This window comes from Nostoc sp. FACHB-110, from assembly GCF_014697425.1.
Lineage (GTDB): Bacteria > Cyanobacteriota > Cyanobacteriia > Cyanobacteriales > Nostocaceae > Nostoc_B.
The window spans coordinates 1-57671 of record NZ_JACJRU010000014.1 but is presented as its reverse complement, the minus strand read 5'-3'; the positions used below and the strand labels follow the sequence as shown (position 1 = coordinate 57671).

The 57671-nt window shown below is 40.6% G+C and carries 49 protein-coding genes (1 of these 49 running past the window's edge); 27 read left to right on the top strand and 22 right to left on the bottom strand.

Features of this window, described 5'->3' with window-relative positions; genetic code table 11:
* The 4 genes from H6G69_RS15245 to H6G69_RS15230 all read left to right on the top strand — a co-directional run.
* On the top strand, window positions 1-320 hold the final stretch of the coding sequence (locus H6G69_RS15245; RefSeq protein ID WP_190688379.1) for a hypothetical protein. The gene continues 385 nt to the left of window position 1, outside the view; the window shows 320 of its 705 coding nt (coding positions 386-705); the start codon falls outside the window, past its left edge; it ends in the stop codon at window positions 318-320.
* A 419-nt stretch (window positions 321-739) separates the two neighbouring features.
* A complete protein-coding gene (locus H6G69_RS15240; RefSeq protein ID WP_190688376.1) occupies window positions 740-2491 on the top strand; it encodes an ABC transporter ATP-binding protein in 1752 nt (583 codons plus the stop codon).
* Window positions 2492-2667: 176 nt separating this feature from the next.
* Window positions 2668-3285 (top strand): HupE/UreJ family protein, encoded by a 618-nt coding sequence (locus H6G69_RS15235; RefSeq protein ID WP_190688373.1) that lies wholly within the window; start codon window positions 2668-2670, stop codon window positions 3283-3285.
* Window positions 3286-3975: 690 nt separating this feature from the next.
* On the top strand, window positions 3976-4293 hold the full coding sequence (locus H6G69_RS15230; RefSeq protein ID WP_190688371.1) for a hypothetical protein: 318 nt from the start codon (window positions 3976-3978) through the stop codon (window positions 4291-4293).
* Between the two features lie 176 nt (window positions 4294-4469).
* Here the strand turns inward: H6G69_RS15230 and surE are convergent, their stop codons facing one another.
* Window positions 4470-5150 (bottom strand): 5'/3'-nucleotidase SurE, encoded by a 681-nt coding sequence (gene surE / locus H6G69_RS15225; protein WP_190688368.1) that lies wholly within the window; start codon window positions 5148-5150, stop codon window positions 4470-4472.
* 193 nt (window positions 5151-5343) lie between these two features.
* On the opposite strand from surE, the gene H6G69_RS15220 reads away from it, so the two are divergent.
* Both H6G69_RS15220 and H6G69_RS15215 read left to right on the top strand, forming a co-directional pair.
* Complete coding sequence (locus H6G69_RS15220; RefSeq protein ID WP_190688365.1) at window positions 5344-5907, top strand: J domain-containing protein; 564 nt, start codon at window positions 5344-5346, stop codon at window positions 5905-5907.
* A gap of 30 nt (window positions 5908-5937) precedes the next feature.
* Window positions 5938-6210 (top strand): DUF3143 domain-containing protein, encoded by a 273-nt coding sequence (locus H6G69_RS15215; protein ID WP_190688362.1) that lies wholly within the window; start codon window positions 5938-5940, stop codon window positions 6208-6210.
* A gap of 243 nt (window positions 6211-6453) precedes the next feature.
* On the opposite strand, the gene H6G69_RS15210 is transcribed toward H6G69_RS15215, so the two are convergent.
* The 4 genes from H6G69_RS15210 to H6G69_RS33655 all read right to left on the bottom strand — a co-directional run bounded on the left by H6G69_RS15210 (window position 6454) and on the right by H6G69_RS33655 (window position 9961).
* The gene (locus H6G69_RS15210; RefSeq protein ID WP_190688359.1) at window positions 6454-7203 is read right to left on the bottom strand and encodes an isoprenyl transferase; all 750 of its coding nucleotides are present in this window, start codon (window positions 7201-7203) and stop codon (window positions 6454-6456) included.
* The gene (gene cdaA, locus H6G69_RS15205; protein WP_190688356.1) at window positions 7200-8123 is read right to left on the bottom strand and encodes a diadenylate cyclase CdaA; all 924 of its coding nucleotides are present in this window, start codon (window positions 8121-8123) and stop codon (window positions 7200-7202) included. The genes H6G69_RS15210 and cdaA overlap by 4 nt, the downstream gene beginning before the upstream one ends.
* Before the next feature lie 274 nt (window positions 8124-8397).
* Complete coding sequence (gene lysA / locus H6G69_RS15200) at window positions 8398-9807, bottom strand: diaminopimelate decarboxylase (RefSeq protein ID WP_190688353.1); 1410 nt, start codon at window positions 9805-9807, stop codon at window positions 8398-8400.
* Complete coding sequence (locus tag H6G69_RS33655) at window positions 9785-9961, bottom strand: hypothetical protein (protein ID WP_206757645.1); 177 nt, start codon at window positions 9959-9961, stop codon at window positions 9785-9787. The genes lysA and H6G69_RS33655 overlap by 23 nt, the downstream gene beginning before the upstream one ends.
* Before the next feature lie 119 nt (window positions 9962-10080).
* Here H6G69_RS33655 and rimI point away from each other — a divergent pair, with 119 nt between their 5' ends.
* Both rimI and H6G69_RS15190 read left to right on the top strand, forming a co-directional pair.
* The gene (gene rimI, locus H6G69_RS15195) at window positions 10081-10635 is read left to right on the top strand and encodes a ribosomal protein S18-alanine N-acetyltransferase (RefSeq protein ID WP_190688621.1); all 555 of its coding nucleotides are present in this window, start codon (window positions 10081-10083) and stop codon (window positions 10633-10635) included.
* A 414-nt stretch (window positions 10636-11049) separates the two neighbouring features.
* Complete coding sequence (locus tag H6G69_RS15190; protein WP_190688350.1) at window positions 11050-13521, top strand: ATP-dependent Clp protease ATP-binding subunit; 2472 nt, start codon at window positions 11050-11052, stop codon at window positions 13519-13521.
* Window positions 13522-13661: 140 nt separating this feature from the next.
* Here H6G69_RS15190 and H6G69_RS15185 read toward each other — a convergent pair whose 3' ends face one another.
* Together H6G69_RS15185 and H6G69_RS15180 are read right to left on the bottom strand one after the other, a co-directional pair.
* Window positions 13662-14198, bottom strand: a complete 537-nt coding sequence (locus tag H6G69_RS15185; RefSeq protein ID WP_190688348.1) for a transposase — start codon at window positions 14196-14198, stop codon at window positions 13662-13664.
* A gap of 19 nt (window positions 14199-14217) precedes the next feature.
* Entirely contained in the window at window positions 14218-14607 is a 390-nt protein-coding gene (locus H6G69_RS15180; RefSeq protein WP_190688346.1) for an IS630 transposase-related protein, read from the bottom strand.
* Window positions 14608-14762: 155 nt separating this feature from the next.
* Between H6G69_RS15180 and H6G69_RS15175 the strand changes: the two genes are divergently transcribed.
* From H6G69_RS15175 to H6G69_RS15160, 4 genes are all read left to right on the top strand, one after another.
* Window positions 14763-15959 carry a DUF262 domain-containing protein gene (locus H6G69_RS15175; RefSeq protein ID WP_190688344.1) on the top strand — a complete coding sequence of 399 codons (1197 nt, stop codon included), beginning with the start codon at window positions 14763-14765 and terminating at the stop codon, window positions 15957-15959.
* A 16-nt stretch (window positions 15960-15975) separates the two neighbouring features.
* Window positions 15976-17040 carry an MAE_28990/MAE_18760 family HEPN-like nuclease gene (locus tag H6G69_RS15170; RefSeq protein WP_190688343.1) on the top strand — a complete coding sequence of 355 codons (1065 nt, stop codon included), beginning with the start codon at window positions 15976-15978 and terminating at the stop codon, window positions 17038-17040.
* A 142-nt stretch (window positions 17041-17182) separates the two neighbouring features.
* Window positions 17183-17572 carry an IS630 transposase-related protein gene (locus H6G69_RS15165; RefSeq protein WP_190688341.1) on the top strand — a complete coding sequence of 130 codons (390 nt, stop codon included), beginning with the start codon at window positions 17183-17185 and terminating at the stop codon, window positions 17570-17572.
* A complete protein-coding gene (locus H6G69_RS15160; RefSeq protein ID WP_190688619.1) occupies window positions 17569-18144 on the top strand; it encodes a transposase in 576 nt (191 codons plus the stop codon). Before H6G69_RS15165 ends, H6G69_RS15160 begins: the two co-directional genes overlap by 4 nt.
* A 299-nt stretch (window positions 18145-18443) precedes the next feature.
* On the opposite strand, the gene H6G69_RS15155 is transcribed toward H6G69_RS15160, so the two are convergent.
* The 9 genes from H6G69_RS15155 to H6G69_RS15115 all read right to left on the bottom strand — a co-directional run bounded on the left by H6G69_RS15155 (window position 18444) and on the right by H6G69_RS15115 (window position 26225).
* Window positions 18444-19358: a ferritin-like domain-containing protein gene (locus H6G69_RS15155; protein WP_190688339.1), complete on the bottom strand. Its 915-nt coding sequence runs from the start codon at window positions 19356-19358 to the stop codon at window positions 18444-18446.
* Window positions 19345-20391, bottom strand: coding sequence for an aromatic ring-hydroxylating dioxygenase subunit alpha (locus H6G69_RS15150; RefSeq protein WP_190688337.1), 1047 nt, complete (start codon window positions 20389-20391; stop codon window positions 19345-19347). The genes H6G69_RS15155 and H6G69_RS15150 overlap by 14 nt, the downstream gene beginning before the upstream one ends.
* A gap of 5 nt (window positions 20392-20396) precedes the next feature.
* The gene (locus tag H6G69_RS15145; RefSeq protein WP_190688335.1) at window positions 20397-21137 is read right to left on the bottom strand and encodes a hypothetical protein; all 741 of its coding nucleotides are present in this window, start codon (window positions 21135-21137) and stop codon (window positions 20397-20399) included.
* 145 nt (window positions 21138-21282) lie between these two features.
* Window positions 21283-22290, bottom strand: coding sequence for an aromatic ring-hydroxylating dioxygenase subunit alpha (locus H6G69_RS15140; protein ID WP_190688333.1), 1008 nt, complete (start codon window positions 22288-22290; stop codon window positions 21283-21285).
* Window positions 22277-22696 (bottom strand): Mpo1-like protein, encoded by a 420-nt coding sequence (locus tag H6G69_RS15135; protein WP_190688331.1) that lies wholly within the window; start codon window positions 22694-22696, stop codon window positions 22277-22279. Before H6G69_RS15135 ends, H6G69_RS15140 begins: the two co-directional genes overlap by 14 nt.
* 269 nt (window positions 22697-22965) lie before the next feature.
* Entirely contained in the window at window positions 22966-23658 is a 693-nt protein-coding gene (locus tag H6G69_RS15130; protein ID WP_190688329.1) for a pYEATS domain-containing protein, read from the bottom strand.
* 261 nt (window positions 23659-23919) lie between these two features.
* On the bottom strand, window positions 23920-24183 hold the full coding sequence (locus H6G69_RS15125; protein WP_190688327.1) for a type II toxin-antitoxin system RelE/ParE family toxin: 264 nt from the start codon (window positions 24181-24183) through the stop codon (window positions 23920-23922).
* Window positions 24176-24454, bottom strand: coding sequence for a hypothetical protein (locus H6G69_RS15120; RefSeq protein ID WP_190688325.1), 279 nt, complete (start codon window positions 24452-24454; stop codon window positions 24176-24178). The genes H6G69_RS15125 and H6G69_RS15120 overlap by 8 nt, the downstream gene beginning before the upstream one ends.
* 61 nt (window positions 24455-24515) lie before the next feature.
* Complete coding sequence (locus H6G69_RS15115; protein WP_190688322.1) at window positions 24516-26225, bottom strand: amidohydrolase family protein; 1710 nt, start codon at window positions 26223-26225, stop codon at window positions 24516-24518.
* A 646-nt stretch (window positions 26226-26871) separates the two neighbouring features.
* On the opposite strand from H6G69_RS15115, the gene H6G69_RS15110 reads away from it, so the two are divergent.
* Window positions 26872-27432 carry a PEP-CTERM sorting domain-containing protein gene (locus H6G69_RS15110; protein ID WP_190688319.1) on the top strand — a complete coding sequence of 187 codons (561 nt, stop codon included), beginning with the start codon at window positions 26872-26874 and terminating at the stop codon, window positions 27430-27432.
* A gap of 267 nt (window positions 27433-27699) precedes the next feature.
* On the opposite strand, the gene H6G69_RS15105 is transcribed toward H6G69_RS15110, so the two are convergent.
* Complete coding sequence (locus H6G69_RS15105; RefSeq protein ID WP_190688317.1) at window positions 27700-29868, bottom strand: PhoX family phosphatase; 2169 nt, start codon at window positions 29866-29868, stop codon at window positions 27700-27702.
* Between the two features lie 575 nt (window positions 29869-30443).
* On the opposite strand from H6G69_RS15105, the gene H6G69_RS15100 reads away from it, so the two are divergent.
* The 6 genes from H6G69_RS15100 to H6G69_RS15075 all read left to right on the top strand — a co-directional run bounded on the left by H6G69_RS15100 (window position 30444) and on the right by H6G69_RS15075 (window position 40168).
* Window positions 30444-31412: a glycosyltransferase family 2 protein gene (locus H6G69_RS15100; protein WP_190688616.1), complete on the top strand. Its 969-nt coding sequence runs from the start codon at window positions 30444-30446 to the stop codon at window positions 31410-31412.
* Between the two features lie 33 nt (window positions 31413-31445).
* A complete protein-coding gene (locus H6G69_RS15095; protein WP_190688314.1) occupies window positions 31446-31649 on the top strand; it encodes a hypothetical protein in 204 nt (67 codons plus the stop codon).
* 73 nt (window positions 31650-31722) lie between these two features.
* A complete protein-coding gene (locus tag H6G69_RS15090; protein ID WP_190688311.1) occupies window positions 31723-33171 on the top strand; it encodes a deoxyribodipyrimidine photo-lyase, 8-HDF type in 1449 nt (482 codons plus the stop codon).
* Between the two features lie 307 nt (window positions 33172-33478).
* On the top strand, window positions 33479-37375 hold the full coding sequence (locus H6G69_RS15085; protein WP_190688308.1) for a DUF2157 domain-containing protein: 3897 nt from the start codon (window positions 33479-33481) through the stop codon (window positions 37373-37375).
* A 437-nt stretch (window positions 37376-37812) separates the two neighbouring features.
* Window positions 37813-39063 (top strand): tetratricopeptide repeat protein, encoded by a 1251-nt coding sequence (locus H6G69_RS15080; RefSeq protein WP_190688305.1) that lies wholly within the window; start codon window positions 37813-37815, stop codon window positions 39061-39063.
* Window positions 39064-39610: 547 nt separating this feature from the next.
* Window positions 39611-40168, top strand: coding sequence for an antibiotic biosynthesis monooxygenase (locus tag H6G69_RS15075; RefSeq protein WP_190688302.1), 558 nt, complete (start codon window positions 39611-39613; stop codon window positions 40166-40168).
* A gap of 15 nt (window positions 40169-40183) precedes the next feature.
* Here H6G69_RS15075 and H6G69_RS15070 read toward each other — a convergent pair whose 3' ends face one another.
* A complete protein-coding gene (locus H6G69_RS15070; protein ID WP_190688300.1) occupies window positions 40184-40996 on the bottom strand; it encodes a PhnD/SsuA/transferrin family substrate-binding protein in 813 nt (270 codons plus the stop codon).
* Window positions 40993-41247, bottom strand: coding sequence for a hypothetical protein (locus H6G69_RS15065; RefSeq protein WP_199336012.1), 255 nt, complete (start codon window positions 41245-41247; stop codon window positions 40993-40995). Before H6G69_RS15065 ends, H6G69_RS15070 begins: the two co-directional genes overlap by 4 nt.
* A gap of 309 nt (window positions 41248-41556) precedes the next feature.
* Between H6G69_RS15065 and H6G69_RS15060 the strand changes: the two genes are divergently transcribed.
* The 4 genes from H6G69_RS15060 to H6G69_RS15045 all read left to right on the top strand — a co-directional run bounded on the left by H6G69_RS15060 (window position 41557) and on the right by H6G69_RS15045 (window position 45771).
* The gene (locus H6G69_RS15060) at window positions 41557-42000 is read left to right on the top strand and encodes a hypothetical protein (RefSeq protein WP_242072072.1); all 444 of its coding nucleotides are present in this window, start codon (window positions 41557-41559) and stop codon (window positions 41998-42000) included.
* A 400-nt stretch (window positions 42001-42400) separates the two neighbouring features.
* On the top strand, window positions 42401-42733 hold the full coding sequence (locus tag H6G69_RS15055; protein ID WP_190688293.1) for a DUF6464 family protein: 333 nt from the start codon (window positions 42401-42403) through the stop codon (window positions 42731-42733).
* 11 nt (window positions 42734-42744) lie between these two features.
* Window positions 42745-43005 (top strand): hypothetical protein, encoded by a 261-nt coding sequence (locus tag H6G69_RS15050; protein ID WP_242072071.1) that lies wholly within the window; start codon window positions 42745-42747, stop codon window positions 43003-43005.
* Window positions 43006-43176: 171 nt separating this feature from the next.
* Complete coding sequence (locus H6G69_RS15045; protein WP_190688290.1) at window positions 43177-45771, top strand: HEAT repeat domain-containing protein; 2595 nt, start codon at window positions 43177-43179, stop codon at window positions 45769-45771.
* A gap of 340 nt (window positions 45772-46111) precedes the next feature.
* On the opposite strand, the gene H6G69_RS15040 is transcribed toward H6G69_RS15045, so the two are convergent.
* On the bottom strand, window positions 46112-47569 hold the full coding sequence (locus H6G69_RS15040) for a glycoside hydrolase family 13 protein (protein ID WP_190688288.1): 1458 nt from the start codon (window positions 47567-47569) through the stop codon (window positions 46112-46114).
* Window positions 47570-48335: 766 nt separating this feature from the next.
* Between H6G69_RS15040 and H6G69_RS15035 the strand changes: the two genes are divergently transcribed.
* Entirely contained in the window at window positions 48336-50063 is a 1728-nt protein-coding gene (locus tag H6G69_RS15035; RefSeq protein ID WP_190688286.1) for a S8 family peptidase, read from the top strand.
* A 118-nt stretch (window positions 50064-50181) separates the two neighbouring features.
* Window positions 50182-50478: a hypothetical protein gene (locus tag H6G69_RS15030; protein WP_190688283.1), complete on the top strand. Its 297-nt coding sequence runs from the start codon at window positions 50182-50184 to the stop codon at window positions 50476-50478.
* Window positions 50479-50574: 96 nt separating this feature from the next.
* Here H6G69_RS15030 and H6G69_RS15025 read toward each other — a convergent pair whose 3' ends face one another.
* Window positions 50575-50940 (bottom strand): CU044_2847 family protein, encoded by a 366-nt coding sequence (locus tag H6G69_RS15025; protein WP_190688281.1) that lies wholly within the window; start codon window positions 50938-50940, stop codon window positions 50575-50577.
* A gap of 146 nt (window positions 50941-51086) precedes the next feature.
* Here H6G69_RS15025 and H6G69_RS15020 point away from each other — a divergent pair, with 146 nt between their 5' ends.
* Window positions 51087-54626, top strand: a complete 3540-nt coding sequence (locus H6G69_RS15020; RefSeq protein WP_190688278.1) for a caspase family protein — start codon at window positions 51087-51089, stop codon at window positions 54624-54626.
* On the opposite strand, the gene H6G69_RS15015 is transcribed toward H6G69_RS15020, so the two are convergent.
* Window positions 54623-55543 (bottom strand): C1 family peptidase, encoded by a 921-nt coding sequence (locus H6G69_RS15015; protein WP_190688276.1) that lies wholly within the window; start codon window positions 55541-55543, stop codon window positions 54623-54625. The genes H6G69_RS15020 and H6G69_RS15015 overlap by 4 nt on opposite strands.
* Before the next feature lie 354 nt (window positions 55544-55897).
* Here H6G69_RS15015 and H6G69_RS15010 point away from each other — a divergent pair, with 354 nt between their 5' ends.
* Window positions 55898-57187 (top strand): glucose-1-phosphate adenylyltransferase, encoded by a 1290-nt coding sequence (locus H6G69_RS15010; RefSeq protein ID WP_190688274.1) that lies wholly within the window; start codon window positions 55898-55900, stop codon window positions 57185-57187.
* Window positions 57188-57671 lie beyond the last annotated feature (484 nt).

The following is a 57671-nucleotide window of genomic DNA, read 5'->3' as shown; positions in this document are numbered from 1 at the left end:
TTGCAAGTCAAACCTTGGTGAACTATCGTTCATCTGCGCCCACTGATGCAGGAGTTTTGGTAGCATTAGCACCCACAACAAATGATTTAATTGGAGATACAATCCTGTCAGATCATCAATTAGACCGGACAGCGATCGCATCTTTAAATCTCAATATCCCACCTTACTTGCTACAAAATCCTCAGCAAATTCGGGAACGTGGTTTGCGACTAGAAGACTTTGTACCTAGTGCCGAAACACTACAACTCACTACTCAAGTCTGGGAAAGTTACCTCAATCAGGTTTACTTTTTCTTACGTGGTCGTCAGTCCTCAACTTAAAAAAGTAAAATTAACAAGGCCGCAACACTACGCCCTGGTGGCTGGCCTTATTTAAATCCTAAGAAGTTTGAGCAGATTTCCTCAGGGTAAGTTGCCATTTTTTCAGGTATATATCTGAAGATAAAAATAGTAGGATAAAATGCTGAACTTCACTTGAAACAAAATCCAGAATGCAGAATTCACACAGCAATTAGGTGGAGTTCAAATCCCCACCTAATTGTTCAGCATTATTGCCAAACTTAAGCTCAAAGGCAGAAGAACTGAAATTTTGGATTTTGGATTGGTTGATGACAAATCAAAAACTGTCAAAACTCTGCTGATTCATCCACTAGTCATTTAACATTAGTTGGATTCTTTCTCGATAAAATATAAACCTAAATCTCTCAGGTTTAGGGTGATAAAGTTGCAAAACTGCTGGAATGGCAAAATCTCGACGACTTGCTAAACTTGGTGCTTACCTACGTCCCCATTGGGTAGAGACAACATTAGGCATTCTTGCTTTGTTGTCTGTAAATGGTTTAGGCGTTTATATTCCTTGGCTAATTCGCGCCTGTGTTGATAAACTCTCGACTCAATTTAACTGGAATCAACTCATACATTATGTAGTCATCATTATTTTGTTGAGTACAGCAATGTGGCTCATCCGCATGGCATCGCGGATTTGGTTGTTTGGTGTAGGGCGACAGGTGGAATTTGACCTCAAACAACGAATTTTTGAACATTTATTGAAGTTAGAACCTGCTTATTTTTCGACTAATACAGCTGGTGATTTAATTAGTCGCGCTACTAGTGATGTCGAAAATATTCGGCGGCTTTTGGGTTTTGCCGTTTTAAGTTTGGCAAATACCGCATTTGCCTACATATTGACACTGCCAGTGATGCTGACAATTAGTGTAGACCTCACCCTCTATTCGTTGGCAGTATATCCTTTTATGTTCTTGTTAGTGCATTTGTTTAGCAATCGCCTCCGCAAACAACAAGCAACAGTACAAGAACAAATCTCGGATATGAGTGACCTGATTCAAGAGGATATTAGTGGTATTGCCCTCATTAAAATTTATGCTCAAGAAGAAAACGAGCGTCGCGCTTTTGCTAAGAAAAACCAGCAACTTTTAAAGGCAAACCTGCAATTGGCAAAAAGCCGCAATATGTTGTTTCCCCTAATTGGTGGTTTGGCTAATATTAGTTCCTTAATTATTATTTGGATAGGAACAAACCGCATTGCTGGTGGAAATTTAGCAGTTGGCGACTTTTTAGCATTACTAATTTATGTAGAAAGATTGGTGTTTCCGACAACTTTGTTAGGCTTCACAATTACCACCTATCAACGGGGTGAAGTTAGTATAGATCGCCTCGAATCAATTTTTAGCGTCCAACCAAAAATTCAAGATACAGCCGAGACTGTAAATTTATCTCTGGCAGAAGTGAAAGGAGAAATTACCGCTAAGAATTTCAGCTTCACTTATCCTGATGCGGCTACACCAGCCTTAGATCATCTCAACTTTACTATTAGCCCAGGGGAAACAGTAGCAATTGTCGGAGCCATTGGTTCAGGGAAATCAACTTTGGCAAATGCTTTACCTCGGTTATTAGATATTGGCCCAGAACAACTATTTTTAGATGGGGTAGATATTACCAAAATAGCATTGGCAGATTTGCGGAGTGCGATCGCCTATGTACCTCAAGATAGTTTTCTCTTTAGCACCACCATCAAAAATAATATCCGTTACGGCGATCCGGCAAGAGAACAAGAATCTGTACAATCTGTAGCCAAAATAGCTCAAATTCACTCGGAAATTACTAATTTTCCCCAAAAATACGAAACTATCGTTGGCGAACGCGGTATAACACTTTCTGGCGGACAAAGGCAACGCACAGCTTTAGCTAGAGCCATGTTAGTTGATGCCCCAGTTTTAATTTTAGATGATGCTTTATCTAGCGTTGATAATCAAACAGCCACCAAAATTCTCAAAAATCTTTCTAGTGGTACTGACCGCAAAACAGTCATCTTTATTACCCATCAACTATCAGCAGCAGCCGCCGCAGACCGAATTTTAGTGATGGATAAAGGCAAAATTGTCCAAACTGGTAATCACATAGAACTAGTACAACAAGAAGGTCTTTATCGAACTTTGTGGAGTCAACATCAAGTAGAGGAATTATTGCATTAGTTGTACAGCAGGGAATGGGGAGTAGTTATTTATCCCCAACTCTTACACCCCTACACCCTCAAACCCTTACACCCATTCTTAACAAATTTGGTCATGCAAATAAGATAACTATCGCGTTAGTTTTTTTTGGTAATTGGGCAGTATAAGTTACCAAAAAATTCATTGGGTGTATTCTTATGCTTAAGGATAAGTTAGTGCATCGTCATATTGGTGCGATCGCTGCTTTAGTATTGATTAGCTGGCTGAGTTCATGGAGTGTATCACCTATTCATGAAATCTCCAACTCTTGGGACGGCTTGTTGTGGGGAATCGCTGATCCTGTACTCAGTTGGCATAAGTTCTTGAGTATGGCTGTAATTGGGTTACTTACAGCTGGAATTATCCGTGGTAATTGGATAGTTATCTTGTTTGTCGTTACATCAATTTTAGGAACAGTAACTCATCTGTGGCAAATTAATTTTCTGAGTACAGAAATTGCGATCGCTATTGCTAGTGTTATTTTTGGGTTAATGCTATTAATGCCAAATCGACCAAAGTTTTTAACACTACTGATTTTAACTGCGATCGCTGGTTTATCTCAGGGTTATGGTAGTATCGAATCAATCCTTGAGGCAGCAATTATACCCTCAATACTCTATATTTTAGGAACTTCTTTCACACAGTATGCAGTAGTGATGAGTTGCAGAAAAATTGGACAGAAAATTGATTTTTCTGGTATGACAAAAAGTATCAGCTTTATCAGCTTTATTATCTGCACTTTGAGTATTGTATTTTTGCAACTCTCGTTTAATTAGATATAGCAGCAAACAGAGAACAAGTATCCATGTTTGATGAATAGTTTTCGTCCTCACCGAATACTTCAACTGCTATAAATTTATTAGTAAAAATGAGTAAGTTTCAGATCCCCGACTTTTTCAAAAATCCGGGGATCTTGTTCTGAGATAATCATCTCAGTATCCTTTATTTCTCAATACAGTTCAGTTAAGGCAACAACTTAGACTGGTGTAGGTTGGGTGGAGGAACGGAACCCAACATTCACGCATACTCAATATCAGTATCCTTTATTTCTTCTTTTCTGTTCCCTGCCTAAGTAATTAATCATCAAACTGGATTCCTATATATGTACATATACTTAATCTTCATTAAGCAAAATATAATATATAAACTTTTTTAAACCTTGCTTAAAGTTTGCCAACTCCACCTTTGAGGAGAGCGATTAACTTGGTTAATATGTATAAAAAGTGCTAGAAAATTGGAAAATAGCTACTGATTAATTACATCGGCAAAAAATCTAAACTAAAAGTATCTGAGAAATTCTTGCTTTATCAGGGAAATACGCCCTTAAATAAATAAAGTACTAGGAATCACATTATCTAGTAAAGCTTGCAGAATGTACGTAGTGGTTTACAACTACGTATATCAGCATGAATGCCAAAAAATAAGAGACCAGGGACTATTATTTTGATGATGAGGTGGTAAAAAAAATGATTTCTGGCGGAATCGAAGTTAAAGTCAGTCGCTTAGAATCCATTGTCGAACAGATTGGGGAAGCAGTACTTAGTACCACAGAGACAATTGAACGCCTCGCCGACAGAGTAGATCATCTTAGCATACAAGTAGAAAATCAAGGAAAACAGTTACAACAGCAAGGCTGCCAGATTTTTGCATTATGTGATGCAGTGCAGAGCTTGGCCGAATCTCAAAATCATACTTTACAAAAACTTACCCAACTTACTCAAACCTTAGACAGGCTGACATCTTTAATTGAAGGGTCAGACAAAAGTGTTGGGAAAAAAAACTAAATTCTTGTTCATCCATTTTGGATGCGTGGATTTCTCAGGGCGAGTTTAGTAATATCCTCATTGATTCATGAAAAACTCCATAAACTCACCCCTACCCTAAGCCAAAATTGAAAATCTCAAATCTAAAATTCGCTCAGGGATGGGTGTAGGGGTATGGGATCTAGGTGAGGATATCTTCAAACTCTTAACTGAGTAACCGCAATATCACCGGAAAAACAAATATCTACATCGCTACCGGGAGTGCGATCGCGTTTACCATATTCCCCAGCATAGTATAATTCATTGCCGTCCACCCGATAATTAATGGGTAATGCTTTATTGCAAGGTTGACAAAATACCATCTTGGGTTCTGGTTCTCCTGGCTGGATATGGGGTAAATTCACATTCCAAAAATAGCCTGGTTCTAAAGGACGCTGAAGTAAATCATCCAACACCTGGGCTGTTAATTTAGCTGCGATTTCCCAGTCAAAATTTTGCTTGGCTTTGCGATAGTGAGAAATCGCAATTCCGGGTATACCATTCATAGCCGCTTCCCGCACAGCCGCCACAGTTCCCGAAATGTAAGCATCTACACCTAAATTGCCACCAGCATTAATGCCTGACAAGACGAATTTGATATCTTGGCTAATTTGTGATATTGCAATTCTCACACAATCAGCAGGAGTGCCGGCGATCGCATATTCTTTCTCCGAACGCTTGTCAAGCGTAATCGGGCGAGTTGTCGTGACTTGATGACCACAACCAGATTGATGGTCTCGAGGCGCAGCAATAATAAAATTTTGGCCTTGGACAGCTTGGATTAAGGCTTTAATCCCAGGTGCATCAATACCATCGTCGTTAGTTAAGATGATAGTCATAAAAATAAAAGGAATAGGGAATAGGGAACAGGGTTGGGGGAACAATTGATTTTGTGTTCCCTACTTTAATCAGTTTTTATGTATACTCATCCTACCTTGGGGCAGCAATTTACGATGGTAGAGTCGAATTTAAGAGAAGTATGAGGTTTACAATATTAAGAAAAACTCGACTGTAAAGTAACTCCTAAAAGCCGTGAATCAAAACGGGGCAAAGCCACAAAGCAGCGAAACCACATACTACTCCCTGCTAGGACTGCATCCCTCAGCATCGGTAATTGATATCCGTCGTGCTTACAGGGAATTAAGCAAACGCTACCATCCTGACACTACAGATTTACCTGCTGCCCTTGCTACTACTAAATTTCAGCAGATAAACGAAGCTTACGCCACCCTGAGCAATCCCGAACGACGATTTAGCTATGACTTAAAAATAGGCTATTCCCGCTTTGGCGTAATTCAAGCACCTGCCGACTTGAATCGCCCTGCGCGTTATGCTTATGATTACTCAAAATCAGCTTATTTAGATGCCAGCGATCGGCCACTATCTTCCGGCGAACTTTTTGCTTTATTTATTTTGGGGCTAACCTTTGTCGGATGTTTATTACTGGCGATTGTTGTGGGACTTGCTCGTGGTGAAGCAGCTTTTCAAACTCGACTAACCCAACCAACACCTAAAGTCGAAAAGCAAATTTCCTATTTGTCACCATTAAATCATCCTGACGCAAGTCAAAATTTCCAATGTTTAACATTCCAATAAACGCTTTTCTATCTCCAATCCAAAATTCCTATGGCTTTTCTTCCCGCAGATACACCTTTATATAATCATCCTCTGCCACAAATCGAACAATGGTTAAAAGACCAAGGCTGTCAACAAGATGAAACACAACGTCATTGTTGGCGTGTGCATAAATCAGATTGGCAAGCTGAACTCTGGTTGGATATAGAACAAATAGTAGTTAGATATCTCGAAGCCGGAGAAAATGGTCAAGACATTCAACGCTCATTTAAATATTCCCTCAGCCGGGAAGATATCGAACAAGCTGTATTTTCTGGCCCCTAATAAAGTATGAAGTGTGTAGACGCGCAGCAGCTTGCCGCAGGCTAGTATGAAGTATGAAAAAAGACTGAAGTATGAATTATGAAAATTGTAGACCCTGCGGGTCTTACCGCAGACTAGGTTAAAAACCAAAGGATGAGATTTATATTTCATTTCACACTTCATACTAGCCTGCGGCAAGCTGCTGCGCGTCTACACACTTCATACTTCACACTTCATACTTCATACTTCATACTTCATACTTCATCAAACTTTCCCAAATCTTCGATCACGTTGCTGATATGCACACAAGGCCCGGTGAAATTCAGCCCTGTCAAAATCTGGCCACAGAGTTTCCGTAATATAGATTTCTCCGTAAGCCATTTGCCAAAGCAAGAAATTAGAAAGGCGCATTTCGCCACTAGTGCGGATTAATAAATCAGGGTCATCAATTCCTGCGGTGTACAGATGACTTTCAAATACAGCTTCATCAATTTCCTCTGGCTTGAGGATACCTTGCTCAACTTTTTGAGCGATCGCCCGACACGCTTGTAAAATTTCTTGTCGTCCGCCATAATTAGTTGCTACAGAAAACTTAATACTACGGTTATTTTTTGTAGCTTCCATTGAACGAGTAATTTCTTCTTGTAGCGACCTTGGTAAAGCCTGCAAATTACCAACAAACTGAATTTGCACATTTTCCTCGACCATTTCTCGTAGTTCCTGACGTAAAACTACTTGAAACAAAGTCATCAAAAAATCGACTTCTTCTTGGGGTCTTTTCCAATTTTCCGTGGAAAACGCATAAGCAGTCAGCGCTTGAATTCCCCAGTCCTTGCAACAACGTAGCAAATCTTTTAAAGCATCTACACCGCGCTTATGTCCCATAATGCGCGGTAAACCCTGACGTTTTGCCCATCGACCATTGCCATCCATAATCACTGCAACGTGTTTGGGTAGTAATTCTCGTTTTAAATCAGGGGGTAAATATTGCAGTTCAGTGTGTTGTACAGTCATTTTTTATCTCGTGAAGCGGTCGATGGTAATCCGAGTAAACGTGAAGTCAGTACTAGTGCCTTACTACCAATCTGACGCACCCAACTTAATAATCCAGGAGCTACAGCTTCCCGATCTACTGTTGGAGATAATCGAGCCTCTAACGACTCCTTCAATTTTCTAATTGTCAGTGGTCTATTTAGGGTTCCCCGTTCCGCTAAGGAAATAGAACCTGTTTCTTCTGATACAACGACACAAATACAATTTTCAACTCGCTCAGTAATCCCCATCGCTGCCCGATGGCGTGTACCCAACTGGCGCGAGGCTGTGCGTCCCGAAAGTGGTAAAATTATACCCGATGACGCAATCCGTGAGCCACGAATTAAAGTCGCACCATCGTGTAACAAAGTTTTCGGCTGAAAAATTGTTTGTATCAGTTCTTTTGAAACATCAGCATTCAGCTTGACTCCCGGCACAGAGAAATCTCGCTCGTCAATTGGGCCAGTGGTCTCCAAAATTAGCAAAGCCCCGATTCGGTTTTTTGAAAGTTCTTTAACCGCTTCCACAATTTCATCAATCACACTATCAGATTTAGGGATTGTTAAACTGGATGGTTGAAATAATTGGCGTAATTCGCCACGTCCTAATTGTTCTAAAAATCGGCGAAATTCTGATTGCAAAGCCACAGCCATTGCCACAGCACACCCAATCACCAATTTTTCTAATACAAAATTTAGCAATGGTAGACCTAATCTACCACTGAGTGCTGATGCCAGCATTAAAATAATAAATCCACGCACCATCCATAATGTCCGGCGCTCACTAATAATAACTAGTATCATGTACGTCAGCGCCAGCACTAATACAATATCCAGAGTCCCAAGTAGCAAGGACTGTGACCATCCTAGGTTTGTCAGCCAATGCTTTGACCAATCTCTCATGACATCTGGAATGAAAGTGTGAAGTGTGAAGTGTGAAGTATGAAGTGTGAAGTATGAAGTGTGAAGTGTGAAGTATGAAGTATAAATTTCGTCCTTGAGTTTTTCACCTAGCCTGCGGCAATCCCTTGCGGGTCTACGGCCTTGCAGTTTTCATACTTCATACTTCATACTTTTTCAGGCTTCAAACTAGCCTGCGGCAAGCCCTTTGGGTGAAGCAGTGAGGGAGTCGGGGAACCCGCCCAACGCACTGCTGAACCGCTGCGCGTCTCACACTTCAGACTTTTTCAGACTTCTTAAGTCTTTCTGGGAGGCAATCTTGCCGAATCAAGTCTTGATAAGTTTCGCGTTGCAAAATTAAGTTTGCTTCGCCATTGGCAACTACAACTGCGGCGGGTCGGGGTAAGCGGTTGTAGTTAGAAGCCATACTGTAATTGTAAGCACCAGTCGCCATAACCACGAGAATATCTCCTGGTTCTGTTTTTGGCAGTTGAGCGTTCTTAATTAGGATATCTCCTGATTCACAATGTTTACCAGCAACTGTGACTGTTTCGCTCACAGGAGCAGACATTTTATTGGCCACTACAGCCCGATAAACTGACTGGTAAGTAATTGGACGGGGATTATCAGACATTCCACCATCAACAGATACGTAGGTACGAATTTCTGGTACTACTTTGGTTGCGCCAATAGTATAGGCAGTAATGCAAGATGTGGCAATCAGCGATCGCCCTGGTTCACATAATAGCTTTGGTAAAGGTAAATTTTCGGCGGCACAAGTTTCTTGAATCCCTGCACTAATTACTTTTACCCAATCTTCAATACTTGGGGGATCATCAGATTCTGTATAACGAATACCTAATCCACCACCAATATTGAGTTCGGTTAAATTTAAACCATACTTAGCCGTATCCCGGAACCACTGCACCATCACAGCCGCTAAATCTTGATGGGGTTGCAGTTCAAAAATTTGCGAACCAATATGGGCGTGCAAGCCTATACAGTTCAAGGAAGTTTGCTGGCTGACAAAGGTAAATACTTCGTCTAAGTCGTTGGGATCAAAGCCAAACTTACTATCTAAGTGTCCGGTGCGGATGTATTCGTGGGTGTGGCATTCAATCCCCGGAGTTAACCGCAGCATGATCCGAACTGACTGGGTATTCTGAGTCAATTCCACCAAATTGTGTAATTCTTGCCAGTTATCCACAACAATCGTTACACCCGATTCAATTGCCAAAACTAGCTCTGCGTGGGATTTATTATTGCCGTGGAGGTAAATTTTCTCCGGACTAACGCCAGCAGTTAAAGCTGTGTAGAGTTCACCGCCAGAAACCACATCAATTCCTAAACCTTCCGAGGCGGCGATCGCACAAACAGCTAGACAATTCCACGCTTTGGAGGCATACAATACTTGAGACTCACCTTGATAATATTGCCCAAAAGCATCTCGGTACTGCCGACAAGCCGCACGGAGAGTTTCTTCATCTAAAATATATAAAGGTGAGCCAAACTGCTGAACTAGGGTTGTGACATCACACCCACCAATTTCCAGGCAGTCATGACTGTTAACTTTGGCCGTTAAAGGTAAAAGTTCCTGGTTAGGCGAAATAGTTTCGTTTAAGTTGAGCTTTTGAGGCAAATACTGACTGCCAGTATGTTGAACCTCAGTGGGGTGCGTCGATACCATAACTATATAGATTGTCCTTGTTCAAATTACGGGCACGAAGAAGTATCCCGATTTTCAGTTTACCAACACAGTGCTGAGTGCTGATAGCGGTAGCGGGGCGTTTAGCCCGTGCTGAGGAGCCAGTGCGTTGGGCGGCTCCGCCGACTTGAAGCAACTGGCGTTGCTAAGTAAAGTAAAAAGTCCGAGAAAACTTTCGCACGCCGCCAATCAACCACTACATCTAGGTAGTTTTAACTCAGCACTCAGCACTTTCAACTCAGCACTTTGATAGATGTGATTTCATCAGACTTAAAATTGCGATCGCTCACAACAGATGACCTGAGCCTGATACTAGAACTAGATCGAGCTTGTTTTGGCGGACTTTGGACAATGGAAGGCTACCAACGAGAGTTGGACAGTCCTAACAGTGAGTTAATTGGGTTATTTTCGCCATTAACCAACATTAAACTTTTGGGTATGGGCTGCTTTTGGTCGATTGTAGACGAAGCCCACATTACAATTTTGGCGATTCATCCCCAATATCACCGTCAAGGTTTGGGACAAGCGTTATTGTACGCTCTTTTGAAGACAGCGTGCGATCGCGGTTTAGAACGTGCCACCCTCGAAGTTAGAGCTTCTAACGTTGCCGCTATATCCTTATATCAGAAATTTGGCTTTAAAACTGCGGGACGCAGGCGGGGTTATTACAAAGATAACGGTGAAGATGCTTTGATTCTTTGGCTCTCCGAGTTACAGTACCCCCAGTTTCAAAAAACCATAGACAACTGGGAAAGCATTATTAGCCAGCAATTAAGCAAATTTTCTTGGCAGCTCAAGCATAACTTGTAATAGTGGAATATTGACCATTAACTAATCACCATTGACAACCGAGAAAACATCAACTGTGAAAGGTTTTCACATATTAAAATATTTAATCAAAATTTATTTTTTGTTTAAAATAAAAAATAAAGTTGTAAAAAGCTTGACTAAAAAAGATTTGATGTGCTAATAAGTAGTATTTGTGACTGGCAAAATAAATTTACAATCCCAGCAAACTAAATATTAAAAGTCTAGGCTCAAAAGCTCGCAAATTAAAGCTCCTCCACACAGTAGCCTGAGAAAACCGCATCAATAATTCACAACTCAACTGCTCAAATTGAGTAGTCTCTCTGGTAGGTCTATTATCTCTGATACAGACACCCAAAACCTTAGCCTGTGCTAAAATCAGCGTACCGGCACGACGCAGGTGATGGGAAAAATGCCATGTTTGAACGCTTCACAGAAAAAGCCATTAAGGTAATCATGCTGGCCCAAGAAGAGGCCCGCCGTTTAGGTCACAACTTTGTGGGAACCGAGCAGATCCTCTTGGGTCTAATCGGGGAAGGCACAGGAGTTGCGGCCAAGGTGCTGAAATCAATGGGTGTCAATCTCAAAGATGCCCGTATTGAAGTAGAAAAAATCATAGGCCGGGGTTCAGGCTTTGTGGCCGTGGAAATTCCGTTTACACCACGGGCAAAGCGGGTTCTGGAACTATCCCTAGAAGAAGCGCGCCAATTAGGGCATAACTACATTGGCACCGAGCATCTGCTGTTGGGCCTGATCCGGGAAGGGGAAGGTGTAGCAGCCAGGGTGCTAGAAAACCTTGGGGTGGATCTATCTAAGGTAAGAACCCAAGTCATCCGAATGCTGGGAGAAACAGCAGAGGTTTCGGCGACCGGGCAATCGGGACGCACTAAGACTCCTACCTTGGATGAATTCGGCTCGAACCTAACCCAGATGGCGACGGACAATAAACTTGATCCAGTCGTAGGACGCGCGAAAGAAATTGAACGCGTAATTCAAATCTTGGGTCGCCGGACAAAAAATAACCCAGTGCTGATTGGTGAACCAGGGGTTGGTAAAACCGCGATCGCTGAAGGTTTGGCGAGCCGCATTGCCAACAAAGATGTCCCCGACATCCTGGAAGACAAGCGCGTAGTCACGCTAGACATCGGTTTGCTGGTAGCAGGAACCAAATACCGGGGTGAATTTGAAGAACGCCTGAAGAAAATCATGGATGAAATTCGTCAGGCGGGGAACGTGATTCTCGTAATTGACGAGGTACACACCCTGATTGGTGCAGGTGCAGCCGAAGGTGCGATCGACGCAGCAAATATCCTCAAACCAGCTTTGGCAAGAGGTGAATTGCAGTGTATCGGTGCTACCACCCTCGACGAATACCGCAAACACATCGAGCGCGATGCAGCCTTAGAACGCCGCTTCCAGCCAGTCATGGTAGGTGAGCCGTCAGTTGATGAAACTATAGAAATATTGCATGGACTACGCGATCGCTACGAGCAACATCACAAGTTGAAAATTTCTGATGAAGCTTTAATTGCAGCAGCGAAATTGTCTGACCGTTATATCAGCGATCGCTACTTGCCAGATAAAGCCATCGACTTGATTGATGAAGCAGGTTCGCGCGTGCGGTTAATCAACTCCCAACTGCCCCCCGCAGCCAAAGAGTTAGATAAAGAACTGCGCCAAATCTTAAAAGAAAAAGATGATGCCGTGCGTTCCCAAGACTTTGATAGAGCCGGGGAACTGCGCGATCGGGAAATGGAAATCAAAGCCGAAATTCGCGCGATCGCTCAAAGCAAAACCAACGGTGCAAGTGGTGACGGTGTAGAACCCGTTGTTACCGAAGAAGACATTGCTCACATCGTCGCTTCCTGGACAGGTGTACCAGTAAACAAGCTCACCGAGTCTGAATCCGAAAAGCTGCTGCACATGGAAGACACCTTGCATCAGCGCCTCATCGGACAAGAAGACGCAGTGAAAGCAGTTTCACGGGCAATCCGTCGGGCGCGTGTCGGTTTGAAAAACCCCAACCGACCCATCGCCAGCTTTATCTTCTCCGGGCCGACTGGGGTAGGTAAAACTGAGTTGGCAAAATCCTTGGCTTCCTACTTCTTCGGTTCTGAAGAAGCAATGATCCGCCTGGATATGTCGGAATATATGGAACGCCACACCGTCAGCAAACTCATTGGTTCGCCTCCAGGTTACGTTGGTTATAACGAAGGCGGTCAATTAACCGAAGCTGTACGCCGTCGTCCTTATACCGTGGTGCTGTTCGACGAAATCGAAAAAGCCCACCCCGATGTCTTCAATATGCTGCTGCAAATTTTAGAAGACGGTCGGTTAACCGATGCTAAAGGTCGCACCGTTGACTTCAAGAACACCTTGCTGATTTTGACATCCAACATCGGTTCCAAGGTAATTGAAAAAGGCGCTTCCACCATCGGCTTTGAATTTAATGAAGATGCTGGTGAATCGCAGTATAACCGCATTAAAACTCTGGTTAACGAAGAACTCAAACAGTACTTCCGTCCAGAATTCCTCAACCGTTTGGATGAAATCATCGTCTTCCGTCAACTCAACCGCGAAGAAGTCACCCAAATCGCCGACATCATGCTCAAAGAAGTGTTTGGTCGCCTGACAGAAAAAGGTATCACCTTAGAAGTCACCGAACGCTTCAAAGACCGCCTTATCCAAGAAGGTTACAGCCCCAGCTACGGTGCAAGACCGTTACGTCGGGCAATTATGCGCTTGCTAGAAGATAGCCTTGCCGAAGAAATTCTCTCTGGTCGCATCAAAGATGGCGATGTCGCCTTAGTTGATGTTGATGAAAACGGCAATGTGCAAGTTAGCGCTCAACAGCGCCGGGAGTTGTTACCTCAAGGAATTGAGTCATAATTAAAGTTTGGGATTTTATTCTCAAATAAAAATTAGAAAACGGTAGAAGATGAATTTCTCTACCGTTTTTTGTTTTTATTACACCTTTTGAAAGGACGGAATGATGGTAAACCATGAAATATATACAGCACTTTGCGCGACTAACTGGTACAGTAGCAGCAGTGAGAAAAATAGTTTTGCAGTTGCTGACTGGAGCATAAAAGTACTCCAATAGATAAGAGTTGTTCAACGGCAAATTTACTGTGTGGAGAAAACTTTCTGATAAATGCCTTGAGTTGCCACCATAAATGTTCGATGGGATTAAATTCTGGGGAATAAGGTGATAAGTAAACGACTCTGGCACCGACGGATTCTATCATCTCCTTGATGCCTTTGATTTTGTGTGCCCTCAAATTATCCATCACCACTACTGCGCCTGGCCATAATTGAGGCAAGAGTTCTTCTTGAATAAATAGTTTGAAGTCATCACCTGTCATAGATTTGCCCAATGTCTTCATTGCCAGGATGGACTTGTGGCTGATTGCTCCGACGACAGTTACCCGACTTCCCCGATAAAATGGCTTGACATCATACACCCTGCTTCCTTTTTTACTTCTGCCCACTCCCCTCATCAGCCCTAGCAATATTCCCATTTCATCCAGGAATACCAAATCATCGACAAATACATCCCGGATCATTTCCCAGTACTCTAAGCGTTTATTTTGCGTCGTTTCTCTCTGACCTTGGCTGCTCCTGAGTGTTTTTTTTAACCGTCAGTTGTTGTTTTTGAAGGAATCTGCACATTGCACTCTCACTCAGTCTGACTCCTGTCTTTTCTTCCCAATACTCACAATATTCGGCTAGGGTATAATCTGGATATTCCGCCACCATTTCCTCTATCTGGTGTTCATAACCAGATAGTTGGCTTGGTTTTCCCCCCTTTGCTGGTTTTGGCTGTAACGTTCCTTCTTCCCGTTTTCGCTTTACCAGTTCTTGCACTGTATTTTTACTTACCTTAAATCTTGCTGCTACTTTCCTCATTGATGTATTTCCTGCTTCGTAAACACTAATTATTTTCTCTCTTAAATCTATCGAGTATGGTTTCATCTTATTTTTAACTTATCTTCTCAAATATTGTACCTAACTGTTACGCAAAGTGCTGTAATTGGGAACGGATATGATATTCTCGTCGATAGAGGAATTGAGAATTATAGAGTGGTAAAGCTTGAAATAATAGTAGTAACTATCAAATTGGAGTTGGTATGAGTACAAATAGTAATCTCATTTCAGGTGAAACTTTTACTTTTCAAGATAAGCTAAATATTTCTATAGTCTCTCTGTCAGATGATGAAATTAATGAAAAGTATAAAAAGGGAGAAATTAGAATTGTAACGGAACAAGCTCGTTACCCACTTGATAGTATACCGACGATGCTTCAGACTAATAAATATATTTTAGACCCTGAATATCAGCGAAGAAAAAGATGGGATAAGGTTAGAAAATCACGTTTAATAGAATCGTTTGTTATGAATGTGCCAATTCCGCCTATCTTTCTTTATGAAATAGATTATTCTATTTACGAAGTAATGGATGGACAGCAAAGATTAACTGCTATTTATGATTTTTATACAGGAAAATTTAATTTAGAAGGATTACAGTATTGGCAAGAACTGAATGGAAGAAATTATCAAAATTTGCCAGAGCAAATCAGAAAAGGTATAGATAGGAGATATTTATCGTCCATCATTTTATTACAGGAAACAGCTAAAAGCAAAGAAGAAGCTGAAAATCTCAAACAAATTGTTTTTGAAAGATTAAATAGTGGAGGAGAAAAACTAACTCCACAAGAAATAAGGAATGCTTTATACAACGGAAAATTCAATCAAGTGTGTATCAGATTAGCTCAAAATGATTATTTTCGTAAAATGTGGCAATTACCTTTAGAAAGTGAGAGAGAAGAAGAATTACTTAAAAGTGAAGCATATAAAAAAATGGAAGATGTAGAATTAGTTTTACGCTTTTTTGCTTACCGGCATATATATAATTTAAAATCTCCTGTAGAGAAATTTTTAGATGAATATTTAAAACAAGCAAATAATTATCCTGATGAAACAATAACTAACCTCGAAAATCTTTTTAATGAAACTATTGATTTGATTTATTCTATATTTACAGATTCAGCTTTTTTCTTACCAGAAAATGAAAAACGTAGATATACATTACCTGCAAAAATTATTTATGATTCGATGATGCAGGCATTCGCTAATAATGTAAGTTACAAGAAAATCTTCATCAAGAACAAAACTGCTATCAAGCAGAACTTGTTTTTAAGAAGAGAATCACTATATATTAAAGAAAAAGATAATAGGCCACTTTTTGATGCTAGATACATTGGTAGAAAAGATGTAGAAGCACGGATTGAGTATATTCATAACTTTCTACAAGGCTATATTAAATGAAACTTTGCAGAACTTTATGAATATAGAATCATTGGAAAGCTTCAAAAGAGAAGTTAATCAAATTAAAGAATATTTAAAACATATTCAATATGTCAATGATGTAGCTACTTCTACTGTTTTAGAAACTGATAACGAGCAGCTTAAACAATTACTAAATACACTGAATGAACACTACAGAGGTTTTAGAACAGATAAAAGGATATTTGAATACAAAGCTACTATTATTTCAATTTATGGACTGTTAGAAAAATATGTAGAAATATGGATTAAAGAATATCTTCAATCTCTATCTAGCTTAGTACCTGAATATAGCCTACTAGATGAAAAGATTAGAGATAATCATTTTGAACTTTCCTTAAAATTGATCAATATTATTACAAGTAGGGAAAGTGCTAAATATCAGCATCTTACAAAAGAGGAAGTTTTAAAGAAATTGAATGGGTGTATAGTAAATACTAATAAATATCAGATTAATACAGAAGCATTTATTCTTTTATCCGGCAATTTAAAACATAATAAAATCGTAGAGCTATTCAATAAGTTTAACTTAGATTTAAACAATGAATTATTAAAAAATGAAGAACTGAACAATGAAATTGGCTTAAAGCAAAATACTATTTCTAGAATAGACAAAGATATTTTATATAATAAAATAAATGACTTGGTTGAAAGGAGAAATCAAATTGCTCACGGTTCAGAAGAAGTAGATGCGATATTAAGCACATCTGAGCTAGAACCATATATTCAATTTTTGGAAAAGTATTGTCAAGCTATTTTTGAAATATTAGTTGAACAAATTATCAAACAAGAAGCAATATATAAATTTCAGAAAATAGAGAATGTAATTCAAGTTTTAAATAGTAGAATATTGGCATTTGAAATTGAAAAATATAAGATAAGAATTGGAGATATGTTAATTGTTGAAACTAAAGAAAAAAGATTTTATAAAATACCTATTCAAACAATTCAATTAGATAAACAACCATATACAGAAATTGCGGTTTCAGAAAGAAAAAAGATAGCTATAAGTGTAAATTTCAAATTAAAAGAAAATCAAACATTTTACGTAGTAAAGCTATAATTAAATTACTTAAATAAGCAATATGTCATAATAACTACTTATACTGTTAATTGAAAATTTTATTTTGCTCACTAAAGACAACCTAATACAGCACTTTCGAGGTAAATGAGGTACATTGATTATTGGTGCATCAAAACTGAAAATGAAAGCATACTCAATCGATTTACGAGAAAAAATAGTAAATACTTACGAAAAGGGTGGCACTTCCATCAGAAAGGTTGCTGTGCAATTTGGTGTAGCAAAAAGCTATGTGCAAAAGCTCATCAAGCTTCAGAGAGTGCAAGGACATCTAGAACCCAAAAAGCAAGGTGGAGCTATGAAGGGTAGGCTAGATGAGTTCGGTAGCGAATTAGCCACAATGACTCAAATTTACCCAGATGCAACTTTAGGAGAATATTGCGAATATTTTGGGGAAAAATACAATGTTTGGGTGTGTGCAAGTGTGATGTGTTGTGCATTGCAAAAACAAAAATTAACGCGAAAAAAAAGTGAAAGTGCAGCCAAGGGAAAACAGAAAGAGTCCAAAAACTGAGAATAGAGTATTGGGATAAAGTCAAGCAAGTAGACCCAGAAGACCTTGTATTTATAGATGAAATGGGTGTTTTACTTGGCTTAACTAGGACTCATGCTCGCAGCGAGCGCGGCACTAGAGCGTATGATTTTAAACCATATTACCGAGGAGCAAAAATAAGTGTAATTGGAGGAATCAGCTTAAAAAAAGTTTTAGCTGTCATGACTTTAAATGGCTCAATGGACGGAAATGCTTATAAAGTTTTTGTAGAACATCTTTTACTTCCGCAATTATGGGTTGGTGCAGTCGTTGTCATGGATAATCTACCAGCACATAAAGTCGACGAGATTAAGCCTTTGATTGAAAGTGTGGGAGCAAGTGTTCTTTATCTATCTCCTTATTCTCCTGAATTCAATCCAATTGAACATTGGTGGTCACAATTAAAAGCTTTTCTGAAACAATTTTCTCCCAAGAGTGCATCTGTCGTTGATGGTTTAATTAAAATTGCACTGAAACTAGTTGATCCAAAGCATCTAAAAAATTGGTTTACTAATTGCTGCTACTGTACCTCATCAACCTCAAATATGCTGTAGATAAAATATGAACCAATTGAAGGTAGCTTGTTAGCTAATGAATTATGCTAACTGGAGCGATGAGTTATGCAGCACTAGAGGCGATACCTACGGTAAGCTAAGCTAACACAATCAAATACTTGATATCATCAATTGTAAAAAGCTATTCAAAAACCTCAAACATGACTGAATTACTACAGCTTGCTATTGCAGAAATTGAAAAATTACCAGCAGAAGAACAAAATGCGATCGCTACCCGTCTTCTAAGTCCAGTGTAATAAGGTTGAAACAATTCTTGATTATGGCTGCTTTGTGCGTAATCAAAACACACATTTATAAGCAGGAAGTGGTTCAAAAGCTCCTCGTTCATCTAATGCTTGAATTATCGCACCCGCAGATGTTACCCTCATAAGCGATCGCAATATTTGTAATCTAGTTCCACTGTGGGTTTGTGTATCTAATTCTTCTAGGATGTTGATTTTTTGCGATCGCGTCAAATCTCCTTTTACTCTTTCAATTGCTGCTACAATACTTTGCGGCCCCATTTGCACCATAAATAAAAACTGTGTCAACACATCCAAGATGATTACTTGACTCTCTGATGAAACTAAAATTTGGTTAAATAATGTAGTTCCTGTACCATGATGACGCGATTCTGCATCTAAAAAACCAGAGAAAATTTCTGACAAAATTGGATAATTACATCCTTTTGCCAAACGGCGATAATGACTTAAACCCCATCCTTCTAATACAACCTGAAGCACAAATAACAATACTGTTTTGTCTGCACTTTCAACTACTTCTGCTAATAAATGCAAAAATGGGTCGTTACTATTAGTTGATTCAAGTTCTGGTAAAAAATTAATAATTTGACTGAGATGGGTAGCTTCATCCGCAGTAAACAACCCATAAAGCATTCGCTCTTCAACTGTTTCTGCTAACAATACCATTTTTGCCATATAGCCAACGCCTGCTTTTTCAATGAAATAAGATTCTTCTAATAAGCTGCGATTGTTAATTCTAAGTATGGCAGATTGTTCTGCTAAACTTGCTTGTTGAAAAATTTTGACTTTATGCAGATTAAAAAATTCAGCATCCCAATAATCTAATTGTTGTGAAGATTTATCACTTTTATTTGGTAATGCTGCTTTAAGTATGCGCTGCAATCTGTCATCAGGATTTAGATGTGGTAAGTCGATTCCAGCAATTTTATATGGTAAATCAATGTTTTTCATGTTCAAATAATGCAGGTGAAATAGAGGAATCAACTGCTTCCCAAGTTTTCCAAGTTAAAGCTTTCTGACGATTAACGTGCTGGATAAATTGCAAAATAGATTGGTCTGCTTTCGTGGGAGTCTTCAAATCAAACTGAATTGTTTGAAATACTTGCGTATCGCCTTTAGCGAAGTAATTACCAACCTGTTGTGTTAACCAAAGCAAAGCACGATTAATACCCCATCCCCAACACCCAGGACGTTTGCGAGTTATTAGAATAGTTTGTCCTTCGGTTTTGCCATCTTCGGTCATTCGCAACGCAAACATGATGTAGAAGTGGAGGAAGTCTGGCCCTAGTGTGACAGTTCCCGTACTGCCATACCAATAGCACATACTATAGGTAACTTCATTGCGATAAAGAGGGCGAATTAGACGGATTAACCCAGAATCATCGCCGCCTCTAGTTGTGTTGCTGAATGCGATCGCATTTGCATTCAAATCTTGGCAATCAAATACAATCTCTAAAGGCAGATTATGTACTGTGTTGAAATGATGAGCGTCAATGGCATTAATTAGCAATACATTGGGATGGCAGTTTTTTACAAACCGAGTCCCCAACATATAATCGCAGTCTACCTCTTCCAGTTCCGGGGCGAAGGGTAATGAACTAGGGCTTTCTTCTCCCACCCAAACCCAAATCATGCCGTATTTTTCTGCTGTCTGCCAAGTCTTGATGCACACAGGTAAAGGCTTTCCTTGGGAAGGAACATCTATACAAATTCCGCGCTGGTCATATTTCCAGTTATGAAAAAAGCAGCGAATACCATCACCCTCTACCTTACCCTCTGCCAAATGTGCGCCCATGTGAGGACAATAAGCATCCACCGTGACTACTTGGCCACTCACACCTCGATAAATTGCCAGGTTTCTTCCTAATAGTGTGACAGCTTTCACCTTCCCAACTTTTAATTCTTGAGATGGCAAAGCCCAGTACCATCCTTCTATAAATTGTGTCGGATTGTTAAAGTTTGCATGTAGGCTGGTAGAGTGCATAAAAGTTAAATTAAAAGCGAATCTTGGTCAAATTTTAACAACGATTCTGACTGCCACATTCTTTGACCAGCGCGAGTCAAATTGTCATAACTAATTTCGGTTAAACAAACTAATTCATCACCTAGCCGATAACCAGGATTTCTTTCCTCGAAAAACTTGATATGGGGATTAGTTTGCCGTCCTGTTGGGATTTCAATTAACCCTTCTCGAAGTATTTGGGGTTGTTGAAAGCGCACAATACCAGTTGCTTCTTGATAAGAATCACCATAGTATTCTTTTGCCAAACTTCCCATAAGATTCGCTATCTCAACAGGCGTGGCTGCATCGTAACGGGGATAAAATTCTTGCCAAAAGGTAGGGAGAAAACGATAGGTGCGAAAACCAGAACAAATTAGCAGCCAATATAATTTATTTTCGGCATAATATTCACGCAAAAAATTAACTGCGCCAATCCAACTACGCGGTAGTGTTGTACTTGACCAAGCACTCGGATCGACAATTGTATCGCCAGAATAGACTACATTAATTTGCTCTCCAGCAAAGGTTGTTTGGCGTAACATCAGAGTTGAAAAACCTTTGAGAGTATTGGTAATTTCATCTCTGAGTAATAATGCCCAGTTTTTGCACTCTAAATCAGCTTGAAATACATCCCAGGTGACACCTTTAAAATGGTTATTTAATAGTGTATACATAGCGATGCGATCGCTTGGTTGCAGCTTTTGAACAGGAACCAGCCAACTTTTCATTATTCAGAATATGCCTATACTCGTTTGGAGGAAGTCTCAAGTTAACACTCTAACGAGCAAAATGGTAGAATTACTGAGTAATGTGACAGATTCCCGAATGGTTGTTTACACTACTTATTATTAATATTTTAAGCTCTTCATTTATCTAACGTGTTAATCTAAAATTCTTTGACCATTGAGATGCTTCTAGCTGGTTAACATACGTCATATAATGAACTAAAGGCTCATCAATACTTAATAGCAACTTTGGATTAAAGCGAATATTATCGTAAATCTTGCCGTCTTCATCTCTGAGCATATAGTAAGCCAAGCGAGTACATAAGAGCAAAAACTGACTAATAAAATTACCTATTATACCTTCGCGTTTTTGGGTTACATAAATTGGTTGAATGCGCGTTCTTCCAGAACCAATTGGAGTATAAGCATATATCATGTGTAATGGAGGAAAAAGTCGCACATTTTTCATCATTGTTAACAAGCCAATGCAGCCATCAGCATAGCGCATCGAATATTCATAAGTTGAACCGAGAAATTTTTGACCTAAGCGTTCTCTAAAAGTTGTTTGCGGAAATTTACCTCGCATCGTAAAGTCAATTTGTGTACCGAACTCATTATGATGTAGGGATAAATCCATTTTGATATCTAAATGATGAATTGTTTTTAAATGTTGAGCATCAATTCCATTCATCATACAAATATGATGATGGCAACTTCTTTCAAATGCTTTATCAGCTTGTGCAACAATTTCTTCCCCTTTTAACTCATCAAAATCAGCCACACCTTCTGGTGCTACCGCATCAGGATACACCCAAATAAAACCATACTTTTCTGCTGTTGCATAAGCTTGTACTTTTGCTTTAGCAGGGATGTCTGTTTGACAGGGAATATTTTGACAAATTCCAGTTTCATCAAATGCCCAATGATGAAATGCACAACGCAACCAATTACCGTCAACATGGCCAATTCCTAAATCTGTACCCAAATGTGGACAGTAAGCATCTAAAGCCCGTACTTGCCCATCTTCACCACGAAATATAGTAATTTTTTGACCACAAATTTCTACTGATTGGGCTTTTTTTATAGGTAATTCATTACTAGGGCAGGCTATATACCAACCTTTAGCAATAATATTCCAGTTATTAAATATTTGCATTCTTATTTATTTGATAATTAGATAATATATCTTTTCTATAGCGAATATCTTCTTGATATTTACAGATGATAACTCTAAATAGCATTCTACCTAAACAAGAAGAAGCTCGCCAAGAAAATATCGCATCTTGTAAATCTATATGGCTACGCTCAAATAAAATATGTCCGGTTAAGCCAATTAACTGAGTTAATGGTAATCCCAAGAGTAACCAAAAATTTTGCAACTTCCAAGTATAAAACAGCAAGCCGTAAAAAAAGAATATTCCTAAAATATGTAGACCAATATTAACAGGATTCTGATGTTTAAGAACAAAAATATCCCAATAATCTGTAAAAGGATGTTCTAGAATTTGATTATTAATCCGATTTCTTGACTTTAGTTGGACATCATAATTTAGGTTATTCATAAGAGGATCTGAAAAAAATGCTGGTCAAGAATAAGACTTCGGTATTTATGGATATAGAACTCATATTTGATTTTTGAAATACACGTAGTAGGATGTGTTAGTGGCAGCGTAACACATCTACTGCAAAGCGTGTAATGCGTTACGGCTTAAGCCTAAAACCTACTACATATACTGAGTTTTTTCCCAAATAAAATCGGATTTATATAGATATATTAATAATTAAAATACAGCAAATTATTATACCGAAACTTGCAGATTTTAGAATTTATTTAGTCGGGTGGACGACCTGGAAGATCAATATATCGAGTTAACCACAAAGGCTCTTTATTTTTACGTTTAACATACGCAATGATTGTAAATTCACCCCAAAGATTTAACCACAATTCAAACTGATCTTTCTTGGCTTCTGTAGCAATAACCTGGTGCTTCCAGCTTTCATGTAGACGATAAACAACTTGTTCACATTCATTAAAATCAATCTCAGTATACGCTTCTAACCATACTCTAACTCGATAACTTCCTCGTTTATTTTCTGTTCTAGGAGTAATTACTTCAGACATATGAAGTAAATAGACTTCTTCCGCAATACCTGTTGAGTGTTGCTGGTAGTTCAAAACTTTTTCACTTTGATTCTCAGAAATACTAATTCCTTCTGTCCCCTCTGCTGTTGCACTGTTTACTTGTTGGTTAGCAACTGCGGAAGGCGCACCTAGCTTAAAAAATGTACCTGCCTCAATAGGAGAACCTTGTTGAACTCTATTTACAAATGCACTAAGTAATTCACCCAATTGCAAATTGAAGTTACGGTAGATAAAACGAATCAGAATAGACCAAAAGATAATCCAGGCTAGGGTTTGGAAAAGAGGAACCCATCCAGAATCAAACCTTTCTCTTGTTACAGCACTAGGGGGAGGTGAAGATTGAGGCGATTGAGCAATATAGAAATCTTGATAGTTTTTCATAATTTTTTAAGTAAAGATACTTTAGTCTTGTTAGTATCGTACTAATAACCCTAAAGCTGTAACTTCACCAATAGTTTAAGCGGAAGTTTTACTAAGGCAATCAATTGTAGAAAAATATTAATTGCTTGTCTTAGGATTTAAGTGATCGCTGCATCAATTAAACTTCTTCCTGAAATGGAGACAAAACCTTTCCCAATTTTTCACGTCCCAAGCGATCGCTCACTTGTTACAGTTGTTAGTACAGTTCTCAGCAACTCATCTTCACGGCTCATACGCATCACTGCGATGGGCGATCGCTATAATAAATACCTGCATCAAGTCATCGTCTATTGAGTAAATCACCCTGTAGTCACCGATTCGGTAGCGATAGTACCCCGCATAATCTCCCTTGAGGGCTTTGATGTTGGGGTGAAACTGGGGAGTTTGTTCTAGCTGCTGCAAACATCTGGCAATTTTCTTCGCTAGGACTTTGTCAGCATTAATATAAACTTCTTGAGCATCGGGGTGCAGAAGAACTTCATACATCAGAGCGAAGAGTTCTCCAGTTTGTGTAATCGGTTTTAGGAGTTGCTGATGAGTGCTTAATTCGCTCTAACAATCCAGGAATCGCCAAAAGTTCTCTAGTTGCAGCTTCGCTTTCAGCATTTGCTAAGTAAGCCGCAAAATCAACAAGTACCTGTAATCGCTCTGGGGATAGTTGCTTCAGTAATTCATTAACCTGGTTTTGCAACTGGGTCACAGATACCAAATCTGCTGGCGACTTATCTTCTATTGGGGAGTTATCTGTAGTATTCATCCCTGCTTTGCAACTTCTAATTTTAATGTTTATTGTAAGGCAATCAATCATAGGTAAATGTTTATTTACTTGCCTGAGACAAAACCGTTCCCAACTTTTCACGTCCCAAGATATCGCTCACTTTACCCTGATCAACAACTCTCACTCCATTAATATAAACTGCTTCTACAATCTCATCTGAACCCCGCTTCACCATTCGCGGTTCACCATCCAACACGGGATCTGATATTTCTACTTGCGGGCTGATGGGCTGATTTAAACCATTGGGATTGAGCAAAACGATATCTGCTTTCGCGCCAACTTTCAGCACTCCGGTATCTAGCCGAAACCATTGGGCTGGTTCACCCGTAACGCGAGAAATTGCGGCTTCCGGTGACAAGAACTTCGTTTGCACTGCTTGTTTGAGCAAAGACAATGCCCCATCATAGTAGCCCAGATTACGCACATGAGCGCCAGCATCAGTAAAACCTGGGAAAATATAGGGGTGCTGCATCATTGCCAAACGCGGTTTTAAGCGATCATTTGCGCCTGTGGCTACCCAACGCAAATCTGTATCATAAGTCTGCAATGCTTGAATAAAAAAATCCACTGGTTCTTGTTGCTGTTGGCGGGCAATTTCCGCAAAGTTTAACCCTTGCCAACTAATTTCAGGACATTCTACAACTTCCATCAAATCTAGTCGCCGATGGAACGATTTACGCCGCTTATTCAGCCATTCTTGGCGAAACTGGCGGCGAAAACTTGCTGATTCCCAAAGTTGCTGGCGTTCTTGGCGTGATTTGTGACCATTAAGTTGTGCGCCTGTGGAAAATTCTTCAAATAAAGGTGTAACAGGGCCATCTGAATAAATTGTGAAGGGTTCCGTTAAAGTTTGAAAGCGCACATTACCATTTAATATCCGATTCCAGATGAATAAAATTGGGGAAAATATCCGCCAGAGTTGGCGATTGTGTACAGCATCTAAAGCTGAGAGAACAGTTAGCCGCAGTGGTTTGCCAATCCCTGAACCCATCCGCAGAATATCTATAAAGGAAGTCAACTTGTGTAAATTAGGAGTGACTTGAAAAACGCGATCGCACTTTCTACACAACTGTGCCAACATCGCATATTCTTTAAACTTAGCGTGTTGCGAGGGAATTGTATAACCTTGCCATTCGCCACTCATCCGATGCCAAGGAAACATATCAATAGAAACGCCAATAAATCCTGCGTCTAAAGCATCCGCAGTAATTCGCTGCATAAGTTTTAACTCAAATTTGCTGGGCTGAACTTTTAAACTACGTTCCAACCCCATCACATAAGCGCGTAAGGCACTATGTCCAAACATAGGCGCAACATTCGGCCCCAGGGGTAACTGTTGCAAATGTTGTAAATACTCTGCTGGTGTCTGCCAAGACAACGACTTTTTCAGCCATTTGGCAATCAAGCGGTGAGAAAGTGTCTCGACTCTTTGAAAAATATCTGCCAGCACTTGGGGTTCGGCGATCGCAATTGATAAACTACAGTTACCAATCACAACGCTAGTCACGCCATGACGCACCGACTCACTTAGTCCTGGTGCGATTTCCAACTCTAAATCGTAGTGAGTGTGAATATCAATAAATCCAGGCGTAACCCACAATCTTGAAGCATCAACCACTTCGTTAGCTGCTAAAGTCAACGATGGCGCAATTGCCACAATCTGCCCATCTTGAATCCCAATATCCCCCCGAATAGGTGCAGATCCCAAACCATCGAAAATTAACCCATTTTGAATCAGCAAATCTAGCATGATTCTTGATTACCCCTCGGTTGTGATTGGATCTGAATTTAGGGACATTATAGGCAATTTATTCACTGCGATCGCTCTACTAACTAAGTCGGTACAATTAACCCAAACCAGCATCAAACTCTTGCTTCCCCTGTCCCTTATCTTCTTTACTGCTGCCTATTTCCTACCTTGATCAATAGCAGTAATAATTTTTATCAAGAACAAAATACTCCTACGGCTTGATATTTTTCAGAATTTAGTGCCAATTAATTAACTTTTGTATAGCTGCCCAAGTCATTCAAATTTAAGCAAAATTAATCATTAAATAATAGATATAAGCACCTACTCAACAGAGTTAGACTGACCATTGATAGTAACTAAAAAATTATTTCGATTTTTAGCGGTTTGTTAACAGCGATCGCAATGTTTTATTTAGTAAATTTACTGTCAATTCCTTAGCATATTGTACCAGTGATATCACACATAAATATACGAAAGTTTACATATTGTCTGTAATACTTTTTCAGGAAAAAATAGACCAGATTTGAAGATAAACGTGTGATTACTGAGTTATTCATTATATATTCATTAACCCTTTATAATTACTTAAACAGTTAATCAGTAAATTAGTGTGATTATTTACTTATTAGCTTTGGAGTATTCTCTGATGACATTAGCTAAAAACTTAGGTTTTGCGGCTGGTATCGTTGCTGCTATTTCGATGGCTACTCTTAGTGTTAAACCAGCACAAGCAGCCATACTTACATATAAATTCACTGCCAATGCTTTATCAGGTGACAATCCTGGTCAATATTTTGGTTCCTTTACCTTCGATAATTCGAGCTTAACTAATGTAGGGCTAGAAGATATCGGAGTTGAAAATGGATTAAAAGTCGCATTTAACTACTTAGGTAATAACTATACAGAAGTAGATGATGATGATTACGACACCTTTCCTGTACTCAGCTTTAATAATGGCAACCTTTTAGGACTAAGCTATTTAGTCCAAGACAAGTTTTTTATTGGGGGTGATATTGATAATCCCGGCCTAGGGGGAAATAAATTTTATACTTTTGAATTAGTTGATGGGGCATCCTCAGTCTTAGAGGTAGGTACAGTTAGTTATACCAAAGTACCTGAACCATTAAGCCTTGGTGGTACAGCAATCGCTGGGACGCTAGGTTTATGGCTGCAACGGAAGAAAAAACTATCAAAACTAGCAAGTTAAAAACATTTTTTACATAATTTATTTCAGGCAGGTAATTGTACCTGTCTTTTTTATTATTAAAAAATGTAGAGACGTTGCAATGCAACGTCTCTCTAGATTATCTCTATACCCTGTAACCCATAATCTGTAACCTGCTAAGTAGTCAGACAGAATAATTACACAAAGTCATTGCGAATGGAGCGAAGCGGAATGAAGCAATCGCAAGGGCTGGGATTGCTTCGCTTCGCTCGCAATGACTGTAAATATTTTTGTCCAAGTACTTATAAATTACAGTCCACCAATCACACCACCATCATCGCGTGTAATCACCACTGTTGAAGAACGTGGCCGACCAGACGGGCCATAACCTTGACTATAGGGCCAATTGCTAAATTGCGTGGGATTTGTCGCTGGTGCATCTTCTCCTGGGTGTTGGATGTTGATAAACATTGTTTTGCCATCAGGAGTGAAAGTTATACCAGTCACCTCGCAGTTTGTCGGACTCGTTAAAAAGCGGCGAATTTGTCTAGTATTGGGGTCAGCACACATCATCGTATTACCCCCGATATTTTTCCAATCACCCAGACCATCACCCGCTTGGTCAGTTTGTATCCAAAGGCGACCGAAGTCATCAAACTGTAAGCCATCTGGCGCACCAAAATCATCGCCGTTGATATTTCCTACATGATTTGGATCTGGGTCAAGTTTGTCACCACATTCAACAAAAATATCCCAAGTGAATTTGGTCGCTGTAACAGTCCGACCAACTTCGCGCCAACGAATGATGTGACCGTAGCGGTTATCAGGACGAGGGTTAGCAGCATCCACAGGCGGACGCGCGCTACCTGCACCTGTTGTACCATCTAGGCTGTTAGAAGATGCTGGGGTTGTGCCACGACGATTATTGTTCGTCAACGTACAGTAGACTTCAATCTCTTTAAAGCCTCCGATGCGAGGACGCACAGCCGTCCATTCTGGCCTATCCATCATAGTTGCACCAACTCGATCTGCGGCTTGTCGTGTATTCACAAGCACCTCAGCTTGGCTTTTAAAACCGGTTTCTGGTGTCAGACTGTGTTGACCATAAATTAAAGGAATCCACTCACCTGTGCCGTCATCCTTGAATTTGGCGACGTATAGAACCCCATTATCAAGTAAATCACGATTAGCATCACGATATTTGGGGTTGAAAGGTTGGGCGCAAACGAACTTATATATATACTCGTTGCGTTCATCATCACCCATATAGAAAGCAACTCGGTTATTATCATCAACAACATACTGCGCGCTTTCATGTTTGAAGCGACCTAGAGCGGTACGCTTGACTGGTTTGCTCTGAGGATTGTAAGGATCAATTTCAACTACCCAGCCAAACAAATGAGGTTCCAAGGGATTTGTGCCAGCATCAAAGCGCGGATCGACCTCCGTCCAGCGATAGCTAGACCCTGATGTTGGGATTCCGTAACGTTTCTGTCCGTTGAGAACATCAGACTTATCGATACTAGGAATTGAAACTACATCCCCCGTCGAATTATTAAAATAACCGTTCCAGTTTTCTTCACAGGTTAAATAAGTACCCCAAGGGGTGTAACCATTAGCACAGTTATTGAGTGTACCGTATGCAGTGTAGCCGTCATTCACATTTCCGGTATCAATTGAAGCTTTCGGTGTAATTGAGAACTTCTTGGATTTTAAAAGTGGACTGCCAGCCGCAGGCCCCGAAACCCGAACTTCAGTATTGGCGGTAATGCGACGACCGTAACGCGAATTGTGATTCACACGCCATTTATTACCAGTTTTGAATATCTCTACAACCGATACACCATGAGCCGCTTGAGACTTCCGTACCTTCTCGATAGTGACTAAGCTGATTAAACCATCAGGATGAAGGATTTCTTCTTGAGTATATTCGTGGTTAACGCAAAGTAAGCCGCGATTTACAGGCAGACCTAAAATATTTCTCAACGACCTGGCTAATGAACTGACTGACCGACCAATTACACGTTCTGGTGGTAGGGAGAAGTAATGCATCCCATCGTTATGCATCCCGTACTGCTTTTCCTGTGCTGCAGCATCTTGCGAAGCATCTACTAGCCAGTCTGGTGCGCCAGGCATAATGGGGTCGCCCCAAGCAACTAAAACTTCGGCTTTGTAACCTTTAGGAACACTGACAAGATCCTTTTCCAAGAGTCCGGTAACTGGGTTATTAAGATTGGGGGGAATACTCTTGAAGCCAATGCCACCGAAGCCAGGTTTAACAGGAATTGGTGCTGCCTCGACACTGCGAAGAAATCCCCCAATAGAAACCTCGCCTACCACAGTAAGAGCCGATGCACTCGCAGCAGTTACAATAAACCGCCGACGGCTCATGCTGACGCGGTTAATTACGTCACGAATTGACTCGTTGCCGGATGGGTTAAGTGTGACATTATTCTTGGGGTGAAGAGAACCTTTCATCCTATTTACTCCATTGAAATTGTATAAGTTGCTTGGCTATTCATTTGTTAATGACAGGAGCAATTTAGTAAATAAAAGCTCTACAGATTCACGTAATTTTGTTTAGATGTTCTGAATTGATTGTCATTTTCAACCACCAGTAACCCACGGCAAACTACAAGCCAATTTGGCTTGCACTACTTTTACTCATATAGATTGCTTAGTGCGTAATAAATCTAAAAAAGAATAATTAATAAAAGGTTATGTAATGATTAAATATAATTTATTAATACAAGAAACCTATTTGATTTTTAAATGTTTTGTAGGAGCAGGGAGTAAGAAATACCATTTTTTCCCAAATCAAATATGGGAATCCGGTTTGATTATTGAAATTATCTGCATAGCTTGGGAGTGGGCAGTATGAAAGAGTGATTTTGGGGGTACGGATTTTGTTCAAAAATCAAATATGATTCCTATATGTATCCCATGTTATTCATGTGGTTTCATCCCTATGAAGTACATTCTTCTAGCATCAGTTCCCTATATACTTATTCAGTAAGGAACAGTCTTCAGTACAGCACTGTCCTATGCTGGAGATGGGTAATACTGTTGTGGGTGAGACTGTGTTTTTCAGCGTTGTTATACCAACTTATAATCGTCTGCCAATTTTACAAAAGTGCCTGCAAGCCTTGGAACAGCAGGAATTGAATGCATTAAGTACAGTAAGTGGTTATGAGATTGTCTTAGTAGATGATGGTTCGACTGACGGTACATTAGATTGGCTCTTGGCAAATCAAAGAGAATTTCCTCATGTGCGCTGGTTTCAGCAAGACCATGCAGGCCCGGCGGCGGCGCGGAATTTAGGCGTGGAAAAGGCACTGGGAGAGACAATTATTTTTATCGATAGCGATTTGGTGGTACTGAAAAACTTTTTGCAAGCTCATGCTGATGCTTTAGTGCAAGGTAAAGAAACTTTAGGGAGCGATCGCTTTTTTACCTACGGTGCAGTAATTAATACTTGTAACTTCAATAATCCCACTGAGGAACCTTATAAAATTACAGATTTCTCTGCTGCGTTTTTTGCCACAGGTAACGTAGCTATACCTAAACATTGGTTAGAAAAAGCTGGATTATTTGATACAGGCTTTCAACTCTACGGTTGGGAAGACTTAGAATTAGGAGTCAGGCTGAAAAATCTAGGCTTAAAACTAATTAAATGTCCCGCAGCAGTAGGCTATCATTGGCATCCCCCATTTAACCTAGAGCAAATTCCTAACTTAATAGATAAAGAAATTCAACGTGGTCGAATGGGGGTTTTGTTTTATCAAAAGCATCCCACTTGGGAAGTGCGGATGATGATTCAAATGACATGGCTACATCGTTTACTGTGGGGCATTCTTTCGTTGAATGGGTTACTCAATGAACGCACAATGGCTCCCTTTTTACATTGGTTAATTAAATTAGGCAAACCCCAATTAGCTTTAGAAGTAGCAAGGATTTTTCTTAATTGGTACAACGTCAAAGGTGTTTACGAAGCTTATGCTCAAATGCGTAAGACTGCATAAGATTAATTCACATCTTGCACCTAGCCCCAGCGAATGGAATTCGCACGCCAGATGCTTCAAGTCGGGCATTGCCCGCCCAACGCACTGGCTCGGCTATACAAACGCGCGTCCGCCTATCGCGCTTGCGCTGCGCTTGGCGCACCACGCGGACTAACTCAATATCAAGGGTTTGGAACCCGCGCAGGCGGGTTTTGTCTGTGTAGCCGTGACTTCAGTCGCCCTCGTGCTGTTTCATAAATCAATTCGGGTTCCTATAGAGAATTGGCATGAATAGGATTTAGCATAGTACAAGCGCACTATAAGGTATGGAATGTCTGAGTTAATTCTGTTTTGGCATCGCCGTGATTTACGTATTTCTGACAACACCGGGTTAGCGGCGGCAAGAAGGCAAAGTCCGAAAGTGGTGGGTGTATTTTGCCTCGATCGCAATCTTCTCGAACGTGATGATGTGGCTCCCGTAAGAGTAACATATATGATTGGCTGTTTACAGGCATTGCAAGAGCGATATGCCCAAGTCGGCAGTCAACTATTAATTCTGCATGGCGATCCCAAACAAGCAATTCCACAGTTAGCAGCAGCTTTAAATGCTAAAGCCGTGTTTTGGAATTGGGATGTAGAACCCTATTCTCAAAGCCGCGATCGCACTATAATAGATGCCCTGAAAGAAAAAGGTATTGAATTTCTCAGCGAAAATTGGGATCAAATTCTGCATTCACCTACGGAAATTCGCACAGGTAACAATTCGCCTTACACCGTTTACACTCCCTTTTGGAAAAATTGGAGTAGCAAACCCAAAGCCAAACCAGTTGAAAACTTGGCAGCAGCAGAAGGTTTAACACCAACAGAACAAGAAATTGCCAACAACATAGGTGCAATTACCTTACCCAGTGCTAAAGATTTAGGCTTTATTTGGGATGGTGGCTTAGTAATTCAACCAGGAGAAACCCCTGCCCAAGAAAAATTAGCAGAATTTACTGATAAAGCCATCACTGAATATCAACAACAGCGCAACTTCCCCGCCACTGATGGCACATCACAATTAAGTGCAGCTTTAAAATTTGGCACAATAGGCATTCGCACCGTCTGGCAAGCCACAGTTGAGGCACAAGAAAATAGCCGCAGTGAAGAAGCTACAACTAGTATCCGCACTTGGCAACAAGAACTAGCATGGCGAGAATTTTATCAACACGCTATGTATAACTTTCCCAAGTTAGCTGAGGGTGCTTATCGTCAAGTCTTCAAAAACTTTCCTTGGGAAACGAACGACGAACATTTTCAAGCATGGTGCGAAGGCAGAACAGGCTACCCCATTGTAGATGCAGCCATGCGCCAATTAAATGAAAGCGGCTGGATGCACAACCGTTGTCGGATGATTGTTGCCAGTTTCCTAACTAAAGACTTGCTCATCAGTCCGCAGTTGGGCGAAAAATACTTTATGCAAAAACTCATCGACGGAGATTTATCGGCAAATAATGGCGGTTGGCAATGGAGTGCTTCGAGTGGGATGGATCCCAAACCTGTGCGAATTTTTAACCCAGCCAGCCAAGCCCAAAAATTCGATCCTGATGGTGAATACATCCGCCAATGGTTGCCAGAATTACGCTCTATGGATACTGAATATTTAGTAACTGGTAAAATCACACCTTTAGAACGTCGTGCTGTCGGCTATCCTGAACCTATTGTGGATCATAAAAAACAGCAACAACAGTTTAAACAGCGTTATCAAGAGCAAAAAAATATCACCCTAGAAACACCTTAATTCACATCTTGCACCTAGCCCCAGCGAATAGAATTCGCGGCTATACAAACGAAGTCCGCCTATCGCGCTTGCGCTGCGCTTGGCGCACCACGCGGACTAACGCAATATCAAGGGTTTGGAACCCGCGCAGGTGGTCACTGAGCTTGTCGAAGTGCGGGTTTTGTCTGTGTAGCCGCGACTTCAGTCGCTTGGTGCAAGATATGTGTTAAGACATTGTAGCGATCGCTCGCGGAACTGGCATAACCTGAGCCAAAATATACGTTACTCAAAGCAAGACTTTGAGTATATACTTACACAGTTGCGGCTTATGTCATCATCCCCGGAGCGCCCGTTAAAAATTCAACTGACGCTGCCATCATCCCATCCTCAATTATTAGAAGGATTAGATTTATGGCTGCGCTTAGGTTTAATATCTGATGTCCAAGTCAGGCATCTGTGTCAAGAATTTTTAACTTGTACAGTTGTGGTGCAACCGCAAACTCAGCCAGAACCAGAGATAGCGGTTGCAACTACAAAACAGGCAACAAAGTCTCCAATTATCACACCAAAACCACAAAAAGTTGCTCAACCTAACTTTGTAACCAAAATGTTGCAATCTTTAGGCGAAGAACTCAGCGTTCGCTGGCTACTTTTTTTGGGTGTGTTTTTAGTAGTACTGTCTTCTGGGGTGTTAGCAGCTTCTCAGTGGGAAAGATTTCCCGCCGCCGGACAGTATGGGGTGTTATTTGCTTATACCTTAACGTTTTGGGGCTTCAGTTTTTGGACTGGTAAGCAAAATAACCTGCAATTAACAACTCAGACATTGCTAATTGTCACGCTGTTTTTGATACCAGTAAATTTTTGGGCAATGGATAGCTTCGGGCTGTGGCAAAATCCGTTGAATTTGTTGACAGTGGCGATCGCTGCCCCTATCCTCACAATCATTACACTTTTACTCTGCAACAATCGCACAGTTCTGTCCCACACCCGCAACCGCAGATTAGCACTCATCAATTTATTGGCTTTAAGTTATCTGCATTGGGGTTGGAAATTAGCAAATTTACCGTTAATTGCTGTGTATGCAGCGATGATTGGCACAACTATCATTACCATCACTGATTATCGTCAGCAGCTACCAGCAATTCTCAATAATCGAACCGAACAACCTCGCCATCTCAGTCAAAGTTTATTTACGACTGCCATTGTTTATTCACTCATATTGTTACTATCACGGGCGATTTTTGTCGCTGGGGTTGATGTCACTCAGTTAGGGTTAGCAATTGGTATTTGTGGTTGGTTGATTACTTGGTTGGTACAGCAGGTAAAAAGTGATAATTCTGAATCTGTAAAATCTCCCTATCCTTCCTTGCCTTGGGAAATTGTGGGTAGTATTTTACTCTTTTTAGGATGGAATGTATCAGTAATAAATTATCCGGGACAAGCCTTAGCTGTAAGTGGTTTGGCTTTGTGGTATGTAGTTCAGCGATTGCAAAGATATAGTCTCAAATTTGACTTAGCAGCAATTTTTGTTATAGGTGTACAGTCAATTTGGCTGGCTTGGCGATTAGTACCTACAGGAATGCAACAATGGACAATCGCCACTGCTACCTATCTCACCAAAGCTCAAAATGAACCTTGGGCATTGCTGAGTGTGGCTTTATTTCCCTATTTGATATTAATGCTAGTGGTGGGCGATCGCTTGCGTCGTGCAGAAAAAAGAGAGTTAGCCAACTTTGGCGAGGCACTAGCCTTAATATTTGGGGCTTTTTTAACGACAATCGCCACAATTAATCCTATATTGCGATCGCTCAATTTAGTTCTTTCGACAATCACGTTGGCAGTTGTTACTAAACGCCGTTCCCCATCTGTCAAATCTCTGGTATACCTAACCCACTCAATTGGAGTACTGGCACTGTTTTCGGTAGTTGATTGGCTATTGCCGAATTTACCCGATTATCTCTGGGCAAGTATTGTGTTAGTGGTGATGGTTGTGGAATTGTTATTTAGTCTGGGCAATGGTATATGGCAACAAAGTGCCTGGCACATTGGCTTAGGACTATCTGTTGTGAGTTTTATTCTCTTTTTTGTCAATCTTGACTTGTCTTGGTATGCGAGAACTTCTCAGCCAGAACATTGGGGAGTGATTTGGTTGATTACACCTATAACTTTGACAGTTTTAGCTAGTCGCACCACCGCACAGCGTCGCACCACAAGAAGTTTCTTGAGTCTGTTGGCTGTCGCAATGGCGCAATTTCTCACTCTCCCCCTACCTGGAATTAGATTAATTGGTTTGGCTGTGGGTGCAGGGGTAATGTATGCCAACACCCGCTATTTAAGAAATCAACCAACAGCCGGATTCACCATCGGTTTGGGGCTGAGTTTGCTGGCGGCTTTGCTGTGGGAAGGTATACCAGGATTACCCCACCTATCTATTGCTGGGTGGTTTGTAGTAGGTGCGATCGCTACTTTTAGTTTATGGTTAGCACGGACAATCTTACAGCGACGTGACAACGATTTAGCCTTTATCTATGCCGATGCTAGCGATAAATGGGCGATCGCATTATCTAGTGTGGAGTTATTACTGCTGACGCTGCACTCGATGTTAGTTTATCAAGCCGCCGTCGCACCAGGATTGTGGTATTTACTTGCCATAGCTGTTACCTTGGCTGCAATTGTTTATCGCACTTGGCGCGAACCGACAAACTCGGCATTTTATGGCATCGCTTGGTGTGTAGAACTATTAATTGCCGAGGTGCTAGGCTTTGGTGAACGTTCCTTGATCACAGTTGCGATCGCAAATATCGCTTTAGGTTTATTCACCCAAATTTTAGGTGAATGGTGGCAACGAAGATATCACCCACAGAGGCTTCCTAGCAGTTTGCACATTTTACCCTTACTTTATGGTGCGTTTAGTGTTTTACTGCGTTGGCAAACTTTTACCGAGTGGACAGGGTTATTTACCTTGGGTGTAGCCTTAATCTTTATTGGTGTAGGCAGAAGACAAACCGATTTTAAACCCCTGCTTTACTTAGGAATCATCGGTGTATCAATTTCCGCCTATGAATTATTGTTCTATCAAATGTCCCAAGCTAAAGGCGGCGCATTCGGCGATGGCTTGATTGCGATGTCCACCTTGGGTGCTAGTATCATGTTAGTTTATAGCAGGTTAGCTCCTTGGTTGAGCCTATACTTACGCCTTTCCCGCTCCGAAATTACAGGTATCGCTCATCTGCACTGGGCTTGGAGTAGTTTATTATTATTTGCGGCGATAGCCTTGCCAATTCACAACAACCGCTTAGTGGGATTAGGTACAGGTGGATTATTGATTCTCTATGCTATCTTCCAAGGACGACGTACTGCTGATTCTGAATTTACCGAGTCGCCACGAGTATTTGGCAGAATCACTATAGATGAAATGTGGGTTTATCTCGGTTTATTAGAATTTGTGGGGATGAGAGTTTACTGGCGAGAAACCGCAGTCGGACAGTTGATAGCAGGGCCTTTAGTACCGTGGAATGGTGCGATCGCTTGTTTAATTGCCTACTTTTTATATAGTTTACCTTGGGAAAATTGGGGTTGGTCGAAAAAACCTTGGCAACTGGCCGCATACATTTGGCCCCTAGTAATTTTGTGGGAAACGAGACTCTACGTTTACTCCATTACCTTACTACTTGCGGCAGGATTTTATCTCATCCTCGCCAAAGTTAGTGATAATATTCGCGTTAGTTATATTAGCGTTGTCTTAGTTGATTGGGCATTATTTAAATGGTTTTATGACTTACGCCTGATAGATGGTTTGTGGTACGTTGGTGCGATCGCTTTATCCATACTATATATTGCCCAAGTCGATACTCAATTAAAATTGCCTGAATCTAAAACAGCCCGACATATATTAAGGGTTGTAGGCAGTAGTTTAATTTGTGGCTGGGCCATCTTATTCGACCAACATATACCTTTTATCCCGGCAATTATCAGCCTCATCACTATTTTTGCCGGATTAGCTTTCAGAATTCGCGCCTTCCTTTATGTTGGTACAACTACCTTTTTAATTACTAGCGTTTATCAATTAGTAATTTTCAGCCTCCGTTATTCATTCTTAAAATGGATTATTGGCTTATTAGTTGGTATCGCCCTCATTTACATCGCCGCTAACTTTGAAACTCGCCGCACACAACTCAATAATTTATTGCGTAACACCAGCAATGAATTTCAAGAATGGGAGTAATTATTAATTGCAACAACTCTAATTTTTTTGCTTTAGCAATGCTAAATATGAAAAAAAATTTGACCACACTAACCTTCGCGGAAGAATAGTGTGGTCTTTGTCTTTTAATTTTAGAGCGTCTGATATCATGTCCGGCTAATCAGTGGTAATTCGACAAATTTGTGGAGAAACGACAAAACCCTCTCCCCTGCCCCCTTGCACCCCTGCTCCCCCTGCGGCCTTAATGATAAGTCTTTAACAGAACATGATATGACAAGTGCTTTTGGCCTGAGCAGTCTTGAGTATGGTCTTGCCGTTTTCACCTAAGTTATGACATACTCGAAATCATAAATACGGTAACTCTATCGATTTAGTAGAGTTTTGATAAACTTAAAAATCTGGCGGGTAGACCAGCGTTTGACCCCCACTGCTCATAATTAAGCCAGGAATAACAAACAATGTTGAAAGACGCGCAAGGACTTGAAGTTACAACAGACTCACCAGAAGCGATAGCCGCCATCAACCAGTTTATGGATCAGTCCTTGAGTTATGGCAAAGATATAGAAGCTGTAATTCTTCAAGGTGTGAAGGCAGATCCAGGTTGTGCGTTAGTTTATGCCTATGCAGCTGCCTATTACTTGACACAAGAAAATTCTCAGGCGTGGAAACAAGTGAAACCCTTGCTGCAAGCGGCTCAATGTCATTTAGTCGGGATTACAAAACGAGAAAGATTGTATATTCAGGCGATCGCAGCTTGGGCAGTAGGAGCTATCGATCAAGCGATAGCATTACACGAAGAAATCGCTCGTCAATATCCACAAGACTTAATTTCTGTGCAGCAAGGACAATATCACTACTTTTATTTAGGCGATCAAGAAAGATTGCTCAGAATTGCCCAGCAGGTGCTTCCATTCAACCAAGAAAATCATTATCTCTACGGTATGGTGGCGTTTGGCTTAGAACAATGCCATCAACTAGAAAAAGCCGAAGCAATGGGTCGAAAAGCCACACAAATGAATCGCCAAGATCCTTGGGCGCATCATGCAGTTGCTCATGTGATGGAAACCCAAAAAAGAGTAGAAGAGGGCATCGTTTGGATGGAAAGCCTTGCTGATACCTGGGAAAACTGCAACTCAATGCTTTATACACACAATTGGTGGCATATAGCTCTGTACTATCTAGAGCAAGGAAACACAAAAAAAGTATTGAGCCTATACGATAAACATGTTTGGGGTAAAGCCAGAAAAGAGTCTCCAAAAGACCAAGTAGGCGCAATTTCATTGCTGTTGAGGTTAGAGTTGCTGGGTATTGATGTTGGTAATCGTTGGCAAGATTTAAGTAACTATTTGTTTGCTCGGATTGACGAACACGCTTTGCCTTTTCAAGATTTGCACTATATTTATGCCTTAGCTAAAGCTAGAAAATTGGACTGGGTAAAACAAATGCAAATCAGTATGCAAAATCATGCGCTGAGTGTGAATCCTTACTTGCGTCAGAATTGGTTAGAAATTGCGATTCCGGCTGCTCAGGGTATGGTTGCTCATGCTCAAGGAGACTATTTAACAGCTAAATCCGAATTAAAAAATGTTGTACCCCTACTGCATAGAATCGGTGGTAGCCATGCTCAAAGAGTATTATTTGAGCAAGTTTATCGAGACGCTATGTGGCAAAGTGAAAAGTCCAATCAGACTTATGCTGTTTTTGTCTGAAAAACCATACATCTAGTTTCTACAAAATATATTTGTGCATAAGTCCTAGAGTTGAACTCCCTGAAAATTCCTGTCAAGGACTCTCTTCAGATTAGAGCTTTGTGTTTTGCACACATCACAACTGTGCTAACCCTAATCCGGCTGAAGTAGGCACTTATAATCAAAATCCTGAAGTAACTAACGCTCAACCGCAATATTAATACCCTGTCGCCCCATTTGGCTCAAAATTAAACTGAAACGACATAACCTATCTATCCTAACTGAGGGTAGATAGGTTTACTGTTATTCTGGCAAAAAATCAACTTAAAGGTGCTAATATGCTCCTGAATACTTATTATCCAAGTTAAATTAAAACTCCGTTTTACATAGCATAAAAATGAGCGAAAACTGCTGTTTGCTGAAAAATACTTGCCAATGGAGACGCACAAGGAAAGTATTTGTACAGAGGCGGAAGTTTGACCGCCTTATGCAATTAGAGCGGTAGGTCTTAATAATAAGTCTTTCACAGGACACGATATAACCTGTTATTTGTTTCCTACTATCACTTATGCAAATAGAACATCAAAATCAGTCTGTCACTGTGGTGATTTCACAAATTGTCAAACGTGGATATGAAGCTGATTATGAGGCCTGGTTAAAAAAAATTACCAGTGTTGCCAGGACATATCTTGGTCATTTAGGCACTAATGTGATCAGACCACAATCAGGTATGCCTTCTGAATATGTAATTATTTTTAGGTTTGACAGCTATGAAAATTTAAAGGTATGGATGACATCACGCGAGCGCGAAGTTTTAATTAGCCAAGCTCAAAATTTAGTTCAATCAGAGCCAAAAGTTCAAGAACTATGCGGATTAGAAGCTTGGTTTTCTCTGCCTGGTAAACCATTAAAGACTCCACCACGTTATAAAACAGCATTAATAACCTGGGTAGTTGTCTACATATTAAGTAACGTATTGAATATTTTTCTCGCCCCTTTTCTGAAAAATCTACCTCCTTTAATCATCTCTTTGGTGATTTCTGTGGTGATGGTGCTGTTGTTGACTTATGTTGTTATGCCAAGGGTGACTCGTTTATTTAGTTTTTGGCTATATGGAAAATCGTAAGCAGGGGAAATTTAGTTAGTAACTGTAGACATATCCAGCCTGACTCGCACTCTTGTAGATAGTTGCGATCGCCTCATAATCTGATAAATTAACAGTAGCAAAACGTTTCACACCAACTTTTTTCATGGCGGTTTTTAATTCTCTATCTGGTTGTATTAAAGCCGCTTGCATATGCTGAATCAAAGACTTATCTAGATGTTGAGCAGCTACTAAAGGCGGTATGGGACATGGCCCGATAACTTCCACTACACGTAGATGTTGAGATAAGTCGGGAAAGTTTTGTAGTTCTTGTGCCAAGACTACACTATCAATACCTGCACAATCAGCAACTCCATCAACTACCCAACGAATTGAACGCTGGTGAAAGCCTGATTGTATTGTCTGTGCAAAAAAGTTTTTTGGGTGTCCACCTTCTAATAATCGATGCTGGATGAGATTGTAGCCACTGTTAGAGCCAGGATCGTTATAACAAAAGGTTGTATTAGCCAAGTCTGCAAAACTGAAAAGCTGACTCTTAGCATTAACAATTACATCCGTAAAGTAAATCGGACGGTTTTGATAACGTGGTGCTTCCATGACAGGAGCAACTAGAGGTTGTAATGGATTTACAACCACTTGAGCATATCGCACCAGAGGTAATCCACAAATAAAGGCTAGGTCTAGTTGGTCTGTTAATAATACTGGGTCTTCTAGCGGGTCAGATTTACTTTGATGAAATTGAGTTTGGACATCTAACACGCGACTTAAATAAGCCAAAATTGCTTCGTAAAACCAAAACCAATTAGGAGCCAAGTAAGAAACGACTCGTAGCTTGATTGGTTTACTCACTTGCTACTCTCCAAATCTAATTCTTCTGACTGTGTTGGAACCATAGCCAACTTGCGAGAAGACCAATGAAGACTCACAAAGATTAAACTCATCAAGGTCAAAAACATAATGCTGAAAATAATTCCATAGCCTTTTGTGTGCCACCATAACCGCTGAAGCAATTGCACAGGTAGCCAAAGAACTTGATTAATATGAAGAGAATTGTCTGTGTCGATAGTTAAAGATGCGGTGTTTTGTTGTGCAACGGTCATTTTTACTGCCTCTTGAATGTGTAACTAGCTAAATACGGTAATTCGATAGGTTTAGTAGTGTATATTCAATATGGCATAGCTTGATGCAACAGGCAATCCCTAGTGATTTACCAACCAATTTTGCGGTGTAGGTCGAGCAGGGGGAGAGAGGACTATTTGACTAGCCCCTGGGCGGTAGGGTGTGGGTATGGGGAAAGCCCCTAAGTTTGGCAGCCCCTACTTTTAAGTATGAAAACATAAATACGTGGTACATTTGTACTAAAAGCTGCTAAAATGCCTAACAAGCTCAGTAGCTTTAGCAAAGGAACTATGAAAGAAATCGAACATAACTCCAACAGTTCCATCGTGAGACCCGTGCCTTGGTCACAGTCTGCAATAGTGCCACTGCAACCGCAAAAGGAAAAAATTATCAGTGGTTGGGAGCGTTTAGTAGCACAAGCGCAAACTATTAATCAGATGGCGGCAGAGTTAGAAGCTGAGATTTTAGAGTTGAAAGCGATGGTTAGTGCTATTGACAGCCAAATTAATTATCTGCAAGGAAATCGGAAACCACGCCGTAGTATTTGTAAGTATTTGACCATTAGTGTGCCTTGGGTGAGGCAAAAGTCGGATGAGTCGTTAATTTTGACAACGCGAAAAGTAGATTTATTCCGCGCTGAACGAGAAGCCGCATTGTTGGCACAGAAACTACGACAACAAAGTAAACGAAAAAAGATGGCAACGCAGCGACACAGAACAATACGGTTCATTTAAGAGAATAGTAGGTTGGGTGTAGCGATAGCGTAACCCAACAAAGTATGCGTGAATGTTGGGTTCCGTTCCTCCACCCAACCTACACCAGTCTAAGTTGTTGCCTTAACTTAACTGTATTGCGACACAGAAAAAACCAGCGAACAGCAGATATTGATACCAGTCGCCCGTTCTCACAGACATTGTTCAACAAATCTTAAGGTTATAAAAATTTAACCGTAGTTCATCTGATTAGCTGTAACGGTTATGCTGATTGAAGTGGCACTGGTAATTTTTTGCTTACCAGATGCCACACTGTCTTCACTAGACAAAAGTCATTCCCTCATTGTTGCACTCTGTTAATTACCGGAATGCAGCATCAGGGACGCTCAATCAATCAGCGTATAAAAGGGGTACAAAAAAGGTGTTAAATATAAAGACACTTTTAGTGATTATCGTTGGTTTTTTACCGTCCCTGTTTTCCCTATGGTTAATTCGTAAAACCCATTTGCGGATACGTACCCAACTGCGACAAGCAAGTATGAATTTGTCAGGGACAAGGGCAAGGCAATATATCAGACCGATGGAGGGCGATCGCTATTACCTAGAAGGAGTAGGCTATCTCATAGGTGATATTAGTTGCAAATATAACGCCCGTTCTGGTTATATTCGCTGTGCGGTTAACCCCTGTGGCCCTTGTCAAAGTTGCCGTTATTACGAAGCTAGAGAATTAACAACTAAAGAAAATCAAGCTTAAGTTGTATAGCCGTGACTTCAGTCGCCAAGGTAAATGTATTCATGCGCTTACCCACCAAAACTAACCCTGACCCCCTCCGCAAACCAAATAATCACCAAGAAGTATTTCCAGACGGCGACTTTAGCGAATTCATTCAACCAATTTTTGACACCCTTGACCTTTACCACAATCAAGGTGTTGACCCCCGCGCCATTGCTATTGCTTTCAAAAACCTGGCAGAAAATCATCCCGAAGCTGAGTTAGAAATCGTGGCAATGAGCATTAACAATTAACCTTTGAGGTTAGTGAATGAACCTCAGAACATTAGCAATGAACCTCACAGCTTCTTTAATGAACCTTTAATCATCATGAGCGAGTATTAAAGGCTCTAAATCAGGAATTACATATTGCAAGACTGATATTATACCGATAGCCGCGTGTAATCTGCTGCCTTGCCCCAAATTATGCTCACCACACCCCGTCACGCTCAGAAGCTTTCGCTGTTTTTTCTTTTCTGCTTCACCTTACTGTTAACTCTCTGCCTCTCCCTACCTTGGGTGAGTGCCAAAGAAACAGCTAAACCCAAGCCGGAAGCATGGCAGATTAACGGGATAGTCGCCGCCCTTGATGATGGACATGACCAAGTTAAGAGATATGCTTTTGACCAATTAGTTAAATATGACTTGCAAAATTTAAAATCTGTTGGGCAGAAGCCAGAGTATTTTGCCAAGAAAGCTGCCCAAATCCTCAAAGATGAAAAGGTGGACAACTCTGTTCGTGGCAGTGCGGCAGAGACATTAGGGAATCTGGGGCAGGCGGCGGCAAACTATGTGCCTGACATCGCCCAAATCCTCAAAGATGAAAAGGTGGACAACTCTGTTCGTGGCAGTGCGGCAGTGGCATTAGGGAATCTGGGGCAGGCGGCGGCAAACTATGTCCCTGACATCCTCAAGTTCCTCAAAGATGAAAAGGTGGACAACTTTGTTCGTGGCCGTGCGGCAGTGGCATTAGGGAATCTGGGGCAGGCGGCGGCAAACTATGTCCCTGACATCCTCAAGTTCCTCAAAGATGAAAAGGTGGACAACTCTGTTCGTCACAGTGCGGCAGAGGCATTAGGGAATCTGGGGCAGGCGGCGGCAAACTATGTCCCTGACATCCTCAAGTTCCTCAAAGATGAAAAGGTGGACAACTCTGTTCGTGGCAGTGCGGCAGTGGTATTAGGGAAAATTAGACAACTGAAGCTAGAAGAGGTTGTCGTAGTTTTAAATTTTGTCTACGAACCAAATCAAGGAAAGTTTAGTTCTGGCCAGGATAACTTTGAATCTTGGCGATTTTGGTCTTATTTCCTGGGTGGCGGCGATGAAAAAGTCAAAACCTTGCTGACATGGCTAGGCAGACCGAAAACAACTCCTGATAAACCGGAACACGCTGAAGGTGTCAAAACACTAGAAGTATTCCGCGACGTTTGGCAACCCAGCAAAGATTTAGCAAGATTACAACAAGACTTAGCCAGCCAAATCGCTGTAGTTGCCAGAAAAGTCTCTTGGCAACCACAAGATATTCTCCTGTTAGAAACCCACTACAACAACCTCAAAAACGCCGGATACAACGAAGCCGACTCACTGCAATCAGTCATAGTTAACCTCAAAGGTTGGCAGTGGTTTTTCAACGCCAGAATTACTATCATCTCTCACGCCGCCTTTTGGCTTGCCCTCATCTTCGCTTACCCCAAATTTCCCCAAGTCCAAGCCATCTTCTTTTGGAACCCTTGGGTACGCCGCATCTTAGGCGTGGGTTACGTCGGCCTTCTCATAACCTGGGTTCCCTTTTTCCGCCGCAAGTTATTTGAACCCTTCAAACCTTCCCTCCTCGCCGATGCTCGGTTAGATAACTTTCAAGAGCAATCATACTTCCCAGAATCGAAAGTCAAAGTTCCCGGTTCCGGCGACATCTTCCCAATTACCGCCGCCCTCCCCAGCATCAACGGGCAAATTATCTTACAAGGTGATTCCGGCTTAGGTAAGTCGATGTTTCTCCGCCATCTGCTGACAAACTCCCAGCATATTGTCGTTTACCTCCCCGCCCAGAAATGTCATAAAGGCGTAATTGAAGCCATTCAAGACAAGCTGCACGGCCAAGCCCAAGATGCCAACTTCCTGAAAAACCTGATTTACAGTGGTGCAATAGATATCTGCATCGACGGACTCAACGAAGTCACCGCCGAAACACGGGCGAAAATCTGCCAGTTTGTGGAAAGCTACTTCCGGGGCAACATTATTATGACTACCCAGCCCCTAGAGTGGACACCACCCTCAACCGCCAAAACCTATTACTTACAACCCCTAGAACAAACCCAAATTCAAGAGTTTCTCCTTTCCCGCCAGCCGCGACTGCCCAAAGATGCCACAGTTCAAGGTTCTAATTACGAAACAGCCTGCATTAATTACCTACAAGAAGTCCTCACCACCCAGCAACCCCAAGAAGAATTAAACGCCGCCCGGCGCATTCTTTCTAACCCAATGGATTTAACAGTGGTGGCGTTGATGTTATCCCAAGGTCAATATCCTAATTTATTCCGTCTGCAAGAACAGCAATATAATCAAATGGCGGCAGAATACCTGAAGGAGTGGAATCAAGAATTCCCGTTAAAGAAATTCTCCGCCGCCGTCTACGAAATGCGGATGCAAGATAAACAAGCCTTACCCGCCGATGAATTTTATCAAGTTGTGAAATCTTTAGAAGATGAGAAATACAAAATGGTCGTCAGCCGTCAATGGCAAGATGAAAAAGGCGAACCTAAGAAAGAATGGTACTTCCGCCACGATAAAATCATGGACTTTTTCTTAGTGCAGAACTTCCTCGGCAACAGCGATGAAGCGGAAGGACTGTTAGTTGATAGAATGGGCGATCCTCGTTTTCGTGGCGTGTACTTTTTGTTAGCCACCTTGTTACCGTTAGATGCGGCGAAAGAATTGCGGGAGAAGTTGATTCAATACGCGGCGGATACTAAGGATAATACGGTGAGTAATACTTTTGTGCAGTTGTTACGGACTCGGTAAGCATATAAGCTATTAAGCACCTAATTTGCAGTGTAGACCACATGGGAGTAGAGGAGAGAATTTTTAACATCACCCCCAGCCCCTCTCCTACGAGGATATGGTGTACACACAAATAAATTTCGTTGAGTGCATCTGTCCCGCCTCGGAATCAATTCCGAGTCTCATAGCGCAAGTCATCTGAAGATGACTCAACTAAAAACATCTTCCAGTCCACGCTTTGTGGACTTTGGCTATGAGCCTGGAACTTTAGTTCTAGGCGGGATGTGGTTGAACACGAAAATTTTCGACTTGTGTGTACACAGTAGCCTACGAGGCAAGGGGAGTAAAATCCACGTTCTATTTAAGCCAAAATGCAACCTTGGCGGGGAGGAAGTGTGAGAGACAGTTGTTTTGTTTCTCCTGCGTGATTCCATTCCCATTCTGCGTAGCCAAATAGTAGCTTGCTGGGTTGAGTTTGCAAATTAGCAATGTCGATATTGGCTTTGACTGATGCTGTACCAGTATTCACCGCAATTATTAATTCTTCTGTGCCTAATGTGCGGGCAAAAACGTAGAGTGTTCCTTGAGCATAAAGAACTTGATAATCTCCTGTACGCAAAGCTGGGTAAGCATGGCGAATTTCAATTAATTGGCGGTGAGTTTGGAGAATTTCTTGATTCCAATTCGCTTCTAGGGGGAAGCCGCGACGAGAGTCAGGGTCTATTGCACCAGGTAAACCAACTTCATCGCCATAATAAATACTGGGCGCACCCGGAAAGGTGAGTAAAAGTAGTGTTGATAATTCCAAGCTGGCTTTATCGCCACCGGCAATGGTCATTAAACGTGCAGTATCGTGACTAGCAAGTAAGTTGAGTTGCGTTAGCTGAATTTCCCAAGGATATAGTTGCAATAGTTCTTGAATTTTAGTGGCGTACTCAGCTGCAAATAAAGGTGGATAAGGTTGATAGTCGCGGCTTTGCACTTGTTCTAAGACTACGCGATCGCCTGCGGTAAAAGCAATTGTCGGCCCAGCAAATAAATAATTCATCACGCCGTCAAATTGTTTACCATCCAACCACTGACGCGAATCTCCCCAGACTTCGCCCACAATATAAGCTTCGGGGTTAATTGCTTTGACGCGCTCTCGAAATTCTTGCCAAAAGCCAGGGGTTTTAATTTCAAATGGCACATCTAACCGCCAGCCATCTATGCCGAGTTTAATCCAATATTCGGCAATTTCCATGATATATTCTTTAACCTCGGGATTATCGTGATTAAAGACTGGCAAAGCGCGATTATCAGCCCAACCTTGATAATTAGCAGGAAATTCACCATTATAAGGAGACAACGGCCAGCCATGAACCTTAAACCAATTTACCCAAGGTGAGTAAGGGCCATTCTCTAAAACATCGTGAAAAAAGAAAAATCCCCGACTAGAATGATTAAACACCCCATCCAACACGACTTTAATATTACGTTGGTGGGCGGCTGCGAGTAATTCTTTAAACGCTTCATTTCCCCCCAACAAGGGATCGACTTGATAATAATCGTGAGTATGATAGCGGTGATTACTAGCCGACTGAAAAATGGGCGTGAAATAAATCGCGTTAATTCCTAAACCTTGGATGTAGTCTAAGCCTTCAATAATGCCCCATAAATCGCCGCCTTTGTAACCTTGGAGTGTAGGCATAGCTTCCCAGTCTTCCCAACGTGCTTCGTGTAATAGCCGTTTGTGGGGCTGTTTGCTTCTGGCAAAACGGTCAGGAAAGATTTGATAAAAAACAGCGTGCTTAACCCAGTCTGGTGTTTGAATTTGCATAGGTAATTATTTGTACCTTCACGAGAGATTGTGGCAAATACTGACCCAGTTGTGACTCTCGCCTGTGAGGGAAAATTGAGGAATTGGTAATCAAGATAGGACGAACACAACAAGATTTGCTGTGAAGACTGAGTATCATAGTGTCATATTTTTTATATTATCTGCGGTTGTTCAGTTATGATTTGGGCATCTGTAGATCATCTGGAAAACTTTCGCCTCCCTATCTCTGCGGTATTTACAATCAGTTTTTCAGCGCGAAGTATATCAGGAATTTTTTGGTATAAAATTTACTTTGTTTTTGACAAACTGTCACTAAATATTGAAGATTACGAAGATAATATATATTCTGTAAATTTATATTTATTAATAATAACCTGTTAAACTTTTCCGTAATTTTGAGTGGTGGAGTTGAATTCTTGAAAAGAATTTCTTAAAAATTAGATAATCTCGCAGCTAATTAACTATGAATTAAGATAAAGAATGAAATAAAATTTGTTGACAGATAGTTGTGATAACAGTTACAACAACTCAAATGAGGAGAAAGATAATTCAGCAAAATAAATTAGATAGAGGAAATTGAGGATGAAAATTGACGATAGATTTGCCATCAAATAAATTGAGTTTTCGCTATCCATTCAGCCTATAGATAAGCATTATTTTCTCAAGTAGCGTGGTGATCAAAATTATCAGCTGCTGACGAATTGAGCATGAATTAACTTGCTAAAAATTACTTGTATTGTTCCGCAAGCATAGAGGTTAACACCAAATGAGACACGAAAAACTTTCTCCTGGTCTACTGTTAGCAGTAAAAGATTATCAAAATGAAGGGCTACCAGCTTTAATGACACACAAGCGATCGCTTGGTATTATAGCTCCCAAAAGTATTGTTAAACCTACCAAAAGTCTAGTTTTTATCTACTGTGATGATGACGCAGACTTAAGTAATTTAGAGCAATACGGTATAGAAGTGAATCAAAATTCCGGTCATGTGCGGACAGCTTTTCTCCCCATCGACAGTTTAGATGCTTTATCAGAAGCACCAGCCATCCAGCGAATCAAACCATCACGCAAACTCAAACTACGCATGGATGTAGCTCCGCAAGCCGCCAAGTTACCAGAATTTAAAAACAAAACAGGACTGACAGGCAAAGGCGTGATTATCGGGATTATTGACAGTGGGATTGACCCAAAACATCCTGCCTTTGCTGGGCGGATTTTACGTTTATGGGATCAAACTTTACCAGGGCCAGGTGTGAAAGAAGGTGCTTATGGTGCGGAATTAACCGAGCCGTTGTTGACAGTTTCTCAAGATACTGAAGGTCATGGTACTCATGTTGCAGGTATCGCGTCTGGTGCAGATGCTACATACGGTGGTGTCGCACCAGACGCAGAATTATTAATTGTCAAATCTGATTTACAGGATGCTCACCTTGCTGATGCGGTACGTTACATTTTTAGGGTAGCTGGTGAGTTAGGCCAACCAGCTGTCATCAACATCAGCATCGGTGGTCATGCAGATGCTCACGATGGTAGTGATTCCCTCTCTAAAGTCATTGATGCAGAAACTGGCCCAGGCAGAATTGTGTGTTGTGCAGCAGGTAACGAAGGCAACGACAATATTCATGGTCAAACAACCGTAGCTTGTGGCAAGATGCGGGGAATGCGTTTTAATGTGCCTCTGAGCCAAGTTGGCATTGTCTGGTTAAATGCTTGGTATTCTAAAGACAGTGAATTAGAAGTTTCTGTCCGCAGTCCTAATGGGTTTGTCACTCCCTTCCAAAAAATTATCGCTAATGGCAACCCCACAGTAGATCATCAACTGCCCGATGCAAAAGTGCAAATTGTCACACCCGGCCCAGATCCCGCCAACGGCGACCATAATTTCTTTGTGCAGATTCGGGGTAATGACCCTTCACCAGTCATGGGTGGAATTTGGCAGCTGAGAGTCCGCAATACTTCTTCTCAAGATACTCGCTTGGATGTTTGGACGCTAGATGATACTTCTTCTGTATTTTTTACAGGTAGTAGCGTCAAAGATACTTTGAAAATTGGTGCGCCAGGATGCGCTCAAAGTGCCGTTACTGTTGCTGCTTATACTACCAAAACCAAGTATACAGACATTGATAACCAACAGAGGGAAATGGGTTTAGAATGTAACTGCATTTCTGAGTTTAGTAGTGAAGGGCCGCTACGTAATGATGCTCAAAAGCCGGATGTGGCTGCACCAGGGGCGATGATTGTTTCGGCACTTTCTTCTAACGCTAATTATGACCGTTCGATGACGGTTAATTCTAAGTTTGTGGCGATGGCTGGTACTAGTATGGCGACTCCCTTTATTACGGGGTTGGTAGCGTTATTATTGCAGCGCGATCGCAATTTAGATCCCCAAGCTGTCAAAGAATTATTGCGCAAAAATAGTTCGATTCCTGGTAAACCAGCCGGAACCTTTGATCATAAATGGGGCTATGGACTAATTAACACTGAGAATCTGTAATCAGGCGGATAATTTAGTCTATTAAGTCTGTATAAGGGTAGGTAATCAAAACTGCAAAATTTGATAGCTTATTGTTAGCAGTTTTATGATTGCCTACCCTTTGACAAAGGAAATACTTATGAATTATCAGAAGCTAGGTGCAGCTTTGGCAACGGCACTCAATGATGTTCAAGATCCGGCTACATCAAGTTTAACTGTATTTATCCATACCGAACAAATTTCTGAAGATGCGATCGCAGTTTTACAAAGTTTCGATGTTAATGGTGTAACTAAGGATAAAGATACCTTCACCGCTACATTATCAGCAAATGCGATTTCCCAGTTGTCAGAACAACCTTGGGTGAAATCTTTGCAACTATCTCAACAGTTGCGTTTGTTGAATGGGGGAAGAAAAATGCAGAGTTTTAAAGTTTAAAATTAAAGCTTTTTTCAACGCAAAGTCACGCGGAGTCAGCGCAGAGAAACGCAGAGTTTTTACTACGCTGATGGTTTTGTTGTGGCTTAGATAATATTAAGAATTCGGTTTTTGTTTGTCAGCAAATTTACATTTAACTTCGATTTCTAAATTACTTTCAGCCGAGCCTTCAGTAATATAAGGAATACCCGCTTTACCTCCCATTTTGATACCAAATTTGAGTGTTACCTCTTCAATCTCAGCTGTATCAAAATCTCTAAAAGCACTGAGAGCATACTGAGTATAACTGCGGATCATTTGCCGAGCTTGCTGCATCCGGGCGATCGCATCTGTTCGCACATCTTTGTATTCTATCCCGTCTTCCTCTTCAATTTCTGGAGTTATTAGCGTTGGGGTGATATTAACGTCGATTTTTTTAATATCTCCGTCAGCTTGGAAAAATATTGGTTCTAGTTCTGACATATCCTACCTCAGTTAAATTTTTGTAAAGTGTCTGAATATTCCGATACAGTTGCGTGAAAATAACATAAGAGTGTTATTTTTAATCACATTGCTAGTTTCTGTGTCTGTCAAAATTATCCCGCATTTACTAACCCAGGGTTTATTTAATGGCACGATACGCGCTTGTTATTGGGATTTCTGAATACCTAAGTCCTGCTCTATCGCCCCTATCAAAAACTATCAATGATGCAGAAGCTGTAGCAAAACTACTAGAGCAATATGGTGATTTTCAGTCAGTTCAAAGGCTACCACAACGTTGGAATAAAGAAAAAAATGGTTACGAAATTGGTTCTACAAAAGTTCCTGGTGGACTGCTAGGGCAAGAACTGAGAAAGTTTTTATTAGAAAAAGCCAAACAAAGTGAAGCGTTCATTTATTTTAGTGGACATGGTTTTACCATCTCTGATAATTTGGGACAGCAAAAGGGATATTTAGCCACTTCAGATTGTCAGATTGAAGTTGATGGAAGCCAAATTGTAGAGCAAAAGTATGCAATTCCTCTTGATAGCCTGAACGAGTTAATTCGAGATTCTCAATTGAGTAGTTTAGTTATGTTACTCGATTGTTGTCATAGTGGCTATTTTTTAGAAAGACAATTAATAGAGCGTACCCTGACATCATTTACTTCGCCAAGAGATTATTATTTAATTGCCGCATGTCGTGGTTTTGAACGTGCAGGAGTAATTAAAAGTCAAGAATATAGCATTTTTACAGGTGCAGTAGTGAAAGGATTAGCACCAGAAAATGCTGGTAGTAGTCGGCGGATTAGTAGCGATCGCTTATTTGATTTTATCAGCAACGAACTCAAAGGTTCTGTACAAGAACCGATTCGTATGGGCTGGGGACGTGCAATTAGCTTAGTAACCTATCCCGCCACCGAAATACCTATACAAGAAGAGATTTCTTTTAATAGAGAAAATCCCTATCGCGGACTTTACGCTTTTGAAGCCGAACAAGCCAATTATTTTAAAGGACGGGAGCAAGCAGTTCGGATACTGATGTCGCGGTTAGCCGAAAGCCGATTTTTAGCAGTAATTGGTTATTCTGGTAGTGGAAAATCTTCCTTAGTCAAAGCCGGATTATTACCGCAATTAAACAGCGATCGCATCCCTGGTAGCAGTCAATGGGATATTATATCTTTTACCCCAGGGGAACATCCTTTAGGTAAACTAACTGACGCATTAATTCGCCAACAACAAGATAAACCACAACTATTGTTTATCGATCAATTTGAAGAAATATTTACCCTCTGCCAAAACGAAGAAGAACGGAAATCTTTCATTCGCTTAATAGTCCAAGAAGTTAACACCACAGAAAGACAAACGCGGGTAATTATTACTATTCGTGGTGATTTTTTAAATCGATGTGCAGACTATTTAGAGATAGCTAATCTCATCAATAGTATTCCCCCCACATCGTTTATTGTCACACCGATGTCTCCTACAGAGTTAGAAGAAGCAATAGAAAAACCAGCACAACTACATGGTATAGTTTTTGAGCGTGGTTTAGGATCACGAATTGCTGCTGATGTGATTAATCGTCCTGGTGCATTACCCATATTGCAGTATGCACTGAAAGAATTATGGCAAGTTTGCATTGAAGAACCTGAATCACCAGTAGCAATTTTAACGCACCAAGGCTATGAAGAAATTGGTGGAGTCAAAGGAGCTTTAGACAAACGAGCAACTATTTTTTATCAAAGTTTAAATGAAGTAGATCAAGCTTTTGCTCGCCGTCTATTTATGGAATTAGTGCAACTCAACGACACAGATGAAGTAACACGACGGCGAGCCGATTGGGAAAGATTAAACGCGATCGCTGATTCTTCACAGCAATTACAAAGAGTTATAGAATTATTATCTGGCTCTCAACAACGCTTAATTATTACTGATGAAAATACAGTAGAAGTAGCTCACGAGGCACTTTTAACTGAGTGGAAATTATTAAACAATTGGATTGAAGAAAATAAAGAGAATATTCGCCTTAGCCGTTCTTTAGAAGAAGATTGCCGAGCATGGAATGAAAGATTTAATCAATCAGATGAAGCACTTTTGACTGGAGCAAATTTAGCCGTTATTGCTGAATGGGTAAATAAAAATCAGCCAAGATTACCACCATTAGAAGCAGAATTCTTGCATCAAAGCTTGTACAAACGTGACAGTGACATTCAAACACAACTAGAGCAAGCGCGAAAACTGCAACAAGAAGCAGAAGCTAGAGCTAAAGCTGAAGCAGAAAAAGTTAAACAAGAAAGGCAAAAAACTTTAGCTGCAATAATAGCAGGTATATTTGTCACTTCTACTTTAGGATTTTGGCTACTAGCACAACATAATTATGGCAGAATCAAACAACAAGAAGCATATATAGCTAGTAAGTATTTAACTGATATAGCTCAACAGAATTTGGAGCAAGGTTATCAAATTGACGCTTTAGTGACTAGTATCAAAGCTTTAGATTTATTAAAAAAAATACCCGGTTCCCATACTGATCAATTAATTCAATTACAGTCAATTATCTATAAAATTCATGAACAAAATCGTCTAGAACAGCAAGACAAAGTTTGGGGTATTAGCTTTAGTCCTAATGGTCAAATTGCTTCTGCTAGTTCAGATGGCAAAATTAAACTTTGGAATATTCAAGGACAAATTTTAGATACTATAAATTCCGGGCATAAAGGAGTATATGGAAGTATTAGATTTAGTCATAATGGCAAACTGCTTGTTTCAGGAAGCCAAGACAAAATCGTAAAACTTTGGCGGATAGAAGATACAAAAATCAAATTTGTTAAAGAATTTAGGGGACATCAAGATGCTGTATCTGATGTGGCTTTTAGCCCAGATAATCAAATAATTGCCTCTTCTGGATTTGATGGCAGCATTATGATTTGGCCAGTAAATACTAAACAAACTCAACCAATTAAATCGCTTCTAAATAACACAAAATATGCCTATGTAATCAACAGTCTAGATTTTTATCCTGGTAATCAATCATTAATTTATTATTCAGGTAATGATAGTAATGTCAGATTTATAGATTGGAAAAATAATATTCATGGGACTATACAACAAAATAGTCCTACGGGATCTCATGGAGAAAGTGTAGATGTCCTAATAGTGAGATTCAGCCAAAAAAACAATATCCTTGCTTCTGGCGATCATACAGGATTAATAAAATTGTGGGATGTCAAGAATGGAAAGTTTAACTGTATAGGAGTCATCAAAGCCGACAATAACAAAATTTTTGCATTGGATTTTAGTTCTGATGGTAAATATCTTGCATCTGCTGGAACTGAAGAAATTGTCAAAGTGTGGGAAGTAGATAAAGCAATCAAACTTTTTACAGAAAATAAAACTAATTTAGAACACCCATTTGTCGAGCCTTTAAAAGGACATAACGCCATAGTTAATAGATTAGAATTTAGCCATAACTTAAAATTGATTGCTTCTGCAAGTGATGATAAAACTATCAGACTATGGCGCTGGAATTTAGATGCGAAAAGTAATTCTCAACCTGAATGGGAAAGTCTATGGAAATATAGCTGTACTTTTATACAAGACTATTTAAATATACATAAACATAGTTCACAGTCTCTTCAGGGGATTACTAAATTATGTGCTAACAAAAACAACTCGTCAATTAACTTTTAGGGTGTGTTTGACTTGGTATTAACTATAGGTATTTTGATAGTTTGCGATTTTTTATGTTTTGGATCTGCGCCGAATCGCTCTTCATTTAATTCCCTACTTGGATCTAGTTTAAACTGCCAAGCCTCAAACCATTCTGTCTTTAATAGCGACCACCAATCAATAGCTAATCCGTTTAATACATAATCATAAGGTAGCCAACCATAACCATCATCACCCCAATCTTTACCCCAACAGTTTCTAATTAACAAAGCTTGTTTACAGTCGTCATAACCAACCGCAACAACCGCATGACCACCCAGAGTTTTTTCACCTTGTCTTGGATAGGGAATTTCTCCAGTTTTTATCACCTTCTGATCAAGAATAGAACTATAAGTAGAAAATCCAAACATGGCTGGTAACTCAGATGCTAAACAAGCTTTAATATTTATCAATAAGTCTGGTTTACTCAGTTGAGGTAAATCAAGCCTAAAATAATTACGTGCCTGATAATTTTGAGCATAAGCATAGCAAAAAGAAGATGGTTCTGCGTCAAAAGCTTCGATTTTGTAAGGCCAATATTCTTCTGGAATCAGACCAAAAAGTGCCATAGCTTTCATAGTAGAGCGTAGGGAAGCTCCGGTATCACCAGTTAGCCTCATTAAATTTCGCGTAACTTTATAGAGAAAGAGACTGGAAAAATCTGCATCTTCTTCCATTAACTTCCTTTCAAAATATTCTACCAATGCCACACCTGCGATCGCTGTGCAAGCTTTGATTTCTCCTTGCTCTTTAATGGGAGCAAACCACTGTCGTAAATCAATAGATTTGGGTATACAGATGTGTTGTGAGTTATCGTTTGTATAAATTTTTTCTATAGAAAAATCTCTAAAATCAGGACTGTCTGGCAGCCAACCCATTCTATAATTTTTTACATCCATATATTCGTTACCTAATATTTAATAAAAGTGACCTAATTACCTAATTATTTCTGCTTAATAGTAATTACACTTTTAAAAAAGTGTTTTACGCACTGCACATATAGTTTTTATAAATTTATTTTTGTCATAATCCGGCTGAAAATTTTTTCTGTAAATTATAAATATTAATCAGTACTGGAATTTTATTAACTAGTAGTACATAAGTTCTATGTATCTGCTTGTAGCTTAAGCATGATCGATTACTACCAGAATTTTCAAAAAATCATCCCAGAGAATATTCGATCCCCCCTTACCAGAGGCTACATACAGTCCTAAACTGAGAGTGAGAGTTGAAAGGCAGTCGGGAGAAATTTTGTGAAAAAAGTTTTAGCAATCATTCTCGGTGGTGGCGCAGGCACCCGCCTTTACCCTTTAACCAAACTTCGGGCAAAACCAGCAGTACCTGTAGCAGGCAAATATCGTTTAATCGATATACCTGTTAGTAACTGCATTAATTCAGAAATTTTTAAAATCTACGTCCTGACACAATTCAACTCAGCTTCTCTGAACCGTCACATCGCCCGTACTTACAACTTTACTGGATTCAGTGAAGGATTTGTGGAAGTGTTAGCTGCACAACAAACTCCAGAAAACCCCAACTGGTTCCAAGGTACAGCCGATGCTGTGCGTCAGTATATCTGGCTGTTAGAAGAATGGGATGTAGATGATTACCTGATTCTTTCAGGAGATCATCTCTACCGGATGGATTATCGTCAATTCATCCAGCGTCACAGAGAAACCAATGCTGATATTACTCTCTCAGTCATTCCCATTGACGATCGCCGAGCCTCTGACTTTGGCTTGATGAAAATTAACGATCAAGGTAGAGTAGTTGACTTTAGCGAAAAACCCAAAGGTGAAGCCCTCAAGAAAATGCAGGTTGACACCACCATTTTGGGTTTAGATCAAGAACAAGCCAAAAAACAGCCTTACATCGCCTCGATGGGGATTTATGTTTTTAAACGAGAAGTTTTGATCAAGTTGTTGCGGGAACAATTAGAAAGAACCGACTTTGGTAAAGAAATCATTCCCGATGCAGCCAAAGACTATAACCTGCAAGCCTACTTATTTGATGACTACTGGGAAGATATCGGGACAATTGAAGCGTTCTATCATGCCAATTTAGCCCTGACTCAGCAACCCCAGCCACCTTTTAGCTTCTACGATGAAGAAGCACCCATTTACACTCGTCCGCGTTATCTACCACCCACCAAACTATTAGATTGCCATGTCACCGAATCAATTATTGGTGAAGGCTGTATTTTGAAAAACTGCCGTATTCAACACTCAGTGTTGGGCGTGCGATCGCGGATTGAATCAGGCTGTATCATCGAAGAATCGCTGCTGATGGGTGCAGACTTTTATCATTCTTCCGTTGAGAGTCATGGCAACGTCAACGAAGATAAAATTGGCATAGGCATTGGCAGAGACAGCATAATTCGTCGAGCGATCGTTGATAAAAATGCTGCCATCGGTAAAGATGTCAAAATTATCAACAAAGATAACGTGCAAGAAGCTGATCGTGAAAGTCAAGGCTTTTACATCCGCAGCGGCATTGTAGTCGTCTTGAAAAATGCTGTCATTCCCGATGGCACAATCATCTAGTTACTAGTCATTGGATAAAGAATTTTAACCAAAGATAAAGGACAAATTACAACAGACTAAACTGCTTTTGCTCATCATTATTTTGGGTAGTAGCAAGTCATAGCAGAGAAAAAGCAACAGCTTTCAAAATTAGTTTTTGTTATCATCTTGACTTCGACTGCTATAAATTTGGCAAAACCATGAATCGCTGAATGCCCCCAGAAGCATCTGATTTTTACAGATGATATCCGGGGGCAATTGTTTAGCGAAGAAATAATTAATACCAAGATGCTGCTTAATACCAAGTTGCAGTCAAAAGCACTGCCAGGGCAGACGGGCGATTGATCTCATTGCTCGGGGTTTCCAGCCTCGACTAAGTAAGTCGGTGCAATAAAACCAAACTGTGTGAAGAAAAGTAAATAATGCTCAAACTCTTTCTCCCCCTGCTCCCTGCCCCCTGCCCCCTGCCTTATCCCAACATTGATTATTTACGCCGACCTACTTA

What these genes read in the sequence shown, in the direction of transcription:
- H6G69_RS15185 (WP_190688348.1), bottom strand. Translation starts at nt 14,198, where the DNA reads ATGATCCGGGATGTATTTGTCGATGATTTGGTATTCCTGGATGAAATG.
- H6G69_RS15030 (WP_190688283.1), top strand. Translation starts at nt 50,182, where the DNA reads ATGAATTATCAGAAGCTAGGTGCAGCTTTGGCAACGGCACTCAATGAT.
- surE (WP_190688368.1), bottom strand. Translation starts at nt 5,150, where the DNA reads ATGACTATCATCTTAACTAACGACGATGGTATTGATGCACCTGGGATT.
- H6G69_RS15210 (WP_190688359.1), bottom strand. Translation starts at nt 7,203, where the DNA reads ATGACTGTACAACACACTGAACTGCAATATTTACCCCCTGATTTAAAA.
- H6G69_RS15230 (WP_190688371.1), top strand. Translation starts at nt 3,976, where the DNA reads ATGATTTCTGGCGGAATCGAAGTTAAAGTCAGTCGCTTAGAATCCATT.
- H6G69_RS15040 (WP_190688288.1), bottom strand. Translation starts at nt 47,569, where the DNA reads ATGCAAATTCAAACACCAGACTGGGTTAAGCACGCTGTTTTTTATCAA.
- H6G69_RS15120 (WP_190688325.1), bottom strand. Translation starts at nt 24,454, where the DNA reads ATGAATACTACAGATAACTCCCCAATAGAAGATAAGTCGCCAGCAGAT.
- H6G69_RS15080 (WP_190688305.1), top strand. Translation starts at nt 37,813, where the DNA reads ATGTTGAAAGACGCGCAAGGACTTGAAGTTACAACAGACTCACCAGAA.
- H6G69_RS15085 (WP_190688308.1), top strand. Translation starts at nt 33,479, where the DNA reads ATGTCATCATCCCCGGAGCGCCCGTTAAAAATTCAACTGACGCTGCCA.
- H6G69_RS15090 (WP_190688311.1), top strand. Translation starts at nt 31,723, where the DNA reads ATGTCTGAGTTAATTCTGTTTTGGCATCGCCGTGATTTACGTATTTCT.
- H6G69_RS15155 (WP_190688339.1), bottom strand. Translation starts at nt 19,358, where the DNA reads ATGAAAAACATTGATTTACCATATAAAATTGCTGGAATCGACTTACCA.
- H6G69_RS15165 (WP_190688341.1), top strand. Translation starts at nt 17,183, where the DNA reads ATGAAAGCATACTCAATCGATTTACGAGAAAAAATAGTAAATACTTAC.
- H6G69_RS15175 (WP_190688344.1), top strand. Translation starts at nt 14,763, where the DNA reads ATGAGTACAAATAGTAATCTCATTTCAGGTGAAACTTTTACTTTTCAA.
- H6G69_RS15035 (WP_190688286.1), top strand. Translation starts at nt 48,336, where the DNA reads ATGAGACACGAAAAACTTTCTCCTGGTCTACTGTTAGCAGTAAAAGAT.
- H6G69_RS15045 (WP_190688290.1), top strand. Translation starts at nt 43,177, where the DNA reads ATGCTCACCACACCCCGTCACGCTCAGAAGCTTTCGCTGTTTTTTCTT.
- H6G69_RS15095 (WP_190688314.1), top strand. Translation starts at nt 31,446, where the DNA reads ATGGAATTCGCACGCCAGATGCTTCAAGTCGGGCATTGCCCGCCCAAC.
- H6G69_RS15115 (WP_190688322.1), bottom strand. Translation starts at nt 26,225, where the DNA reads ATGCTAGATTTGCTGATTCAAAATGGGTTAATTTTCGATGGTTTGGGA.
- H6G69_RS15135 (WP_190688331.1), bottom strand. Translation starts at nt 22,696, where the DNA reads ATGAATAACCTAAATTATGATGTCCAACTAAAGTCAAGAAATCGGATT.
- H6G69_RS15140 (WP_190688333.1), bottom strand. Translation starts at nt 22,290, where the DNA reads ATGCAAATATTTAATAACTGGAATATTATTGCTAAAGGTTGGTATATA.
- H6G69_RS15170 (WP_190688343.1), top strand. Translation starts at nt 15,976, where the DNA reads ATGAATATAGAATCATTGGAAAGCTTCAAAAGAGAAGTTAATCAAATT.
- cdaA (WP_190688356.1), bottom strand. Translation starts at nt 8,123, where the DNA reads ATGAGAGATTGGTCAAAGCATTGGCTGACAAACCTAGGATGGTCACAG.
- H6G69_RS15015 (WP_190688276.1), bottom strand. Translation starts at nt 55,543, where the DNA reads ATGGATGTAAAAAATTATAGAATGGGTTGGCTGCCAGACAGTCCTGAT.
- H6G69_RS15060 (WP_242072072.1), top strand. Translation starts at nt 41,557, where the DNA reads ATGAAAGAAATCGAACATAACTCCAACAGTTCCATCGTGAGACCCGTG.
- H6G69_RS15100 (WP_190688616.1), top strand. Translation starts at nt 30,444, where the DNA reads ATGGGTAATACTGTTGTGGGTGAGACTGTGTTTTTCAGCGTTGTTATA.
- H6G69_RS15075 (WP_190688302.1), top strand. Translation starts at nt 39,611, where the DNA reads ATGCAAATAGAACATCAAAATCAGTCTGTCACTGTGGTGATTTCACAA.
- H6G69_RS15125 (WP_190688327.1), bottom strand. Translation starts at nt 24,183, where the DNA reads ATGTATGAAGTTCTTCTGCACCCCGATGCTCAAGAAGTTTATATTAAT.
- H6G69_RS15215 (WP_190688362.1), top strand. Translation starts at nt 5,938, where the DNA reads ATGGCTTTTCTTCCCGCAGATACACCTTTATATAATCATCCTCTGCCA.
- H6G69_RS15150 (WP_190688337.1), bottom strand. Translation starts at nt 20,391, where the DNA reads ATGCACTCTACCAGCCTACATGCAAACTTTAACAATCCGACACAATTT.
- H6G69_RS15110 (WP_190688319.1), top strand. Translation starts at nt 26,872, where the DNA reads ATGACATTAGCTAAAAACTTAGGTTTTGCGGCTGGTATCGTTGCTGCT.
- H6G69_RS15130 (WP_190688329.1), bottom strand. Translation starts at nt 23,658, where the DNA reads ATGAAAAACTATCAAGATTTCTATATTGCTCAATCGCCTCAATCTTCA.
- H6G69_RS15190 (WP_190688350.1), top strand. Translation starts at nt 11,050, where the DNA reads ATGTTTGAACGCTTCACAGAAAAAGCCATTAAGGTAATCATGCTGGCC.
- H6G69_RS15025 (WP_190688281.1), bottom strand. Translation starts at nt 50,940, where the DNA reads ATGTCAGAACTAGAACCAATATTTTTCCAAGCTGACGGAGATATTAAA.
- H6G69_RS15065 (WP_199336012.1), bottom strand. Translation starts at nt 41,247, where the DNA reads ATGACCGTTGCACAACAAAACACCGCATCTTTAACTATCGACACAGAC.
- H6G69_RS15180 (WP_190688346.1), bottom strand. Translation starts at nt 14,607, where the DNA reads ATGAAACCATACTCGATAGATTTAAGAGAGAAAATAATTAGTGTTTAC.
- H6G69_RS15020 (WP_190688278.1), top strand. Translation starts at nt 51,087, where the DNA reads ATGGCACGATACGCGCTTGTTATTGGGATTTCTGAATACCTAAGTCCT.
- lysA (WP_190688353.1), bottom strand. Translation starts at nt 9,807, where the DNA reads ATGGTATCGACGCACCCCACTGAGGTTCAACATACTGGCAGTCAGTAT.
- H6G69_RS15105 (WP_190688317.1), bottom strand. Translation starts at nt 29,868, where the DNA reads ATGAAAGGTTCTCTTCACCCCAAGAATAATGTCACACTTAACCCATCC.
- H6G69_RS15235 (WP_190688373.1), top strand. Translation starts at nt 2,668, where the DNA reads ATGCTTAAGGATAAGTTAGTGCATCGTCATATTGGTGCGATCGCTGCT.
- H6G69_RS15240 (WP_190688376.1), top strand. Translation starts at nt 740, where the DNA reads ATGGCAAAATCTCGACGACTTGCTAAACTTGGTGCTTACCTACGTCCC.
- H6G69_RS15145 (WP_190688335.1), bottom strand. Translation starts at nt 21,137, where the DNA reads ATGAAAAGTTGGCTGGTTCCTGTTCAAAAGCTGCAACCAAGCGATCGC.